This window comes from Massilibacteroides vaginae (genome assembly GCF_900178525.1).
Classification (GTDB): domain Bacteria; phylum Bacteroidota; class Bacteroidia; order Bacteroidales; family Tannerellaceae; genus Massilibacteroides; species Massilibacteroides vaginae.
Genome location: NZ_FXDJ01000009.1, coordinates 288,358 through 346,028 on the forward strand (window position 1 = coordinate 288,358; position 57,671 = coordinate 346,028).

Genomic DNA, 57,671 nt, shown 5'->3' on the forward strand with positions numbered 1-57,671 from the left:
CATCTTCCAGTATGGAGACAATGGTCTTGTGCCAACTTTGGATTGATTTAGTGACCTCCATTTTTAGCAAATCATTTCCATCATCTGCGTCAACGGATGTATTCAAGATGGCACAACCTCCGTTTTGGAATATTGGCTTAAATTCCGTTTTGTAATGACCTAAGAATGCAATCATTTTTTCGGCTGAATGCTCTATTTGATTTATTTTGCCGAGTATTTTTTCAGATTGGAATTTGTAATTGTATCTAAAAGCTTCTACAGCAACCTCATTTTTGTCTTTGAAGTTTCCATAAATACTACCTTTTGTCAAGCCTGTTGCATCAGTCAAATCGGATAAATACGTCCCTGTATATCCCTTTTTGTTGAAAATTGAAGCTGTTTTTTCAATAATGTATTGTCGTGTTTTTTCTGATCTTACCATATTGCAAATATACCGTACGGTATTTGATTGTGCAAATTCATTATAATTTTTTTAATAGACTATTTGTCTCTTAAAATCTGGAACCTCTCAGATGATTGAAATTCTCGTTGCATATTACGCCAAATCCTACCTCTCAAAGCCAAATCCTACCACTTCTATAAAAACTTTGCCTTACTGCTCTAATTTTAGGATTTACGCAAAAATTCTAAATAAAATTTACCATGAGTACACTGCAAAAAGACTTGTCGTATTTCAGACTACGACTGCAAGAACACCTTAACAGCAGCTTCCCCGAAAAAGCAAGCGACCAGAAATTTATTGACCAACGATCTTCATGGGCAGCAAATGCTTATGAAGGAGCATTTCTTTCGGGCAACGCTATAGAGCAATGTAGTGAAATTGCCAATTACATATTATTTGAAGGCTTACATTTCTCCCGTTTCGACACCATTTTTCAAGTGGTTTGCAATGAGTTTGATGCTTTAATGGCAGATGAAGAATTGAAACCATTTGCCCTAAAAATGTTTCCCGTCTGTGAATCTGTTTTCTTGAAATATGAATTAACCGATGATTTCGCATACTGTCATGAGTTTGATGAGCTCTACACAGAAATAACCGGTACCATTTCAATCTGGATAGAGGAAAATGGGCTTCAGTAAACGTCTTCATCTCCAACAGAATATTGAAGCCTTACGTACTGCTTTTAAATTGGAGAAGGAACAGCGGCAAGCTACCGCAGGCGAAAGACTGCTAATGATGCATTATAGCGGATTTGGTGGTCTAAAGTTCGTATTGAACCCTATCTCCAGTGAAGTAGATATCAATCATTGGCGAAAAAACGAACATGATCTTTTTCCAATTACACAGGAATTACACCAACTATTAATGGAGAATTCCGTTGATGATAAACAGTACAGAAAATATGTGGACAGTATGAAAAGCTCTGTCCTAACAGCATTTTACACACCACCACAGGTTATAGATGCTATCTCATTTGCTCTGAAAGATAGTGGACTTAAAATACAGAATTTTCTGGAACCATCAGCAGGTATTGGTGCATTCATACAATCTTTTGCAGATAACGAAGAGACTAGGGTTACTGCCTATGAAAAAGATGTATTAACCGGGAAGATACTAAAACACCTCTATCCAGAAAGTAATATCCGTGTAAGTGGCTTTGAGGAAATTTCCGAAAAAGAACAGAACAGCTATGATGTAATCGCAAGTAATATTCCGTTTGGAGATACTGCTGTATTTGATTTATCCTATTCCCGAAGTAAAGATTATGCAAAAGTACAAGCAGCCAGAAGTATTCATAACTATTTCTTTTTGAAAGGGAATGATATGCTTCGGGAAGGAGGTTTACAGTTTTTCATTACCTCGCAAGGAGTATTAAATAGTCCTAAGAATGAGCCGATACGTAGAGCATTAATGGAAAACAACAATTTGGTGTCAGCTATCCGATTGCCAAATAACTTATTTACAGAGTATGCAGGCACAGAAGTAGGCTCTGATTTGATAATCCTACAAAAGAATACAATTAAGCAAAGCTTATCTGAAGCAGAAGAACTGTTTTGCCAAAGTCAACAGACTGTATACAATACACCAGGGAATGCATTATTTTATAATAACAGCAGGATTGTACATACTGAAAGTAAATTAGATACTGACCCTTACGGACAGCCCGCTTTGATCTATAAACACAATGATGGTGTAAATGGAATTGCTAAAGACCTAACACAAATGCTTTCTAAAGACTTTGGTAGGAATTTAAACTTAGCTTTATACAAAGGTGAACGAAATGAGGAGCCGGCAATAGAAATTCCCGTTACACCAATTTTTACACCTCCTATAATTGAATCAGCAATTACCCAACAGGAACAACAAAGAATTTCACCGCCACAAGAACTAAAACAGCTGAGTATTTTTGACTTATTTGGCAATGATGATGAGTCTATAACAGTAATTGCACCACCAAAGAAAACAGCCCAAAGTCAAAAGAAAAAGTTTAACAGAAACCGTACTCCGATTGGAAAGCAAACCAATCTTTTCAGTGGTGGTATGCAACAACCCTATGTACAGCCTGTTAACAATGAATCTATAAGTAAACCTAAAAACAATGAGCCAAGAGAGCTAATCGGAGATTTATTTTCGCAGGTAAACGAAAAAGATACTGTTGATAAGCTAGTTCTAAAAAACACACTTCCAGAGCCTGCTTTGTATAGTCAGGAAATACAAGCATTTCACCGTAATGACTGCCTTGTGGTAAACAATGGCTGGGTTGGTCATTTACAAAATGTTGACAAAGTTGACAAAACAGGTATATTCCATCCTTTGCAATTGACTTCTTCACAGAAAGCAAGAGCTGAAGCCTATATTGCTATAAGGGATACCTACATAGATCTTTATCAAAAGGAAGCAGAGAAACAAACCGAACATAACTCAGAAAGAGAAACCCTTAACTATTTGTATGATGCTTTTGTAAGAAAGTATGGTAACCTGAATAGTGCTGATAATATTAAGCTTATTAAAACGGATAGTGCGGGGAAAGAAGTACCGTATCTGGAACGTACAATTGGTGGAGTGATACATAAAGCCGATGTATTTAGTCATCCTGTTAGTTTTTCCATCTCTACACTGGCAACGGACAATCCAGAAGAAGCATTAGCAGCTTCATTAAACAAATACGGAACTGTAGATCTGGAATACATGTCTGAAATCAGCAGTATGTCTGCCGATGCTCTTAAAGAAGCCTTGAATGACCGTATTTATTACAATCCGTTAGCTAATGAATACGAAATAGCGGAACGTTGGATTGCAGGAAATGTGGTTGAAAAGGCACACGAACTTAGAAGCCATGTTGAAAATAATCCTGAGGATAAAGAAGCTGCACGAAGCTTAACTATATTGGAAGAATCCCGACCAAGAAGAATAGAGTTTGAAGAACTTGATTTTAATTTAGGTGAGCGATGGATACCGTCCGGAATCTACGCACGCTTTGCCTCACATCTTTTCGACACAGAAGTAAGAATACACTATTCAGATAGTTCAGATGATTTTTCCGTAACCTCTAAACAGGGCAATCAACATATTTGGGAAAAATATGCCGTAAAATCGGAAAGCAGAACATTTGATGGAATTGCGTTACTGAAACACGCTTTAGTAAACACGACACCCGATATTACTAAAAAAGTTACGATTGGAGATCAAGAGGTTAAAGTAAGGGATATGGAAGCCATACAAATGGCAAACAGTAAAATTGATGAAATAAGAACAGCCTTTACTGAATGGCTCCATGCTCAAAACGATGAGTTCAAAACACGACTTACAGATCAATATAATGATAAGTTCAATTGTTTTGTCCGCCCCAATTATGATGGAAGCCATCAGGATTTTCCTGGTCTGGATCGCAAGGCTTTGGGCATAAATGATCTTTATGGAAGTCAAAAGGATACCGTTTGGATGATTAAGCTGAATAACGGAGCCATCTGCGACCATGAAGTCGGTGCAGGAAAAACTTTAGTAATGTGTACAGCGGCACAGGAAATGAAACGACTGGGTTTGGCTCATAAGCCAATGATCATTGGTTTGAAAAGCAATGTTCATGAGATTGCAGAAGCCTATCGTACTGCATATCCGCATGCTAAAATCCTGTTTCCAGGGAAAGATGATTTTACACCTCAAAAACGCTTGCGAATCTTTGGCGATATAAAAAACAATGATTGGGATTGCGTGATATTGACGCATGATCAGTTTGGAATGATACCGCAATCGCCCGAAGTACAAAAGGAAATTCTTGAAATTGAACTGGATAATGTAGAACGAAATCTTGATGCTATGCAATCGCAAGGTGCTGAAGTAACAAGAGGTATGCTTGCAGGAGCTATCAAAAGGAAAGAAAACCTCGAAGTAAAACTTAAAACGCTGCAACACGATATTGAGAATAGAAAAGATGATATTGTAGATTTTAAAATGATGGGTATAGATCATCTGTTTATCGACGAAAGCCACCAGTTTAAGAACTTGATGTTTAATACCCGACATAGTCGTGTAGCAGGATTGGGAAATGTAGATGGTAGTCAGAAAGCCCTGAACTTATTGTTTGCTATACGTACTATTCAGGATCGTACCAATGCCGACATGGGAGCTACCTTTCTTTCGGGAACCACCATCAGTAACTCTTTAACGGAGTTGTATCTGTTATTCAAATATCTTAGACCAAGGGCATTAGAAAAACAAGGTATAAACTGTTTTGATGCATGGGCGGCTATTTATGCAAGAAAAACTACGGATTATGAATTTTCTGTAGCCAATAATATTGTGGCAAAGGAACGATTTCGTTATTTTATTAAAGTACCGGAGCTAGCTCAGTTCTATTCTGAAATTACAGATTATCGCACAGCAAAGGATATAGGGATTGACCGACCGGAGAAAAAGGAAATACTGTACAATATTCCACCTACACCAGACCAGGCAAAATTTATACAAAACCTGATGCAGTTTGCAAAATCCGGGGATGCTACCTTGCTTGGAAGACCGCCATTATCTAAAACGGAAGAAAAAGCAAAAATGCTCATTGCAACAGACTACGCACGTAAAATGTCGCTGGATATGCGTATGGTGAGTGGTGCTTATTATGATCATCCTGATAACAAGGCTTCGCACTGTGCCGATAATATCGCCAAATATTACCAAAAGTTTAATGCACAAAAAGGAACACAATTCGTTTTTTCTGATTTGGGGACCTACAAGTCCGGAGAGTGGAACGTGTATTCTGAAATCAAGAAAAAACTGGTAGAAACACATGGTATTCCTGCTCACGAAGTCCGTTTCATACAGGAAGCTAAAACAGATAATCAACGTAAGGAGCTGATTAAGGGAATGAATGAAGGTAAAATTCGGGTACTATTTGGCTCTACAAGTATGCTTGGAACAGGAGTCAACGCACAGAAGAGAGCTGTAGCTATACATCATTTAGATACACCCTGGAGACCTAGTGATCTTGCCCAAAGAGATGGTCGGGCAATTCGTAAAGGCAATGAAATAGCCAAGCATTTTGCCGATAATAAAGTGGATGTGGTCATCTATGCCGTAGAAAAATCACTGGACAGTTATAAGTTTAATCTATTGTTCAACAAACAACTATTCATAGACCAGCTAAAATCAAATAATCTCGGTAAGAGAACTATTGATGAAGGAAGTATGGATGAAAAGTCAGGAATGAATTTTTCTGAATACGTAGCAATTCTATCAGGAAATACTGACCTTTTAGACAAGGCGAAAGTAGAAAAGCAAATTGCAGGCTTGGAAAGTGAGAAACAGGCATTTAATAGGTCAAAATATAGTGCTAAATATAAACTTGAAGATTTCACAGCAGAGCTTAACAAAGCTCAGTCGCGACATGATCGTATGAGTCTTGATTGGAGTAATCTGCAACAACGTATTCAAAAGAACCAGGATGGTACGATTGTAAACGCTATTCAGCTCACAGGTCTTCCTGCTACTGCTACCATCAAGCAAATAGGTACTAACCTTAATGAATTAACAGATAAATCCCGAACAGGTGGAGATTATGAAGAAATCGGAAGTTTATATGGTTTTCAATTATTGGTAAAAACCGAAATGTCAGAAAAAGATGGAGTCGATATTCGAGTGAACCGTTTTTTTGTACAAGGCGAAGGAAATATAAAATATACATTCAATAATGGAATAATGGCGAAAGAGCCGGAAACTGCCTCAATGAATTTTTTGCGGGCACTGGAAAAACTACCATCCTATATCGCTAAAGAGCAAGAAAATATAACTGATTTTCAAAAAGATATTCCAATACTTCAGGGAGTAGTGGATGGTATATGGACAAAAGAATGTCGACTGAGCGAGCTTAAAACCGAACTTGCCGCAATCGACCGTAAGATTCAACTATCCATTACACCCCAATCAAATAAACAGGAAGATACTCAAAATGAGGCTAAGCTACCAGAATTAACTGCTTCAATGACAAAAAATATAAGTACTAAAAATACATTTTAGCGTAAATATAAATAAACTCTCACTTATCGTCCTGTTCATCCATTTTTTTGCTTAAAACATCTCTAAGAGAGTCTAGAAACTTGGTTTTGTTGATTTTCCTATTACGTAGTTCTAAATAAGTATGATAAAAATCACCGATATCTACATTAAACATTCTTGAAAACACTCTTGAGATCTGTTTGATATCAGCATGACCATAATCCAATACCCCCTGAGCTTGCAAGGCATAAATAAGTTCAACTAATGCAGCTTTACTTCCTGTCCAGTTCAAAGAATAGTGTGGACTTTTTGCACTTGAAATGTTTGAAAGCCCAAAAATTCTGTCTTCAATATATAGTTGGATAAGATCATTTGCTAAAATTTTTGCAACTTTATAATCATGGCTAGTACAGAATCTATGATCTGTCTCAAAATAATAACTATCTAAGCTTAGTTTGATATCATATTTCCCTCGCAAAAAATATTTATCATCTAGGTAAGTACTATTTGTTCTGTAATATTTGTAAAACTCAAGATTATTATCAAAATATAGCTTCAATTTTGTAATCTCATTTTTTAGATACTTTTTCGTTACCTTATCTCCACCATAAGGGATTTTAGCCTCAATCTTATAAATACCGTTGTAATAAATCAACTTAGCAACAAACTGCGGTTTTATCTTCTTAAAAAAGCAGATTTCTTCATTAGCATCTTTAAAACCCTTTTCAATGATAAACTCCTTTACCTCGTTGAGTTTTTTTTGTGCAATTTCAATTGCGTCTTCTGCAAGCAACATTGTTTTATCACATGATAAATCATTTAGGTGGTCATTTAGCTGCTGTAATTTTTCATAACAGTATTTTTTCATCTATTAAATTGTTGCGATTTTTGAGTTATGAAACTTAATATGATATTTATCCAATAGGCAATAGTCTACTAATGTTTTATACTCAACAGTTATTATCCTGTCTTAAAGACAGCAAATCATCTTCAAATTTTTTAGCATGTTCATATCCTATTTGATATATTTCATCCATATGTTTTGTGTCGAAAGTTGAAAACTTTCGAAGTTCTCCCGGCTGTATAAAGACGTCGCAGTAATTTGCTCCTTCTTTATCTATTTTTGAAGTAATTATTCGGATAATGCGGTCCATGATTTCACCATATCCCATATGTCCCCTTGCAATCTCAATAGAATTTACATCCACTCCAACACTCTTTCCGCATGTTGCATTTATGTGTTCAACAGGAAAATTATTTAGTATACCTCCATCGCATAATATAGTATCATTATGATAATTGACGGGGACAAAGACCATAGGGAAACAACATGAAGATTTAATTGCCAAACTTAGGCAGCCCTGATTGAACACCAACGACCGAGCATTACTCAAATCAGTAACAGAAACATATAATGGGACTTTGAGCTGCTCAAAACTGTTATGAGGGATATATTTGGTAATAATCCTTTCAAATATATCTGGACTGAACATTCCTCCATTACCTCGAAATAAATCTGTGTAATTGAAAAACTTTTCTGTTTTTGCAAATTTGAAAATCTCTGCAGGACTGTAGCCTTCCGCAATAAAGGCACCAATAAGTGCACCTGCGCTTGCACCTGAAATAGCATCAAATGAGATTCCTAACTCTTCCATACATTGGAGAACACCAAGGTGAGCTATTCCTCTAAACCCACCTCCTGAAAGTGTAATCCCAATTTTATTATTTACTATCATTATTCAATTCCCCTTCCTACTTATAGATTATAATTATTCGACATTATTAGTGTCTCTAGTCCGTAATTTTTGAGACTTTATCTGACTTAGGAATTACATTATAAATACCTTATACTCCCTGCTAGGTGTCGGTGGAACTAACATTGTTTTAACCCACGAGGGATCTAGCGCTTTGCCTTCACTGTCTAGGAAAGAGTTCGTAATTATTCTTGCCAAGTCTTCAGGATTGCCACCGATTAACGGCTTACCCTCAAAATAGAGCTCGTTATGTAGCTGAAAAAAAATATCTACAACCTGCTCCACAGAACAGTTGATCTTTATTTTTTTAGAATTTACTTTATCCATAATCTTTTATTTTTTGTTACTAAGAGCTTTTACTGACGTTCCGTCATCTTTTTTGATTGCTCAAATTCGTTCGAAAACCTAAAGCGATATTGGTACCACCAAGCTTACTGTCAAAGACATGAGAACGCCGTAGAGCATTGAAATGCTGTAATTCGATATACAATGCAAATTTTTTATTAACACGATATGATGCAAAACCACCCAATCTATAAGTCTCGTAAGCTTTTGTTTCCGAGCGCGTATTGATACTGGCAACACTTCCCTGAACCTCGGTAAAAGGGCTTGTGAGCCATAATAAACCAAACCCAGTAAAACCCCCAATTTCAATTCTGTCACCAATAACTGTATTTGATCCGATATCTACGAACGCACCGATTAAAGAGCGATTCCCCTTGTTTATAACGGAAAATCCATCGACTGATCTACTATTTGTAAAACTGTAAAGTGATATCTCATATACGGCTCTGAAGAATATACTCTTGTTGTACCGATATTGGAAGCCAGTCATCGTTCTTATACCAATATTACTATGCTTCATAAAATCTGAACGCGGGATGCTGAGTCCAAATGAAGTAGTAATCTCTATTTTATCTCTATAGCTGTTACTTATGGTGTCTTGAGAAAATACGTAGTTGCTAAAAAAAAACAAAAAAGCAATTATTATACAACACCTATTATTAGATGGGATCATTTTCCCAATGATTTAAATTATTACATACAATCATTTGACATTTAAAATTTATATTACTAAGTCTATAATTTCGTCCAAATTTCACTATGCCAAATAAATCCCCATTTAAGCTTAAATGTCAAACTCTTTCCATCACCATCACTGATAATCCACATACTTTGATATTCTTTATCGTCGTTTAGGTCAATTGAAGTTCCTTTATATTCACCTTTTGATGTTTCAAGTATGTTCTTAGCCACTACTTTTCCATTATTTAACTTTTCTTTCTGTTTGGGAGCTTCTAATTGTTTGATATTAAAACCTTTTCCTACTTTGTAGACTTCGACTATCATTTTATCTTTTGAAAGCCACTTTCCTGTAAATTTATCTTCCTTATTCTGCCCATAAGCTGAGCAGATAAGAAATAGAAATGCTGTCAAAAATATTACTGTAAAATTTACGCTCTTTTGCATGTTTTCATTTTTATTGATTAGTGAACCATTTAAAATTTATTAATATACCTAGTTTTCTTTGGTGTTCTTACTGAATAAGTTCTTGAACCACTGCTTGATTTTACCCCAATATTCTTTTCCAAGAAGTGCAATAGCTGATACAAAAAATACCTCGCCGACAATAACCACCGTTGTTGTCACAATTGCCTTATTAGGGATATCAGTAAATGGTATTATGGGTGCACCAACCCAGCATATGAGCGTGATGCCAAAGAATATAAAACCAAGTGTCTTTTTAAAATTGCTTTTATCCATTGTTGTATAATTTATCTTCCGGTTTCTCTAAGATAGAGGTATCTAGCAACTAGAAATCCCGTGTATGCTTCTGTGTACTGATCTCTGCTCTGTTGTAATAGTGACTGGGCATCAATAAGATCGCTTAATATGCTTAGCCCATTCTGATATTGGTCTTTATTTATTCGCACATTTTCCTCAGCTGTCTCAATGGCCTGTTTGGCCAATAGTAACTTATTGTAATTTTCATTTAATTTGTTCCAATAACTTTGGAACATCACAAATAGCTTTTGATCAGTATCTTTTTTCTCGTATTCTGCCCTGTCTATCTGAGTTTGCTTTTTACGGAGATTGTAAGAACCGCCCCACCAGTCTGAAATGGGAAGGGTTAAAGTTGCATGAACCATAGTAGACGGATTTCTATTTTTAAAAATATCATTGTATTGGTAATATCCAGCTCCAACACCAAAGTATGGAAGCAATTTACCACGTTCTATTTTCTTTTCCAGTTGTTTAGCTTCAATGTTTTTACTTAGGAGCTTGTGCATATTCGTATTTGTTACGGCCTGGTTATGATCCACAAGGAGAGTAACGGGATTGGAAATATACTCTTGATCCTTGGTTTCTATTTCGAATTGACCACCATCTACATTCATTAACTGTGCAAGCTGAATTTTTAATAAACTGATACCGTTTTCTAGTTCTACACTAGCTGTCTTTATCTCGTTCTGTTTCAACTGTACCTGCAATAAATCGTTTCTATTTGTAACGCCTGCATCTACAGCAACTTTAACGTCGCTGAAAAGATTATCAGCTAGATTTTTCATTACATCAATAGTTTTGCGTTTCTCATATAGGGATACTAATGTCCAATAGTATTGTTCTACGTTTACTAGTAAATTCTTTTCAGCTTCCTGAGTCTGATATTTACTGACATCTTCGCCTAACTCTGCTAATTTATTTCCATAATAAATCTGTCCTCCTGTAAAAACGGGCTGTTCTAAAGATATACCTAGCATATAGCCATTTTTCCTGTCCCTTACATTGGGCATTCCCGGAAAACTTGAACCAAGCATGTTTATCATTTCTGCGGATTCTTTGCCAATCATTCCTTCTTTAAGATGATAACCTAATCCGAAGGCACTTACTTTTGGAAAATAATTGGTAAAAGCTTCCTTTTTAGTTAAAGATGCTTCCTCCATAGACAAACGATCAGCTTTTAGCGCATTGTTATTCTTTAACGTGAGTTCTTTGCACTGTTCCAGCGTATATGTAGTCTGTGCTGAAGCAGCACTTGTAGCCAAAAAAAGAAGGGCAAAAAATATATAGTGAAGAGATTTCATTATTTTACGATTTTAGTATCCTGTTTTCTGTAAACGAGCCAATAAGAAACAGGCAGGATTGTTAATATAAAGACCATGGAGAATAGTGCTCCGAAACAGATGATAGCTGCCATTGGTCCCCAGAGAGGGCTTCCAACAACCAACATCGTAATTACACCAACTGAAGCGGCTACCGAAGTCAATACAATTGGCCTCATCCTTCTTTTTCCAGCTTCCAATGCAGCTTCTTTTACTGTCATTTTCTCGTTTTTTCTAAGCTTATCAGCATAGTCAAAAAGGATAATACCATTCCTCATTACAATACCGATTAGACATACGAATCCCAGAACTGAAGTCATTCCGAATTCAAATCCGGTTACCCATATTCCAAATGCGGCACCGAAAAAACAGAGTACGGTTGATGCCAGCGTCAGGTTGGCCAGACTGATTTTCTTGTAGTGAAAAACAAGTACAAAATAGATGATGAATATGGCTATCAACAGAGCAATAAGCGTTTGCGGAACTGACTCTTCATTTGATTCTGAAACACCACCATATTTAACTTCAACATTCTTATAGTCATCTTTTTTAAGAAGGGAATCTACCAAGGTACTTACCTTAGGAAATATATCATTTGGATTTACATTTCGCTTAAGATCGGCAAGTACAGACATCGTATAAATGCCATTGCGTGTGTTTATCTGTCCATCTCTCCAAGCAGGCGAAACTTCGGCAACTTGATTCAACGGTACAGATACACCAGCCATGTTTGGCACATATATATCACCTAAACGATTAAGTTGCCTTAGGCTGTCTACTTCACCTCTCAACGTGATATTCATCTTGTAGTCATCCTCCCAAACATTTGTTATATCAAAGCCTTTATTAATCACACCAAGTTCCTGTGCCACAGAATTGTTAGAGATTCCCTGACGATTAGCAAGTTGTTGGTCTATATTTATCTGTACCGACGACGATGGATTTTCTGCATCGTTATGTACCCAAAGGAATTCATCCATTTTAGATAAATCACGGATCAGCTCTTTAGACATGGATTTCAATGTGGTTTCATCGGCACCTGTCAATCTTACTTCTATAGGATAGCGTACTACCTCATTATCTAGCTGCTTAAAGAAAACATAAGCTCTCGGGAAATGAAAGGCATATTTGTCTGCATATTCATTCAGTATTTCTTCTGTAGCTTTATTTGATTTGGTGTTAACAATAAATTGAGCGTAGTTTTTCGAAGGCATATTGGGTGAATAACCTGAATGGAAACGAGGGGAGCTTGCTCCGATAAAAGAAGTAATGGATAGTACCCTATCATCTTTTTTCAAGACTTTTTCCAGACTGTCAGCCACTTTTTCGGTTTGAACCAAAGAATTGCCCTGTGGAAGATAAATTTCTACTGCAAATAGATCACGTTCAGCAATAGGCATCATTCTCATCTTGGCATTTCCCAGCATTAACATAGCCAACACCACAGAAGTAATTAAGATAGATAGGGTTAATACCGGACGTTTAAAGAATACCGGAAGAAGCTTATCATAACCTGACTGAATTCGGTCAAGAAAACTTTTCTTGGTGTCTTCCTTATCTTTATGCAAACCTTTTTTTATCAGGATATACTGCATAAAAGGAATGATAAACAAGGCTACTGCAAGAGAAACAAAGAGTGTGATTGTAAGCGTCCACGGGTAAGAAAACATAAAGTCTTTATTCGGTCCTTTCAGTGTGATAAGAAAGGGGAAGAACGTAACGCTAATGATAAGTGTTGCAGAAACCAGAGATTTGAAATACTCTCCCGCACCTGCAATTGATGCATGCCAGCGGGACATGCCCTCATCAAGATGCTCAATGTAGCTATCTACTATAACGATACAGTCATCTACGATAAGACCGAGTACAACTATGAGTGCTGCAAACGTAACAACATTTAATTCGAAACCTGCTGCATACATAATTCCCAATGAGATAAAAATCGTAATGGGAATAGAAGTAGCTGCTACTGCTGCAACACGTACGGGCATAAAAAATACAGTAACAAGTACAACCGAGATTATGGCTATAAGCATCTCGATCAGAAACTCATCGACTGATTTTTGTACAACTTTTGATTGATCGACAATGGTACTGATTTTAACATCGGAAGGAAGTTTGGCTCCTTCCTCTAAAAGGATGGAGTTTAATTCCTTTCCGAAACGGGTAATATCATTCCCTGTCTGCATTTCGACAGACATCAACAAGCACTTTTTTCCGTTATTCTTGATAAAATTATCTGGTGTAGGATATTCTCTCACAATATTCGCTACATCCTTTAACCGAAGTATATCCGTTTGTCCATCACCCCTGATAATTTGATTGGCAATGTTCTGTTCGGTCTGATTCGCAGTATTTAGATAGATTGGGACTGACATATCTCCGTTATCTATATCACCTGCATACCCTTTCAGTCCTTGTGTATAGAGTACTTCTCCGATTTCCTGAACCTGAATGCCATTTTTTGCCATTTTTCCTTTATCTAGATAGATGGCTATCCTTTCTTTCTGCTCTCCTGATTTTGTCAACTTTGAAACTTCGGGTACCTGTCTTAGTCTCGATTCTATTTTCTCCAAATAGCCTTCAAGCTGTCGGTAAGTTTTACTTTCGGACTCGACTGAAAACAGTAAAGCTGAAGTTTCACCGAACTCTGAATCTACTACCAGCGCCAATACCTCGGGAGGCAGTTCCTGTTTAAGTTCATTTAAGCCGTGTCTTATTTTTGCCCATACCTCATCCTTGTTTTTTACATAATCATTCAAGGTAATGTAAACGTAAACAATACCGTCTTTAGACTGTGAATAGGTAGCCTTTCTTTTTACTTCTTTATATTTGAAAAGATGTTCTTCCAAAGGTTTGGTCAGTTGTTTTGCGACCTGTTCTGAATTAGCTCCGGGGTATATTCCCGCAATAATCCCCTGATTTATATTTACAGTTGGATATTCCTGTTTGGGCATATAGAGAAGCCCACCAATTCCCGCTAGTAGAAGTAACGCCGTTACTAAAAAGACAACTTTATGGTAACGCATAGCCCATGCTACTGCTTTAATATTATTTGCCATTTCTTATAGTTCAAGTTTTTAGTTAACGATAACTTTAGATCCTTCAAAGATTTTTTGAAAACCTTCGGTAACAATCCGGTCTCCTTCTCCAATACCTTCTAAGACAACCACGCCATCTGAAGTCAGTTCTCCTATTTTCACTGTTTGTTTTGACACAGTATTGTCTTTACTGACCTTCCACACATACCGTTCATTCCTTGCAGAAATTTGAATTACAGAAATTGGAAGTGAATAGCCTGTCAAGTTATCCGATTTAAATGTAATGTTACAGTCCATCCCCGGAAGCAGTTCGTCGCTGCCATTTAGAATATCTACCTTAACCGTATATGCTCTGGAATATGGATTGGCCACAACTCCCTTCTCGATAATTTTTCCGGTATAAGTCTTATCCAGTGTCTTTAAGTAGATATTTGCATCATCACCGATTTTCAACTCTTTTATATCATTCTCGGGAACAGAAACTTTAACCCGTATTTTTTCTACTTTAAGTACTGTAAAAACCGGCATACCAGCAGCTACATTTGCACCCAGATCAATACCCTTGGTCCCGATTACTCCACTGTAAGGGGCATAGAGGTTACAGTCTTCTACATCCTTTAGAGCAAGAGACTCTGCAGCTTCTGCCTGTTCAAGAATAGATTGAGCTTCAATAATCTTGATCTCAGGTAAACTCTTGTTATCATAAATAATCTTAAGTCTCTGATAGGCATCCTTAGCTTGCTTTTTCTGGGACTTTGCTACCTCATAAGCCTTTTGGTAACGGCCTTTATCCAAAGTTGCTAAGAGTTGACCTGCATTGACCTTACTTCCTTCGGAAACAAGTATCTGCTTTACATTTCCAGCAACCTGAAAACTTAGCTGGGTCTGCGCAGACTCTTCGACGGAACCGATATACTTTCTCTGTCCGTCAATATCATTCAGTGCAATCAATACTGCCTTTACTGGAATCTGCTGTTCATTTTGGATTTCCTTTTCTTTGTTCTTACAGCTTGTAATGAGAAAAAGGATAAAAGAGGCGATTGCTAAATAGTTTCTAATTTTCATACCGATTAATTCAATATTTTAACATTGCAAAGTTCCGTTCTACAGCATATATTAAAAAGGTCACACATTCCTAATTTATAGTCAGATGGTACTATTTTTGGAATAATAGACGGATAAATTGAAAAAAAATGGTTTATTTGTCTTAAAAGATAATGTGATGATGAAACAAAAAACTATTTACACCTTGGAAGTTTCACACCTGAATTTGGCGGATGATAATCTGAGGAACGATTTTGCGATATCAGATACAAGTGAAGATATTATTGGAATAACGCTCGAACATCCGGTAAAGATTAATTCCTTACTTGTTGGTATATGTATAAAAGGGAACGGTAATATGAAAGTCAACTTAAAATCTGTTCCGCTATCTGAAAGAGACGTCATAGCACTCTCTCCCGGCACTATCATCCAATATGTGCCAGAAGAAATAAGCAGTGATTTTATGATGAAATATATGTCAATATCTCTTGAGTTCGTCGCTGCTTTCGATGCTTCATATCTCTATCCCGATGCAAGACAGACGTCTTATTTTAAAGCCGATATTGAAGAATATAATATATTATTAAAGCTTTATGATAATCTGCTTGAAAAATATAATCGGAAAGATAATTTGTTCAGAAGACAGATCATACAGCATTCATTATTGTCAGGCATGTACGAGTTTGCGCTGATTGAAAAAAACCATACATATTTAAATACCGAAGGCCTGACAAAAAAGGAAAAACTAGTTTGGGAGTTCTATCAGCTCTTATTTAAACACTACAAGAATGAAAAAGACACATTGTTCTATGCCGAAAAGCTATTATTATCGACCAAATACTTATCGACGATCATAAAACAACAGACAGGAAAGACGGTCAACGAATGGGTCTTTGAATATATTATAGCGGAAGCAAAGGCTCTTATTAAATCTTCAAAAATTACCATTAAAGAATTGGCAGAACATTTTAACTATGCTGATGCCACATCATTTGGTAAATTCTTCAAAAAACAAGTAGGTATGACACCAAATGAATACAGAAAAAATTAATAAGGCTAATAGAAGGATATTAATAAAATGATAGTTGCCCCCCCAAATTGTGTTTTTAGTGGTCTATTACTATAGATAACCTAATTAAAAGAAAATGGAAAAAAAATGTATGATTATCGTGACAATTTTGCTTTTAGTAGTAATGGCTACTCCAATAAAAGCAATTGGGCAAATTGTTGTTGAGGAACAGTCAACTACTTACCTCTATAATGCAATAAAATCTGAAACAGATCCAATTAGCATTGAAAAAATGCTTGTTCAAATGGAAAAGCAGTCTGCATCGGAACCAAGAGATGCCATGATATTAGATGCTGGCCGATACATAGCCGCTAAAGCTTATGCCCACGCAGGAGATGCTCAGAAGGCAAACTACTGGATGAATAAGATTAATAATAAAAGTTGGAAGACAAGCAGTTTATCTACAGTTACTCGAGCTCTTATCGAAGCTGGGATGCTGAATGATGCTGAAGAACTTGTAAAGCCTTTTTTGGGTCAAACTGGATCAAACAACTTTCACTACGGTTTGATTCTCTATAAACGTAAGGAGTTTAAAGCTGCATTGGAGTATCTAAAGCCTAATAATGAAGACAAGTCTGATTTTTTAAGTGCAGATGCTGAAATTTATCCTTTCGCACTGATCGAAGCTGATAAACAGCTGGATGCTTTCAATGAAGTTAATAGATTACTGAAAATTTCGGCAAATAGAAGTGATAGATTCAAAGATGCTTCAAGAAAGTTATTTCAAAATAAATATGGTGACGAGATACGCTATGAATTTCTGCTCGATTCTATGGAAACTGTGGACCATAATAGCACATTGACAAAAATAGCAAAAATGGAGACTAACCAATTGGCTCCAGATTTTGAACTTAAAGATTTAAACGGAAAAAGCGTTTCGTTAAAAAGTCTAAAGGGTAAAATCGTTATCTTAGACTTTTGGGCTACTTGGTGCCAGCCTTGCATAGCCTCTTTCCCGGGTATGCAGAAGGCCGTAGATTACTACAAAAACGATGATAGCGTTGTTTTTATGTTTATTCATACCCAAGAAAAAAGCCCAAATGCTGCTGATGATGCTAAAAAGATGCTAATTGCAAGGGGAAACCGATTTGATGTTTACATGGATTTAAAGGACGAGGTTCTTGGAAAAAGCCCTGTTTCAGCTGCCTATAAAATTTCTGGACTTCCTGCTAAATTCTTTATTGACAAGAATGGTTTTATACGTTACAAAAACGTTGGTTATATAGGTGTGGATGAAGCTATACCTGAAATCAAAACCATTGTGGATAAATTAAAAGCGGAATAAGCAACACACAATTCACGCTGATATAGCGAAGTTAATGGGATTGAAATCGACAAAGATGTTCAATTGTTATTAGCATGTACGTATGACACCAAATTAATGTAAGTATTTCTAGTGATCAAATGTGTATAGGGTCTTGTATGCAATGTCTTTAAGTCAGAATCATTTTTAATAGGTCCTATTTAATTTTCAATAATACCAATAGAATTTTCACTTAATTAATCACCACTATCTATAAACAGTATGAGAATTTTAATTATAGAAGATGAAGACTTAAATGCTCGTCGCCTAAAAAGATTGTTAGAAGAATTGGAACCTAACTGTGAAATTTTGCAAATAATTGATACAGTTAAGGATGCAGTTTCCTGGTTAAATTTAAACAATTCACCAGATTTAATTACAATGGATATATGTTTGGCTGATGGGGTTAGTTTTTCCATATTCGATCAGTCAATTATTAAATGCCCGATAATATTTACAACTGCCTATGATGAATATACTTTTAGAGCATTTAGTAATAATAGTGTAAGTATAGAATACTTAATGAAACCCATTCAGAAGGACGAACTTGCTGCTAGCTTAAATAAAATTAAACTATACCTCGGAAAGGAGGATTTATTCCCTGTTTTTAATTCGAGAAATCTAAGAGGGGATTATAAATAATCACTTTGTGTATCGTAATTTTTTGCCTGATTGAAGTTGTTAAATATTTTAAAATATACCTCTTTTGTGTTCAGTATAAAAAAGTTTCTATTTTTTACAGATTTTGTATTTCCATCAGTCATAAAAATGAGGAATCACAAAAGAAATAGATTCGTCTAATGTCAAACCGTTTTCTATTAAAAAGGGAAAGAACAAAGTCATATAATAAAAATTTAAAAGCTACAGTAAATACCTCTATTTACTGTAGCTTGTTCTAAACAGAATAGTGCATCAATGATTCTAATAATTATTTATTCAGTATTATTAAAAGGTTGAAAAAAAGCTTAGTGAGCATTAACACTACTAAGAGAAGTGTAGTTTATCTATAGGTCTTTAAGTAAGTGCGTTAAATTAGAATCATTCTTGATTCGATCTATTTCATTTGCAATAATACCTATAACATCTTTCTTTACCTGCTTGTAATTAGCTTCAATTTGTTCTTTCATATTATCAGCTCCATGTGAATCGTTAAAAGATAAAATCTCTGGTATTTTTTTAAAAGCTTTGGTTTCGGCAGCAACTTTGTCGTTATCTACTACAATTTCAGAATGAAAAATCTTCTGTTCAATACGTTCGTCAAAATTGTCGGAAACAGCTCCCACGAACATTCCTTGTGTAAGTGTAGAAATCTTAGATGCAGGTATTAAGCTATCTAACTGTGTGGATATTGAAGTAGATTTATCATTCCTGTTAATTGTCAAGCTTTGACGTTTTTGCAACACTTTCCCGAAACGTTCCGAAAGATTTTTAGCAGTTTCTCCCACTACCTGACCACTAAAAATGTTACCGACAGTGTTCTGAATTACTTTAGCTTCTTTATCTCCATAATCACGGATTAATTGAGAATAGTCTTGAAAGCCTAAACATACTGCCACTTTATTACTTCTGGCCGTTGCAATCAGGTTATCCAATCCTCGAAAATAAATTGTCGGTAACTCATCGATGATGACAGAACTCTTTAACTGTCCTTTTTTATTAATGAGTTTCACAATTCTTGAATTATATAAACCCAATGCCGCTGAGTAAATATTTTGACGGTCTGGATTATTACCTACACATAAAATCTTAGGCTCCTTCGGATTGTTGATATCCAGAGAAAAGTCGTCACCGGTCATTACCCAATATAATTGTGGAGAAATCATTCTTGATAATGGGATTTTAGCAGAAGCAATCTGTCCTTGCAGTTGGTCTTGTGCTCCGCCCTGCCAAGCATCCATAAAGGGCGATAAATAATTTTCCAAATCAGGATAAGACGTCAGAATAGTGAATACATCAGAGTATTTTTTATTCAGTAATTCAATAGCGTGTGGAAAAGTGCAGTATTTGCCGCTGTCATAGATTTTCAGAAACCAGATGATTGCTGCCAGCAAAATAATTGGTGATTCAACGAAAAAATCCCCTTGCTTCTGGATCCAGCTTCTATTAAGATTCAACATAATCGTGTAAGCAGCTTCATAAGCATCAGAGATATCCGTCATAAAAACCGGGTTAAGTGGATTGCAACGATGACTTTTACGAGGATCATCAAAATTAATAACATAAAATTGAGGCTGTACCTTGTATTTATCTCGGTGTTTTAGTAAATGGTTATATGCAATAGTAGAAAGGTCGTCAAATTTAAAATCATAGATATACATTGAAAACCCTTTTTCTATATGCTGTCTAATATAATTATTTACAACTGCGTATGATTTGCCTGAACCTGGCGTGCCTAATACAATTGTTGCCCTGAAAGGATTCACTACGTTAATCCAGCCTTCATTCCACTTTCCCTTGTAATAAAATTTAGTAGGTAAGTTTACAGAATATTCGTTTTTCATCAGTTTGGTTTCTTGCTGAAAACTCTCATTCTCATTATTAAATACATCATCCATTAAATTCGTGCGGAGCAATCTGGTAATCCAGACACCCGCCTTCATCAAAGAAATGTAACCTAATGCTGTAGTAAAAATGTAGAGAGATGTACCTATAAAGGGAGACAGTTTTAGTAAAGGTGTATTGAGAAAAAACAGAATAAAACCAATTACCAAGGCGGTGTTTATTTTTGTCCATGTTATTTTTTCGTTCTTTACACCTTTGGTTCCAAGACAGCTTAATGCCAGCAATACCAATGCGAAAATTTTGGTGTAAAGGTTGTGAGCAAAAAGCCCCGCCGTTCGGTTAAAGTTGGCTAATATTTTGCCTATTATTTCTAATGTCCAGCCACGCTCCAAAAAGAAACCAAAGCAGAACCAGTAAAAGTGCATCAGTACAATGATGATACTGACCGCACGCATGAAAGCCATAATCTTGGCTAAACCTCTTAAATCGTCTTCTCCTTGCATAATTTGTAATGATTAAAATGACAGAGAGTGAATTTAGAGTCTGTTCGGGTTGGTTTTGGATAAACGGTAACCGATGGCGTTCGGTGGCATTGTTTGGTTTGATGTTTCTATTTACCTCTTTTTCGTTTCCTTTTCTTCTTCATTCTATTGGCAAATTCTTGTTCCTCGTAATCTTCGTCCTGTACATCGGGAAGCAGACTGCCCAACCCCTCTATCAGATCAGGCTCATTATAGGCAGGTTGTTCCTTGTTCAGAAAATCAAAAAGCTCGTGTGGTGTTTCGGACTCTTCCTTAGTATTATTCTGGGATGAGCGGCTTGAATGTGTTGTATTGTCATTTGTGGTTTGCTTCCTATTTTCTATTGCCTGTTCATCCCACCATTTATTAAATACATTAGCAGATAGATTTTTACCCAATTGCGAGCCGTTCCATACGGTACGGCTTTCGTGGTCTATAAAAGTCATTCCATAAATACGACCTTCATCATTCCTGCGGACAACGGTATTAATGCCCTGCTCCAATAGCTGCTTCTTAAAATCTGTTTCATTATTGGATGTATGCATACCAGCTTCAATAGTATTTTTAAGCACCTCTTTTGCAGGGTTGGTTTTCATATTTTCCTTTGATTTTTCAAAGTGTTTTTCAAGCTGGGTCATTCCTGCTTCTTTGCCAAACAGTGAAGACTTGAACGGATTACTTGCCTTTTGTCCATACTCATTTAAAGCAAAATACACTAAACCCTGTTTTGGTTGACCGTGTAATTCACCTTTAACTTCTTCGGAAGTTATATTAAAAAGAGAAAGTAAAGCGTTGTAAGCTCCTAGACTTTGGTACTGATAATATTTGGGCAAGTGGCGGGTAACGGATGCTATTTGGCTTTTTATATCTCCTTTGGTATAATCCACGGATTTAAAAATTCGGTCACTATTTGACTGGTATTGCTCTGTAGCGGGCTTCAAATCATATTGCTGTTCCAATTTCCTGCATACAGCCATTGAACGTGGATGATCATAACTGTCCGGTATTTTTGCACCGTTGAGTTGCACGCAGGTGGTTACGATATGTATATGGGTGCGTTCAATATCGGTATGCTTGAATACCACATACGGCTGATTGCCATAACCCATTTCTTGCATGTATTGCTCCGCTATATTTCTGAACTGCTCATCACTAACCTTATCCGCAGGGTCAGGATTCAGCGAAATGTGACGAACAGGCTTTTCTGTTTTGTTATTTGCCAGCAAATAAGGCTCGAAATAGCGGTTGAGAAAAGCGGTAGTGTAGTTGTCGTTCAGCACTTCGGGTATCTTATTCGTGAGCAAAACATGTCCATTTTCCTCGTGCACTTTAAGCAGATTGTAAGAAATTGCTCCGATCATGTTCGCACCTTTTCCAATTTTTGCTATCATTTTTCTTCGCTTTTGTATAGGTATTTTGTTTCAAACTCCTGCGTTAATTGGATAACTTGTTGACATAATGTCGCCATTTCTGCGGTTTGCTTTTCCAATTTAAAGAGATAAGCAGCGGCTTTCTTCTCTGAAAAATTGCGATAAAGTATCTTCACTATCTGGTTATAATTTATACCAACTGCTCTAAACTGGCTGTATAATTTGGTCAGTTGTGCATGGTAATCCATAGCAGCTACATCAATTTTAACCGTCTTAATCTCCCGTTGTAGTAAAAGAGAAATAATAAATTTTGCTTTGTTGCTTATACCTGACGCTTCAAAAAGCGACAGGAGTTTCGCATTCTCTTCGTCATTCAGACGAAAAACATGGCGGTGCGTGCTTGGGTTTAGCTTTGGCTTACGTCCGCCTTTGTTCTGTTTGTTGTTACTGTTCTCATTCATCACAAATCCATTTTAAAATTTTATAAAACCCCGACTTTGGAGGGTGTTTTTCGGCTCCCGGCAGGGCAAGTTGTTTTGGGGCACGAAATACGTTTCGAGTGCCTCAAAACATAACTTGCTCTATTCTGGTGAATAGAAAATCCGCCCTGCGGGACGGATTCTATTTAGTGGAAAAAGCAGCTTCATGCTGCTTCTTATTTTACCTTTCTTGATGGAATAGCATTCTATCAAACCGTCAGAAAAACCCCCTTTGCAAAGTAAAGGTTGATTTTATAAACTATTGATATATAGAATACTGCCAAAGTATTCCGTTAAAAGCCAAAGTGTACAACGCTTTAAAAACCACCTCTATTAATCGCTTTCTTTGTTTCAAGGTTCTACAGAAAGCTTTGAAAAAAACAGTAAAGAAAAAAGTAAAAAAAGAGATATGTATCTGTGCAAATCCTGTAAAAAATAAAAGCATAAAGTTTTAAAAATATAAAAACGCTAAAACGTAAAAGCGGTAAATAAGAAAAGCAGAAAAGAAAGTTTAACTGAAGTAAAGCATATTTCTACCTGCAAAACTTCACGGATTGAAATTTTACAATCAGGTTTCATGTGAATGAAAAAGGGAAAAACGACAAGCAATTACGCAAAAGGTAAAAAAGAAATATTAGAACAAAGAAAGGTACAAATGAAGGTTTTTGTTTGCCTGTACCGATTTAAAGAAAAGCATCAATAAATTTTTAAATAATGGAAACGACAAAGAAAACTTTAAAAATCAGCTTCTACACACAAAAGGGAGGTGTAGGCAAATCAACGATCACTACGCTGTTGGCTAGTGTGCTGCACTACCGTTTAGGTTACAACGTACTAGTAATGGATTGCGACTTTCCGCAACACAGTTTAACCAATATGCGTGCGAGGGATTTAAAAACGGTCATGGAAAATGACTATCACAAGAAAGCTGCTATGAAGCAGTTTCAGACTATCAATAAGAAGGCCTACACCATCGTCAAGAGCAAAGCGGAAAACGCATTGGAAAACGCATTTGAGCAGACAGAAAAATCGAAGGTAGAGCCGGATATTATCTTTTTCGACCTTCCTGGAACTGCAAATACAAAGGGAGTATTATCGACTTTAAAAACGATGGATTTTGTGTTTTCACCGATTACGGCAGATCGACTGGTGGTAGAAAGTACATTGGGCTTTACCAAGGCCTTTCTTCACTTACCAGAAACAGAAACCGGAAACAAAGATCTGGCAATATGGTTGTTTTGGAATCAAGTAGATGGTAGGGAAAAAACAGGTTTGTACGACGCATATCAAAATGTCATAGAGGAGTTGGGATTGCCAATTATGGAAACTCGCATTATGGACAGCAAGCGTTTCCGAAAAGAAACAGACGATACAGGAAATTATGTATTCCGTTCCAGTCTGCTCCCTGCCGAACCGCAATTGCTGAAAACCACCCGCATGGATGCTTTTGTGCAGGAATTTTTAAAAATTATTCACCTGTAAAACCGATGATGTATGGCAACAGATAACAAACGAAAAGACTTTGAGAAACCGGATGTTGATGAGGAATACCTGATGAACATCATGAGCGGTGACCAGCCTGTCCCTGACAAACCAATTCCCAAATCACAAGAGGAAATAAAAGAAAGCAAACCACGTGAGCGATCTCGTTCGACTTCTACCAAAAAAGTAGATTATGAAGAAACCTTTTTAGTCAATCGCTTTCCGTCAGGGCGTAACGGTAAAGTAGTCTATATCCGTCCTGAATATCATGAAAGATTAATCCGCATTGTTCAACTCACACGGGAAGATAAAACTACTCTTTATTCATATATAGATAGTATTCTTGAACATCATTTCAAGGAATTTGGTGATGATATTACCGACTATTTCAATGAAAGATATAAACCTATTATATAATAGTTTCATTATGAAAAATACAAAACAAAAAAAGAAAGCAACATTAAGAATAGATCAGTACAAAACTGAATTTCTTCAGTCGAAAGGCGTTAAGGCAAGAGATAGCAAAACAGCCTATATCAGTACAGAGTTTCACGAAAAGTTATCGCTTATCGTCTTTATGATGGGTGGAGGTAAACTGACTATTACTGATTACCTACACAATGTGCTGAAATACCATTTTGAGGATTTCGGAGAGGAACTCACAGCCATTTATAACGCAATCGACAAACCTAAATTATAGCTATGGAAACAGCAATTCTTATATCCCTATTAATTGTCATTGTCCTGCTGTTGCAGGACAAGGTGGTTATCAAAAGAAATCCAAAACAGGAGAAGCAAATTCCTAGTCAAAAGCGAGAATTTTTAGATATTATGGGAAAACCCAAGCCGATTGAACGCCTTTCTCCGCCAAAGAATACCACTAAAGGACAACTTGAAGATAAAGAGGAAAAACCTGATAATTTTGAAGAAGAAAGATCCCTAAAAGGGTTTGCTAAAGAAATTCCGCAGGAAGAGCTAGATGAAGTTTTTAATACCGAACCTGATTTGGAGGAAGAGGAAGAAGAATGGAACGGGTATGGAACTTATGAGGAAGAAAACGGTTTTGCCACAGGGGTTACCTTTGAAGAACTAAGTACCGTGGGGATGTTGCTCCAAAAAGAGAAATTGGAAACAGCTCAGAAGGAAACAGCGGTGGGAATAGTTCAGAAAATACAGGGAACCGATCTTTTTAGTCTACTGGAAAACTCAATGGAGGGTGCTGCACAGAAAATTGCAGCGTTGTTGGACAGTGGTGTTCCCGGTAAAGAAATGGACTCTGGTTCTTCCAATTTGCGGAAAAATAATATTAATGATTTTGACATTGGGGAGTTTGTATAGACTCTCCTTTGTGTTTTAAAACGTTAAGGTATGGAAAAAGAACTGAAAGAATTTGATATCCACGGAACAGTGTTTCTTGTGGATGTGAATAAATTAGAACTGAGAGAAAAAGAAGATGAAACGAATATTATTCGGTTTGATGAAATGGAATATTTAGGAAATGGATATCGTTTTGATTACGACGTTGAAAAGAATAGACTTTCATCGGGATGGGGAAATCACGAAGTAACCGTCACTATTCCCGAATTCTCCGTATTAGATCCTATTGGGATGGGGAATAAATATAAGCTATCATTAGATGTCATAAAGAAAAGGAACGACTATGATATCATGGTTGACCCCGTTGCTTATGACCTGCGTGTGAACAAAGGAATGCTGCCCACCATTGATATTGAAGGACACACTTTCTATGTAGATATAAGAATGGATAAACTTAGACCAAAAGATGACTTCCTCTCTAATGGAATTGCTTTTTCACACATAGAAGACTATTTTAATGATAGCTCTGGAACATATCTTATTCCCTACAATCCTAAGACAAGAGAAATGGGCGAAATTGACTATGAAAATATTACAGAAATTCCAAAAAATCTTGTTGTAATAGAATTTCCAAACGAGTTAAAACTGGATCCTATCGGATGGAATAGGCAACACGGATTTGATCTGAAAGATGGGTTAATGGAAGTAGGATTGCAAATGAGTTTTACAGCAAAAAAAGGAAAATGGGAAGACATTTATGTGCCTCAAAAAATCAAAGAGAATTTAGATAAAATTAAAAAAGAAAATAAGAACTCGAATACTCCTTATAATTCAGAAAGGAAAAAGGGTAGAAAAATGTGAGAATATTGTAAAAAGAACGAAACGTCAGCCATCAAAAGGCTGGCGTTTTTTTATACTCAATTTTCATACGAAAAGCCTTTGAAAGCCAAGTTATTCCACTGAACGACACTTTTTAAGAGTGCTTTGTTTTACGTCGCACATTTGTTCCGAAAGCCTGCAAGGTGCAGGAAATCGTAACAAATTAATTCGTTTTAAAGATGAAAAAACAAAGAAAAAAAGTGCTGCTGACAGGTGCGGCTTTGCTGTCAGCATTTGGGGTATTTGCACAGGGAAACGGTTCTGCGGGAATCAACGAAGCCACGCAAATGGTAACCTCTTATTTCGATCCCGCCACACAACTTATTTACGCCATTGGTGCCGTGGTCGGGTTAATCGGAGGTGTTAAAGTGTACAATAAATTCAGTAGTGGTGATCCTGATACAAGCAAGACTGCGGCATCATGGTTTGGAGCTTGTATCTTTTTGATCGTTGCTGCAACTATTCTTCGTTCATTCTTCCTTTAATCCTTTGCCTTATGAGTAAATACAATATTAATAAAGGCATTGGACGTACAGTCGAGTTCAAAGGATTGAAAGCACAGTATCTGTTCATTTTTGCAGGTGGCTTACTGGGTATGCTTGTTCTGGTGATGATACTGTATATGGCAGGCGTAAGTTCTTATGTGTGTCTATTTATTGGAGTTGGAGGAGGCTCTCTTATTGTCTGGCAGACATTCTCTCTGAACCAGAAGTATGGTGAATACGGATTAATGAAAGTGGGTGCCAATAAGAGGCATCCACGTTATATCATCTGCCGGAAACCCGTACATCGCTATTTAAAATTCACCTCTAAATCTGTCGGCTTATGAGAAATGTAGCAAAAGCCACTACGTTGGAAAGCAAGTTCCCATTATTGGCTGTGGAAAACAACTGCATCATCTCTAAAGATGCAGACATTACGGCTTGCTTTCGGGTACATTTGCCCGAACTGTTTACGGTTGCTTCCGTAGAATACGAAGCTATACATTCCGCATGGCACAAGGCGATCAAAACTTTACCGGATTTTACAGTCGTTCACAAACAAGATTGGTATATCAAAGAAAATTACGCTCCTGATATTGCAAAAGAAGATCAAAGCTTTTTAGCAAAATCGTATCAACAGCATTTTAACGAGCGTCCTTTTCTGAATCATTATTGTTACTTGTTTCTTACCAAGACCACTAAAGAACGTATGCGTATGCAAAGCAACTTTAGTTCACTTTGCAAGGGTGTGCTTATCCCTAAAGAAATAAGGGATAAGGAAATCATTCATCGCTTTATGGAAGCTGTGGCACAGTTTGAAAGGATAGTGAATGATAGCGATTTTGTAAAACTGGAACGTCTGAGCGAAGAGGATATCGTCGGAACGAGTGGCAAGCAAGGATTGCTGGAACAGTACCTCACCTTGTCAAGAGATGAGGGAAGGCCTTTACAGGACATTGCTTTGGGGTCTGAAGAAGTTCGTATAGGGAACAAAAGATTATGTTTACATACCTTATCTGATACGGATGATCTACCGGGAACAGTATCTGCTGATACGCGTTACGAAAAATTATCTACAGACCGAAGTGACTGTTTGTTGTCGTTCGCTTCTCCCGTTGGACTACTGTTAAGTTGTAATCACATCTATAATCAATACCTTTTCTTAGATAACAGCGAAGCAAACCTCCAAAAGTTCGAAAAGTCTGCAAGGAATATGCATTCACTGGCAAGGTATAGCCGTGCCAACCAGATTAACAAAGAATGGATAGAACGCTATCTCAATGAGGCTCATTCACATGGTCTGTCTTCCATTCGTGCACATTTCAATGTACTGGCATGGTCTGAGGATCCGATCGAACTAAAACAGATTAAGAATGATACCGGTAGTGCTCTGGCTTTGATGGAATGCAAACCAAGACACAATACTACTGATGTAGCAACTTTGTACTGGGCAGGAATGCCGGGCAATGCCGGGGATTTTCCTTCTGAAGAAAGTTTCTACACCTTCATAGAACCCGCGTTGTGTTTCTTCACAGAAGAAACAAATTACCAAAGTTCACCATCACCGTTCGGTATCAAGATGGCAGACAGGTTAACGGGAAAGCCAATCCATTTGGATATATCGGACTTGCCTATGAAAAAAGGTATCGTCACGAACAGAAACAAATTCATTTTGGGACCTTCAGGTTCGGGAAAATCTTTTTTTACAAACCACATGGTTCGTCAATACTATGAACAGGGGGCACATGTGCTGTTGGTTGACACAGGTAATTCCTATCAGGGATTATGTGAGCTGATCTATGGAAAAACCAAAGGTGAAGACGGTGTTTATTTCACTTATACCGAAGATAATCCTATTTCATTCAATCCATTCTTTACAGACGATGGCATATTCGATATTGAGAAGAGAGAAAGTATCAAAACCCTGATACTAACCTTATGGAAACGAGATGATGAGCCACCGACAAGAGCAGAAGAAGTAGCCTTGTCTAATGCGGTAAGCGGTTATATAGAGCGTATTAAGATCAATGATGAATATCCATCCTTTAATGGTTTTTACGAATATGTACAGAGAGACTACCGCAAAGTATTAGAAGAAAAGCAGGTTCGGGAAAAAGACTTTGACATAGCCAATTTCCTAAATGTTCTGGAACCTTACTACAAGGGAGGTGAATATGATTATCTGCTTAACTCAGACAAACAACTTGACTTGCTGACTAAACGCTTTATCGTATTTGAGATTGATGCTATAAAGGATCACAAAATTCTCTTTCCTATTGTCACGATTATCATCATGGAGGTTTTCATCAATAAGATGAGAAGGTTGAAAGGTATCCGTAAGCTCATCTTAATTGAAGAAGCTTGGAAGGCAATTGCAAAGGAAGGTATGGCTGAGTACATAAAGTATTTGTTTAAAACAGTCAGAAAGTTCTTTGGAGAGGCAATTGTAGTAACGCAGGAAGTGGACGACATCATCCAATCACCTATTGTGAAAGAATCCATTATCAATAATAGTGATTGTAAAATACTGCTCGATCAGCGAAAGTATATGAATAAATTTCATGACATCCAGGCGATGCTCGGGCTCACTGAAAAAGAAAAATCTCAGATCCTTTCTATCAATATGAACAACGACCCCAAACGCTTGTACAAAGAAGTCTGGATTGGATTGGGCGGAACGCACTCCGCCGTTTATGCTACAGAAGTAAGCATGCAGGAATATCTCGCATACACTACGGAAGAAACCGAAAAAATGGAGGTTATGCAGCTTGCTAAGGAACTCGACGGTAATGTAGAACTCGCTATAAAACGAATTGCTGAAGAGCGAAAATAGAAATCAGGTAATTATTAATCAATTAAAAATCAATAAAATGAAAAAAATCATGTTAATGGTGTTCACGGTAATTATACTGGCTGTTACACCTTCTGCCAAGGCACAATTTGTTGTCACTGACCCAGCTAACCTGGCTTCCGGCATTCTTAACAGTGCTAATGAAATCATACAAACATCTTCCACAGTTTCCAATGTGGTCAAAAATTTTAAGGAAGTAGAAAAGGTGTATAAACAAGGTAAGGAATATTACGACAAGTTGAAAGCGGTCAGTAATCTGGTAAAAGATGCGAGAAAGGTACAGCAAACTGTCTTACTTGTTGGAGACGTATCTGAAATGTATGTACAGAATTTCGGCAAGATGATGAACGATCCGAATTTCTCACAACAAGAATTGGCTGCTATCGCCAATGGTTATTCTGCACTATTGAATGAAAGCACGGAGCTACTGAAAGAATTGAAGCAGATTGTTTCCTCATCCAGTCTTTCATTAAACGATAAAGAACGTATGGATATCATCGACCGTGTTTATAAAGAAGTTAAAGAGTACCACAGCCTTGTACGGTACTATACCAGTAAAAATATTTCGGTCAGTTTTCTAAGAGCTAAAAAGAAAAATAATAGCAAAAGAGTACTTGAACTTTACGGAAATCCTGAACAAAAATACTGGTAAACTATGGAATTTAATAATCTTCATGAAGTTCTACGCTCATTGTATGATGAGATGGTACCTCTGTCCGCCGATATGGCGGCTGTAGCAAAAGGACTCGCCGGATTGGGGGCTCTGTTTTATGTAGCTCTCAAAGTATGGCAGGCACTCAGCCGTGCAGAGCCTATAGATGTATTCCCCTTACTACGTCCGTTTGCTTTGGGATTGTGCATTATGTTTTTTCCAACTATGGTTTTGGGAACTATCAATGCGGTACTCAGTCCCATAGTAAAGGGCACTCATGCTATACTGGAAAACCAGGTGCTTGACCTTAATGAGTTGCAAGCTCAGAAAGACCAATTGGAATACGAAGCTATGGTACGAAATCCCGAAACCGCCTATTTAGTTTCCAATGAGGAATTTGACAGGAAGCTTGAAGAATTGGGATGGTCACCCTCTGACATTGCTACGATGTCGGGAATGTATATGGAACGTGGTATGTATCAAATGAAAAAATGGATAAGGGATGCTTTTCGGGAATTTCTGGAAGTACTCTTTCAGGCAGCCGCTCTGGTCATAGATACCATACGGACGTTCTTTCTGATTGTCTTGTCCATTCTGGGACCAATAGCCTTTGCTATTTCTGTGTGGGATGGGTTTCAGAGTACGCTCACACAATGGCTCACACGGTATATCAGTGTGTATTTATGGTTACCTGTGGCTGATTTGTTCAGTTCTATGCTTGCCAAAATACAATCATTGATTCTTGAAAGAGATATAGAGATGCTTGCCGACCCAACCTATATCCCTGACACTTCAAATACGGTTTATATCATTTTTATGATTATCGGTATCGTAGGATACTTTACCGTTCCTACAGCCGCAGGCTGGATCATTCAGGCAGGAGGTGCCGGAAACTTTATGCGTAACGTGAACCAGACTGCTATGAAAACTGGAAATATTGCCGGTGCCGGTGCTGGTTCTACCGCAGGTAATATCGGAGGAAAATTAATGGGTAAATAATAAAATTTAAATCATTTGAAATGGAATTTAAAACATTAAGAAATATCGAAAACAGCTTTAAGCAGATAAGGCTGTATGCTATTGTCTTTGCGGTACTCTGCATTGGAGTTGTAGGATATGCCGTTTGGCAGTCCTACCGCTTTGCGGAGGAGCAACGACAAAAAGTCTATGTGTTGGATAACGGCAAATCACTCATGTTGGCACTCTCTCAGGACGCTTCTATAAACCGTCCGGTTGAAGCTCGTGAGCATATCCGTCGTTTTCACGAATTGTTCTTCACGCTCGCACCTGAAAAGAATGCTATTGAAAGCAATATGAAAAGAGCATTTAATCTTGCCGACAAATCGGCATTTGATTATTACAAGGATTTGTCCGAAAAAGGATATTACAACCGTATCATATCCGGTAACGTACAACAACGTACTGAAGTGGACAGCGTAATCTGCAACTTTGATACCTATCCGTATGCTGTTAAAACTTATGCAAAACAGTTCATTATCAGGTCAAGCAATGTGACAAGGCGTAACCTGGTTACATCCTGCTACTTGGTTAACTCCGTTCGCTCTGACAATAACCCACAAGGCTTTACAATAGAAAAATTTGCGGTGTTAGAAAACAAGGATATTGAAGTTATAGAACGCTGAAGATTAAGCACATGAAACACTTACTTGATTTAGACACGTTCGTGAAAACCCTTATTGATAAAGGATACTCTGGTTTTTTTCATACTGAAAGTTCTTATGCAGGCAAATTAAAGGATAGCATCAGTGAATTTTTGGAGGCTTGGGGCAAAGGCAAAGAAGCACCATTAGTAGCAAGCCATTTGCATCTATCTACATATCTCGAATGGAATGGTGAAAACAAGCCAAAGATTGAATGTGATATGTGGGTAAAATACGAGAATGGGAAATTTGATTTACAGGAAACGGAAATGTATGTAAGAAGAATAGATCCTTATGGACAACTATTGAAGCAATCTAAGCTAACCAACTTTACAACAAGCTCGTTTCCCATGATAAAAGAAGCCATTTCCCAGGTGACTGAAAAACCTAAAGAACATATCTCTTCCTGCAAAAGAGGGTTCAGAATGTAATAACCTCAAATAATTAAAGTATGAAAAAACTAAGGGAAAGATTGGATAATTGGTTTAACAAACTTGATGAACGTTGGCGGTCGTTGCCTGTAAAGAGACAACATAAATATACGCTGCTTTTTTTTATGGGCTATCTGCTTTTAACGGTTATCGTCATCGCAAAAGTTTGGTTCGACACCTCTAAGCCTAATCCCACTATAGAGATCAGACATATCGAAAATCCAGTTATACAGAAAAAGAAATCCGAGACGGGAGGATTGGATTCATTGTCAAACATTTTAAAAGAAAAGTTTTATGAAAGAAAATGGAAATAAAAAATTGGGAGTTCGGGTTACGGAAGGTACCCCGAATGAAAACCCTGATGTATTGCAGGACAATGCACAGAATAAGACTGAAAAGTTGAAGAAACCAATCATATTTGGTTTGATGGGAATCGTGTTTGTTGGCTGTATGTGGCTCATATTTAAACCATCAGAAGATAAAAACAAGATAGAGGATATTGGTTTAAACGATGCTGTACCACAGGCTACGGATGCAGGTTTACAGTCGGACAAACAGAAAGCTTATGAGCTGGAAATGTTGGAGCAGAAAAATCAGGAAAAGCGTAATGGGTTGACCACATTAGCTGATTATTGGAATACAGATTCAGCAAACTCCATGGAACCAGATCTTTCTGAAGAGGCACAGGGAAATACGGGTTTATTCAGTGGTAATCAACGTAGAGGAAGTAATCCTGCACTAAATAGTTATCAAAATGCTCAAAGCGTTCTCGGTTCGTTCTATAATGAACCCAACTATGAAACACAGGAACTTCGCAAACAATTAGACGAACTGAAACAGCAATTAGCAGAAAAAGACGTGGTGGCACCCGATCCGGTCGAAACCCAATTGGCACTTATGGAAAAGTCCTACCAGATGGCTGCGAAGTATCTACCGACCAATACTCCCTCTCAGCCTACAACTGTCGTTCCCGGTTCTGAACTTCCGACAACAATACCTGCATCATCATCTACTACTCAAAAAGAACATTTTGTAGCATTTACACCTGTCAAAAAAAGTGCTGTGTCAGCATTGTACAGAGAGCCAACAGATAGTGCATTTCTGGCAAATTGGAGTGAAACCCGAAATCGAGGATTTTACACCGCAGGTGTTTCAGAGCAGGTAATACAGCCAAAAAACAGTATTCGTGCTGTAGTACAGGAAACACAGGTAGTAACCGGAGAAACTGGTGTTCGTGTTCGCATATTAGAAGATGCGAAAACTCCGAACCGTACCATTCCAAAAGGAACGGTGTTAACGGCTACTGCAAAATTCCTAAATGGAAGATTGCAATTAAAGGTGACTTCAGTAGAACTGGAAGGAAACATTATCCCTGTAGATATCACCATATACGATATTGATGGTCAACAGGGACTATATGTACCTTATTCTCCTGAAATGAATGCCCTGACGGAAATAGCAGCTAACATGAGCCAGACTTCAGGTACGAGTATTATGATGACACGTTCGGCAGGTCAGCAGGTAGCAGGCGATTTGAGTCGTGGTGTGGTACAAGGAGTTTCCGGTTATTTCTCTAAGAAAGTCAGGACGCCTAAAGTAACGTTGAAGGCTGGACATCAGGTGTTTCTTGTGTCTAAAAGCTAATAAATCAAAAAATATAAAGATTAAAATATGAAAACGATAATTAAAAGTATGCTGATGTTAACCTGTTTGGTTGGACTGATCGGCAAAAGCCAGGCACAAAATGCCAATAACACATCCAAATTAGCAATGGGTAAAGTAGAACCTTATCAAATGGAAGTAACCTATACTAAAACCTCGCATTTGATATTTCCAGCGGCTATTCGTTACGTGGATTTGGGAAGCGAGTATCTGATAGCGGGTAAAGCAGAAGATGCCGAAAATGTATTGCGTATAAAGGCTACCGTACGTGATTTTGAAGAAGAAACGAATTTTTCGGTGATTACCGAAGACGGCCGTTTCTACAACTTCAATGTCTTTTATAGTTCATACCCATCGTCATTAAATTATGACTTGTTGACCATGCAGAAACAACTTAGCCGGGAAAATGAAAATGATGTATTATTTGAAGAGTTGGGTAAGAACTCTCCATCATTGGCGGGGTTGCTGTTGGAAACTATTTACAATAAGGACAAGAGGATCATCAAACATATCGGGTCAAAAAGCTACGGCATACAGTTTTTGTTGAAAGGGGTTTATATCCATAATGGTAAGTTTTATTTCCATACTGAACTACGAAATAAGAGTAATGTTCCGTTTCAGATTGATTTTGTGAATTTCAAAATTGTGGATAAGAAGATTGCAAAACGTACCGTAATACAAGAAAAACCAATGAAGCCACTACGCATATACAAGCCTCTTGACGAAATTATTGGTAATACTACGGAGCAAAACGTATTCCTATTGGATCAGTTTACAATTACGGATGATAAAGTGCTATTGATTGAGATTTTCGAGAAAAACGGAGGCAGACATCAGGTTTTGCAAATAGAAAATTCCGATCTGGTAAATGCAAGACTTATCAATACGATGCATCTCAAAATTAACTAATCAAAAAAATAAGGCAATGAAATATTATATATATACAGTGATATTGATACTTATCGGTATCACATCGGCAAACGCACAGCGGATGGTACCCAAACAAAAAGCACTTGAAGTAAGTGCTGGAATATTATCAGATGATAAAATTGGAAATGACTACTATATAAATCTGGCAATGACAGTAAACGGTAAAAACGGAAATTACTGGCTATGGGCACTGGAATATAACCATGAATATTCTAATTACAAAGAGCTTGAAATACCTGTTGAGACCTATATGGCCGAAGGAGGATACAGTCTTCGGCTGTTGGGAAACTTCCGAAAAAGTATCAACCTAAACGCAACACTCAACGGAGTTATTGGCTACGAAACATTTAACCGTGGAAAGGAAATGCTTTTTGATGGAGCCGAAATACTGAACGAAGAAAGTTTTGTCTATGGAGCCGGAGGACGTTTGTCTTTGGAAACCTATTTGTCCGATCGCTTTGTATTACTGATACAAGGTCGTACTAAAGTGCTTTGGAATACATCAAGGGACCAGTTCCGACCATCAGCGGGAATTGGATTAAGGTTTAACTTTTAAAACATAAAACTATGATAGTAATTTTCAATAAATTCAGAATAGGATTGTTTCCACTTCATATTTTGCTGGCAATCCTGATAGGATCAATAACTTTGAGCTCCTGCGATAAAGAAGAGCTGGAAATACAACAAGATTATCCATTTGACGTAAATGTAATGCCAGTTCCTTCTGAAGTAGCGAATGGTCAAACTGTGGAAATCCGTGTTACAATACAGCGTACAGGAAATTACAGAAATAACGCTTACTACATTCGGTATTTTCAGTTTGACGGACAGGGGGCACTTCGTTACTACAATGAACCGCCTTATATGCCTAATGATTTGTACCAATTACCACAAACGCAGTTTCGGTTGTATTATACTTCAGCCTCGACGGTATCCCAATCTTTCGATATATGGATATCTGACAGCTTTGGAAACGAAAAACAGATAAGTTTTCAGTTTAATAGTAGTGATTAAAGGGTTTGTTAACTATTCAATTTACAACGACTTACCTTTCGGTAGGTCGTTTTTTATTTACTGTTAATTTGTATATGGTTTCATCAATATTTGCTAAATTTATCTTCATGATATTGAAATAGATTGATTATGGAAACATTGGTTTTAGGTATAATAGCATTGGTCTTTGGGCTTGGTCTTCGTTACTGGATCAATCGTCGCAAATTTTATAGAAGAAGCTCTACAGGAGCAGAGGGATTCTCAAGTTATGAAAAGTCTGTTGTAATTTCTTTTATTGAACGTATAGGAAAACTAGCAAGCATCGTACTTATCATATTCGGCATTTTATTTCTGTTTACATACTACGGGTCAAAAAAAGATAAAGATAAATCTGAAAGATTAAAATCTAATACTTCTATACAACAGCGATAAGCCAAAATCTACCTCTCATAGCCAAACAAACCTTCCAAAAGTATAAGAGTAATTATCCTTATTAAATTCACTGTTCACAGCAAAATGAAGAACAGTTATGGAAGTAATCGCGATACAAAAATCGGCTTTTAAAAGTCTAACTCAAGAGTTAGATGATATGCTTGAACTTACTCAGACGGTAAGTCAGGCATATGCATCCATTTTCAAAGAAGAAAAGTGGCTGGATAATCAGGAAGTATGTTTGATGCTAAATATCACTAAAAGGTCATTGCAAACTTATAAGGATAAAGGTTTATTACCTTATTCCAAACTCAACAGAAAGAACTATTTCAAGCTGTCAGATGTAAAGGCTTTGCTGGAATTTAATAAAAGCATTAAAGAGGAAAGACATGGAACTACTGACTGATGATGCTATGGAACTGGCATCCCACAGAAAAAAACTGGAAGAGCTTAGGGAAAATATAGAGTTGATACTGCAAAATTTCCGGCCAGTAATGAACGGTGAAATATACCTGTCAGGACAGGACGTGTGTAAGTTACTGCATATAAGTAAACGCACTTTACAACAGTACCGGGACGATAAAATTTTGCCCTTCGTTCAGATTGGGGGCAAAATCATTTTTAAGCAATCGGATATTGCGAACGTATTGGAACAAAACTATGTGATGAATAAATAATAATCTGTAAGCTGAATAAGCATTTTGATAGTTGTATAACATTGTGAACATTATTATCTTTGCTTAGTAAAATATAAAAATCTTAAAGTGTTTTTGCTTTAAGTCTTGGTACTGAAAACTGGTAATTTTTAAGACGACAAGACAATAAGTAGGAACGCTCACGCTATAGGTGTGGGCGCTCGCTTATTCGTTGTCGGGTATACCAGTGCCTCAGTATCGATAAGTTGTAGTGGCCTGCACTTTCTTTTTTTTGCAGTACTCTACTTAATCGAATAAATAATTTGATATGGATACTGACACAAAACAAGACAAAGTTTCGATTGCATTTATCAATGACAAAAGTCCGATAATAGATAAAATATGTACTGATTTATTAAGTGCAAAATTTGAAATTTTATTCCAAACTGAAAACATTGAAAACGCAATATCTGAATTAGAAGTGATCAAAAAATTACCAGAGATCTGTATTATTGATCTTGATTTTTATGATAAGAGTATATTAAAGCAACTTCAAAAATTAAGAAACCTTTATCCAACTATTCAACTGATCGCACATAGTGATATTGATGATGAAAAAATCGCAAAAGATATAATTGATATTGGTTTTTTAAGCTATTTCTTACTTGGTACTGATATAGATGATTTAAAAAAGGCTCTTATTGATTCTGTGTAGACGGTAAAAATGTTTTCAATTCCTTTAAATTAATCGAAAATCTTGGGAACTATCATAATAAAACATCTCAATTTCAGTAGGTTGCACATTAATAGATTGGTAACCGTCCTGATCTAATCTACATGCTTTTGGATTACATAGTGCATGGAATGTAGATACAGCTATTTTGCCCCATGGATATTCATAGAATGTATTTATCTTATTTGGGTTTAGTGTGCATTTAAGAATCATGGGAATTCCTAAATTATTTATTTTAGCAGAAATAGAATCCATCTCGAAAATTGGCATATAAATTTGTTCTCCTCCAAAATTCACCAGCAATGGTTCTGCACCGCCATTGTAAAGAGCAGAAGTTGTGAAATTAAAGAATAAATAATTATCTCTTGACTCTTTTTGTCTATAATCAAAGTGCTTGTTCCAAGCTTGTAGTACAGTTTCCAGTTCATTACTTGAAAGTAAGTTGCCGTGATTATTGATAAAGCATTGTCTTATCTCCTCGCCGGTTCTACACCTAAGCCCCTGTTCAATAATATGCTCTGGAATTGCTCTCGTGTAATGAAAACCATAAATACTCGCTTTAAGGCAAACTTCATTGATTTCCTTTACCAGCTGATTGATCTCTTTACCTTCTAAGATATGCTCCAAGAACTCGTTGTCTAAAAAGGTTTTTTTATGTTTTTCAAGCTTATCTATATAAATCTTAGGAATGCCTATTAGATTATTGAGATTTATATTTTTTTTCATAAACGGAACTTATTATTAAAACGTCAACCAGTTCAATTTCCATAAAAAAGAAAATAATTCTACCTGCAAATAGTCTTTAGTTTCTCGATAGTTTTCAACATCATATTGGTAGATGAAATCATCAAGTAATTCATTTTCATATGCAAATTGTGTTGCGAGAAAACTACCAGATTGAATTTCGGCCACATTCCTAACAGCACGTGACAATTTACTCAGATTAGACAAAGCTCCTTCAGAAACAAATTGTCCCTTCTGTATTCTCATATCTTCAATTTGTGATAAAAGATCCTCCTGATCAAAGCTTTCATACTCAGGATTTGCTACACCTTTTATACCACCTCTGTCAAAGTACCATTTTTTATGACCTCTAAGTAAGGATACTTTTGGAAATGTAGAATTTGCTACAATAGTCTGCCCAGAAGTATGATTGTAAAGATCTTGCTGTTTGTGGAATACTGGAGCTGCATATATAACTAAGGCATCCGTACCAAGTTCCTTCTCTAACAATTCTAGAGCAGTCTGTTGGTGAGGTGTAATTTCAAAATACCAGTGTGCTCCTTTAATGTGCGGTTTAAGACCTTTTTTTGATCTCGATGAATAATCGGAACGCTTTGCTTGTATGAAGAGATTTAGATTGAAATCAGGTAATATTTTTTTAGGTTTTGATGTATTCCAAATATATCTAAACTTTCTTCTGTGAAGTGATAAACCACCTAGGGGAGAGCTAAATCCATGTAAGTTCCATAAATAATCGTTAATACATAGCGAGGCTCTATCAATGCCTACTATTTTTTCAAAGACCTGTCCTGGTTCCCATAATAGATTACTACCTTTTTCAAGCTGGTTGAATAATGGGCCTCTAAATTCGCCCTCTTCAAATTCTGTCATATATTGTATGTAGATTATAACTGATTTAACTCTTCTTCTTTTATTATCCTGATTTCGTTGCCGAACTTCTGTTTGAGTTCATTATCTGTTACTGAATGTGGGAAAGCCATTGCTAATAGATGTCTTGGTCGAGATAATGCCACATATATTAATCTTTTGGTTTCATCAGGAAAGCCATTGTCAATATTTGATATGTTATCAAATGTGATATTATCTTTATGTTTCCTTTCGTTGAAAAAAACAAGAATAGAATCCAAAGTTTGTCCCTTTACTTGGTGTATCGTAGTGATGGGGATATTGAACGTAGAAAAAGATTTTTTAAAATGTTGGCTTACAGTTTCAGCAAGCGTAGATTTTTCTAAATATTTCGATTTTCGACTCCGTAGATTAAAATCTACTTCATGGCTAAGGCCTAATTTACTTTTTAAAAACTGCTGAGTAGCAGCTGTCCAATCTTGAATTGTTTTACTAAAAGCTGGTAATTCATCTAAAATAGTAATCATCAATGAATTAAAGTAAGGATCTATACTTTTTTCTTTCTCAATCTCTTTCAATAAATGATAATCAGCCTCATCAGAATGCATTAGGGGTATACAAATGGTTCTGATTTCTTTTATTGCATTTTTAATATCACCACTTGTGTAAAGATTTTTAGCATATATAATTTGTTTTGGCAAGTCTATACCCCAAGGTCTCTGTTCTGTTTTTGCTCCTAACAATGCGTCTTTCAACGAATTTCCTCGAACAACAATACAGCTACTGATGTATTTTTTCATTGAACAAGAGTCATCATAATGTTTAATAATTAATTGATGATTCACGTTTGAATATTTATAAATTACAATCGAATCCGTTATATTTTCACAATCTACGCTATTGATTTTTAAATCATCTGATCGACGAACTTTTGAAAATATATCAATTATACTTTGAGGTGATCGTCGGTTATCAGTTAAGTCGTAAGAGTTCCATGTTGCGTCATTTTCGTACTTTCTTAAAAATTCAGAAGGCTTTGCATCTCGCCACTCATATAAGCTTTGGTAAGGATCTCCTATCAGTTCAATATTGTTAAGGCCTTGCTTCACTAATTCTTCAAATATGGCATGCTGCATTAGTGAATTGTCCTGAGCCTCGTCTATAATAATAAAAGGAAATCTTAAACTAAGCCATCTGCAAATTTTAGGATTATTTTTCAGTAGGTGAAGGGCTATAAATGCTGAATCTCCAGTTGAAATTAATCCTTTTCGAAATTGAGCATTCTTGATGAGTTTACAGTAGTTGTCAAAATTAACTTTTTCAACTTTATCAGATGATGGTTGATTTCCATTAATAGAAAAAGATCCATTTGGCTCAATTCTAATTTCACTGGGAGGATATAGATGATAAATACTTCGATTATTCTTTGCCTTGTATTCTGGATTATTAAGTGGTCTTAGTAAGCCTTCAAGTGTTTTGCCATTTTTAACATAAGTGGTCTTCCACATATCATCTAAGATCGTTGTGTGGTCGAGTATTTTTGGTCTATTAAAGTCTCGATTAAGTAGGTTATAAAATGGAAGAGTAATATACTTATTTATAAAACTATCAATAGTTGATACATGATTAGGGAATTGAAGTGATTTACCCGCCAGTTTCCTATAGGCTTCATTGATTTCATCTTTAGCAGAGTTAGTAAATGATAAACAAGCTACTCCCGAATGCCCTCCAACTTCTTTTAAATTCTCTAAATTTAATATCTTCTTTGCGATAGTAGTTGTTTTTCCGCTTCCAGGACAGGCATTTAAAATAACTTTTCCTCTAGCTTGTAAGTAAGCCAGTCTTTCTTCATTTTCATAATACATTACAATCCATTTTTTAAATGAGTTAACGCGTTCAATATATATACCGGAACTATAAATGAGGCTTTTGCCTCTTCCAAATTATCAATTAAATGAATTGAGAAATCCTGTGCAAATTCAGCTTTGTCAGGGAACGTTTTCCATAAGAGAATCGCAACTTTTCTTTTTTCCTGTTCAGACATCAAATCTGCTGGAAACGTTGACATGTATGTGACTATATTGCTGATTTTATCACTTACTATCATGTCAAGATACTTCACTAAAAAGTTGTCCTTAAAAGCACTTCTGTCATTGTTTACGTTATGCGATGCTATTTCATATTCCAAAGTTTTAAATGACTCAAAAATCTTTATATTTTCAGCCTTGTTTTTAACAGAGTTTAAATTCCTAATTCTTGATACAGCGTTACCTTTTTGGATACAATCATCTAAAAGATCTAGCACGGTGGTATCATTTATCAAATTCTTAAAGCTATAATCAGATTTTTTTGAGTCAGTAAACCTGTCATCGTCTGTAATGATGGAAATAGGCTTGTTTATTCGTTTCAGTACATCTGAGTGATTAAAAAGGTAAAGGAAGGGATAAAATGAAGTTCCTTTTACGTTTACAATTTCCGTCCGGTAATCTTCAAGTTTATAGTCCTCTAAAAGAGTAAATGCTGATATCAAAAGTTCCTCTGATATTCCCTCAATGAATAAAATGGATTTTGCGAATAGAAGCTGAGATTTGGTTACGTCAATGTACCTCTGAAGTTTCTTCATTCTATTCTCAAAATCTGTATCCAACAATTCTTTGCTTTTAGTAGTATCTTCAATTATTTTTTCAGATTCTCTATTTTGAAATTGTTTATCCAGTTTTGTTGCTTTACCACAATCTAATAAAATAAGATTTTTAAGGGGTACTTTTGAAGTCAACGTTGGTGAATGGGTAGTTATAAATAGCTGGCTGTTTTCAGTCGCATTTGCATTATTTAAAAAGTTATAAAGGCTTAGCTGTAATTGTGGGTGAAGGTGAGATTCGGGTTCTTCGATTAGAAGTGCAAAATGAGGTAGGCCATTATCCTTAATCTGTTCTTTTATATCACCTAGAACAACTGCTATATAGATTAGATTGTTCAATCCTAAACTATTTTGCCATAAATGAAACCCCTCATCCATCAAAGTAGCTCTATTATGTGGAAGATAAGGTTTGATTGCATTAACTATATATTCTGTTTTTGCTTCCTCAATTCTGACGCCGATTTTATTGTCAATAACTCTCTTAAAAATACTTTCGAGATTCGTGTTAACACCATCTCGCGTATTTTTAACTTCATCACGTTCTAACAGCTGAGAATTTGCATCTTTTATTATCTGTTCTATTTGCAATTCCGACTTTTCTCTCTTTACAAATCGTCTTATAACTTTGCCCAAAATATTATTTCTAGTACTCAACAGATCCTTGGTACTATCCCTTAAAGCTCCTAAATAATAATGCTGAAAAAGTTCGAAGGTTTTATAGTCTGCTTTTTGACCATCAATATTTCCGGTATTATAAGTGAAATATGGATATTTTCCGTCTTTTTCTTCATAAGAGATGGATATTTTAGCATAATCTTCCTCAATATTATTGGGATCAATTACCATATATTCATAAAACCCTCCTTTTTGAGCGGTAGATAATCCTTTAAAAATATAAGTAATGGTTATTAGGGTAGATTTATTAAGTGTTTTATGACCATCATTGTCGATTGCTTTTTGATGGAAATCATCGGATGAAACTGATAACTCCCTTATAGGTTCTCCAATATTGTATAGTAAACGTATGGCATCAATAACAGCTGATTTACCGCATCCATTTTCACCAATAATAATATTTAGTTTTGGATCAAATTCGGTTTCAATTACCTCAATTCCTTTGTAGTTTTCAATCTTTATATAAGCTAAATGCATTTTTTACGTTAATTTGGTTTAATCTAATAAAAGATCGACAAGCTATTAACGCATCAATTTAACTGAAACATAGATAGCATTTTAATGCCTTAGGCTAATTTAAAAAAAAACAATAAGGAATAATGCATTAAGTAGAAAAATTGAACAAGATTTTAAATTCCCACAGTAGATTACTGAATTTACTTCTTTCCACATCTGGACTAGCACCGATGTATTCTTGGGATATGCTCTTATTATCTCTGTAATATATTCTTAATAATTAGTTGGATGAGAAAAATGTTGAAGTGTTAATGTTTCTGTACTATTACATATCTCACAATTATTTTTAATGAATTCAATTCTTCTTTCTCTCCAATCTTTAGAATGCCACAATCGCTGTCCACCTTTGAAATCAATCCAGTATTGTGATTTTGCAATTTCTAATGTGATTTCATTATTTTCCAACTTGTCTTTTAATTGGATAATTTCGTTATATGTCAGCATGATATTTTGGATTTATTACTCGACGAATATAACTAATACTAAAGCCCGTACTGTGAGAATTGGTGGTTAAAAAAGCACTGTTATCTGTATTACTTACGCAAAATTAAATAACACTAACTCAACCAATATTTTCTTATTTGGATCATCCGGATTTTTAAACGAGAAAGTGAAATTTGTTTGTGCTCTTTGATTAACCAAACCTTCACACAGTTCATGTGCTAATATTGCGTTTCTCGATTTTTCTATTACATCGGTAAAATTCTTAGTATCACGATTGAAAATTACCAAAGCAACTTTTTCATCTCTCCAATTCACATAATTTGATAGTAACTGATTTAACCCATCAATTAGGTACTTTTCACCTTTCCATAATTTACACTCTGCAATAAAAAGATTATTCCCATTATTGTCGAACATTAAAATATCTGTTTTTCCGTTTCTATTAAAAACTTCACCTTTAGCAGAATGATTCTTTGAAATAGAGTTTAAGAAAGGAATAAAGTAATCTCTGTATCTTTCTTCATCAAAACGAACATTAAGAGATTTGAAACCTTCTAAATTTTTACCGAGAATATTCATATAATCAATAACTTGGTAAAATGCTTTTTCACTGACGCCAGTAACGGTTTGGTCAACGAATTGCGGATCAACAGGAGAACCATTAAAATAGTTTTCAAGTGTTAGAGCGACTTCATCTTGTGTTTCTTCTATTTCGTATAATTTTGATGGATATATTGTTAAGTCAATATTACCACTTTTTTGCTTCGTAACATTTGACTTATGTACTGAGGCTAATTGTTGTAAATGATTAGCAATATTTTCAGGATCAATTCCATCTTTTAGAAATACTTTTAAATATTTCTTTCCAAAAGTTTCTCTAATTTCAAATGTATAATTTTTGGGCATATCGTTAAAAATAGTATTGAAGGGAACTAGCCATAGCCTTGCAAAAGAGTGAACTTTATAAGATCGAACGTTCAATTTTGCACTTGCGTTAGCAGAACCATTTTTCGTTTTTGCTAAAATACAAAAAAGAGGAACCGAAAATGGTTTTTACGGATAAAAATCATGAATCATGATTCATGAATCATGATTCATGAATCTTGAATTAAAAAAAGAAAAACAAAAAGCAAGTGGTTTTTTCGAAATAGGGAGCCGAATCGTTTAAATTGCTCTTAACTTTGCTCTTTTGCCAAATTGCATGTTAGTAGCTGGAATGCTTATAATCTTCGTCTACGCTTTCTATATCCAATAATTGGAATTCCTCTCCATGAATATATTCCTCTATTTGATGAGTACAATGTTTGTCGATTTTCTCTTTCTTTTATTTGGTCTTGCTTTCTAAATTCATTTATGAATTCCTGAACTCTCAAAGTCCATTCACCATTTGTGGTTGTATTCAAAAAAGCTTTACGTGAGATTTCTGCAACTTTTGCATGTCTACCAACCTGTGGAAATAAACAGTAAAGATTATTTCGTAAATCTTCTGTATCATCTATTGAACTGTTTCCTCGAAAATCAAAGATTACAGGTACAGAACTTTTAAGCCAAGCTTCTGGAAAACAAAACTCTGGAAAACAAACCTCAAAAATCCCCGACTTTTCAGTTTGATGCACTTCACTAATTCCGTCTCTTTTCCATTCCTTTAAAAAACGAGGATAATCTCTTTTTAGTCGCGTGCCATCCACTATCCAAACCATGTTTTTATAAAACTGTTCTCGTGCAGTTCGCTCTTGAGGATTAATGTTCGAATGTTGAAACTCTATTACGAGGCTATGAGCGGTACGAACATCAGCAATATGTTTTTCTTTTGTTCCATTATCAAACAAAGATATTTCTTGCCAATCGGATGGATAATTGTTTTTCCAAGTTCGGTGCCACTCTGTTTCTGGTTCCCACCAATTGTCACAATCCGTTTTGCTTTTATGTGCCCAATGCCATATTTTTCGTGTACCACATTTTGCAATAACTGGCTTCGAACAACAACAACACAATCCGTTAAGTTTCGGTTGAGCTTCTGTCCGATTATTATCTATTAAAGCAAAGCGCATTTTTTATAGTCAGCTATCAATACATTGTTTTCACTTGCAAATTTACTCAAATAAAAATATCCTTAGGAATCGTTAAGGTAAAAACCAATAATAGCCAAGCGACTTTCTTTTGCTTCTTTTCTTTGGTCGCAGATGTGGAAAGAAAAAAAGTATTTACAAGGCAAAAGAAAATTTGATTTGCATCTTTATCAAACAAAATATAGTAATTATAATTTATTTAATACTTGCAGTCGGTGTATTAAATGCTCAAATAATTCTTTTGTAATGTCAAACTTTGACACATGTGGCAAATATTTATTTCTTATTAAGACTTCTGTAAATCCATCATTATTAGATTTAGTATCATCATTAATATTTCTAATACAGGCGTCTAAACAGTCAACAGCTTTAGCAAATTCAGCTTCTCGTGTGGCTCTTTTTTCATATTCACTGACAATTTTTTCAAATCTTAATTTATTAGGAATAAGTGTTTTGATTTTTTCTAATGCTTGTTCTTCTTTTTGATGTTTGAGTTTCATTTCCTCTGGATTATTGAATTTGGCATCTCCTGCATAAACTTCAACAATATCATGGTAAATTAAATACTCAATAACTTTTAATCTGTTTAATGGTTCTTCAACATAATCGATTAGAATATCCGCAATCAGCAAACAACTCCAAGAGTGTTCTGCTGTACTTTCTTTTCTTCCCTTTACATTGGTACCACGTTCAACATATTTTAACTTTTCTAATTCGGTTAATGCTATAATCAATTTTTCCATTCAATGTAAATTATCTATTAAATATCCTTTTATTACAAAAATATAAATTAAAGTTGCCTAACAGACACTGCTTAAACTAAACTGTAAAAATAACAAAAGGGATATTGTCGTCCATTTTTCTAACGGTTCAGATTGGTACGGTCACTGTTAAGATTATGCTTAACTCTAAAGCGAACGCAATGAGCATTCTTTATAGCCAGTTATTCATACATTGTATTTACTAGCAAATTTACTCAAATAAAAATATCACTAGGAATCGTTAAGGTAAAAACCAATAATAACCAAGCGGCGTTCTTTTGCTTCTTTTCTTTGGTCGCAGATGTGGAAAGAAAAGAAGTTCGCTAAAACAACGAAAGGGATACTGGAATATCCCTTCAAAAACAGATCGCAACCTGTTTGATAAAATGTGAAGTGAGGACGGTGCGTAGCCTTACATTTTGGCAAAGGGGTTGTACCGCTTAAATGCAAAAAGACTGCCCCGACCATCGGAGGGAGTGTCTTTTTGCGGCCCGATTTTGGCTATCGGGCGACTGGAATAGGCTGTGACCTAAAATCTTTCAGATTGAGAAAAAAACCTCTGTATTCGGTCAATCCATTACGAAATAAACCCCATAACAAAGAACTACCCATTTGAGCCAATGACGAATTGATATATAAATCCTGTTTTTCCAATGCTTCAGCTAAACTGCAACTTGGTGTATCGTCTTGCTGTTCGGACTGCTTTAACAAAGCACCAAATTCATCTGTAACCATTGGCAGATTAGCTACCGTTTCATATATATCGGAATTGGGTTGTTTTATATCTCCAATAGTTGATAACAATACTTGTCCTGTATATTGGCTGTTACCATAATCCAACCAGTATTTTGGTTTATGATGATAATATTTTCCGTTATCCAGTGCTTTTAATATTTCAGCAATACCAAATCTTGCCTTTACACTATCTACACAGGTAATAAAGATAGTAGCCTGTGCGTTTTCGGGAAGTTTGCCCAAACTGTCCTTTTCAAACTTCTGCGTTTCGGCTTTCCAATTTGTACCTGAAAAGCGGTTGGCTCGGTTGATTAGAGCAGCAGATTTATACAATCCTACTTCGCATTCTGCAAAACGCTGTCTGCCCAAATTAGCTTCCGTAATAACATCATCATCCCAAAGGCGAACGGACAATCCTGCGTGACCTAACGCAATCAAACTATGGTTCATTTCCATTAAGGCGGTCAAAACCTTTGAGCCTGTACCACCTGCACCGATAAGGTTTACCGATATAGGATTGGTTGCATTTATTAAACTATTGTCCGTAAAATGGACTTTTATTTTTTCGGTATTCATCGCAATATGTCTTTTAAGGTTAGATTACTTTTTGTCAATACTTCCATTGGAAAAGCTTCGCCTGTGGCAATTAAATTTTCCCAAAGGCTTACGCAATTTCCTTTTATCGGGTTATGACCGTGCATTAAATGACTGAAATAACTGTTAAAGAAAAAGCCTTCCCATTTGTTTGTAAATTCTTCCAATGAAGCGGTTTTCTTTATGCGTACATCTACTGTACCCATACATACATTGCCGTCCTCGTACACATTAAAAAAAGGAGCGTTGTAAAGCTTTGTTTTTATCGTAGGTCTTCTGCCATTTATTAAAGCGAAAACGGCTAAACCGCTTCGGTTCGCTACCCACAGCATAGGCGGTACATTGGCTTTGCCTTTGGGTATTCCCAGACTTTCAATAAAATACATTTCCCTTTGTGTGGCTTTGGTAAACCAAACCACTTTGTTTCCTGTCGGCTCAAAGTATAAAACCTGATTGCTCAATACTCCCTGCGGTTTCAATAGCGGTTCTTTTTCCTCTTTGGCGGTCTTCAAAGCCTTTGCCAATTGGTTCGCTTCTTTTACGGTCAAAGGGTGTGCATTAATGGGCATACCGTTTTTATCCATATCAAAATGCTCTACATAAGTATCGTTACCCTTTCCAGTAGTCTGATAAAATACCAATGCTGATTTTGGATAGTACAGCATTCCGAAATCCTGTGTTATATCGTTCATAGTTTTGTTTTTAAAAATTATTTAAAATGTAGGTCAGTTCGTTTATCATCGGTAACAAACGGTTTTCAAACTCCAATGTATTGGCGGTTATATCGCTTCCGTCAAACCGTTTGATAATAATCGGTTCTTCCATCTGTCCGTATTCCTGTAATTCGTTATTTACAGATTCTACTACATTATCCATTAGCCACCCTGTACCATCTGCACAGAAGGAAACATATTTCTCCATAGATATAATGTTTTCCATATCTTCTTCGTTGGCTTCGCCATTTGGTCGGGCATTGCGGAAGACGGTTGCATTGGGGTACTGCTCATAAATTGCATAGGCTTCCTGTGCTACTTTATAGCAATCAGCATCAATCTTATCTTTTGGTTTAAAGCGGTTTAAACGGTCTTTAAAGAGCCTTAAATTGGCTTCGTTATATATCTTCTGTTCCATACGGTCGCCAATCCATTCCGCTTGTGCAAATTCACTAAGATAGGTTTCTGTGTCTTCTCCATAATCGTCCTCTGTTACCCAATCTTTATGCATCTCATACATCCAGTACAGATAACTGCTTTCCTGTCTGTAATAGGGAATGTCGGCAATGTGGTACAGATAACTACAAACCGATATAAGCAGTTGAGCGGTATGTTTTCGCTTTGGGTCTTTCAACCAACGAAATAAGGGTACTACAGGAATATAATACAGCGTTGCACCTGTATTATATCTTTCCTCACTTGTAAAAAACACTTTCTTACTATCCTGTATCAGTTTGATTTCTTCCCAATCGCTTACTTTAAGTTTTAACTGTTCTTCTATATCTTTTAAAGCCAATGCGATATTGTACGGATATCCTAAAGCCTGCGTTGGTTTCGGAATGATACCGTAATGCTCTGCTAATTGAGAAAGGGAACGATAAAAATCCCTTTCCATTTTGATATTATCCCTGCAAGCCTGTACAGTTTCCGTTTCTTCCAGTCTTGGGAGAAACGAAGTTCTTAGAAAACCATTGGCAACATAGTTACTGGTACAGACTTTTGTTTGTCCTTTTGGATTTCGTTTGCGTCTTTCGGTCGTTGCATCCAGTTTGCGAACTCGCTCAACTGACGATGTAATTGCTTTTGCTTGGGTTCTTGGGGCATTTGGAATGTTCCCGATACGGTATGTCGTTGCATAAGTCATTGTTTTACTGTTTTGGTTTAACCTTTTGTTCCCATAGCACTTTCAAAGCGGTACTGTACGGTATCGTCTTTGATTTGTGGTGCTGATACTTTTGCGGTGGTCAGAATGGGGTATGTATTGGAATAAAAATTCATTACTGCCTGTACACTCCATTGCGGTTCGGGGTCGTTCAGTTTAATTTCCTGCCCCTTGTTATTTAATATGAAAACTCGTTGTAATTGCGTTGCTAATAACATAACATTTAATTTTTTGGTTAACACTTTTATTCTTCTTCACCTGCTTCATCAATGGGGTAATCCTCTGTAACTACAGTCGATTGTATCGGTTCGGGTGTTGTTTCTTCTGTTGCACCGAAAAGGCTCGGTGTGGCAAATTTGTCCGATAGTGAAGTTTTGCGTTTGCGTATGGCATCGGCATAGTCGGGAAAATCGGCAGGGTTCGGCACTTTCATCCACGCTTCACGGAATTTGCCCTCTTTTTCCAATTCGTCAGCCTTTGCCATAGCTTCTTTATACTTCTTGTCCCTGGCTTCTTTTTCTTTCTTCTCCTTATCGGCTTTTTCCTTTTCCATTGCCGATTGCTTTTTGACTTCCTCCATTTGTTTTAGAAACTTTTCCATATCTACCATCATGCCCGAAACGGTTTGTACTGGTGCGGTTATCTGCTCAAAAAATCCCTCGTCAAACTCCTGTGCGGTAGCATTGAATGTAAGGGGTGGAATAAGGTTTTTGGCGTTATCTCCGCACTCATCATTGTTAAGCATAACCGATACTATTAGCTTGGTTTCTGTTCCCTTTGAAATGTTCAGTTGCAATACTCCTGTAAAGTCCAACTGCTGTATCTGATTGAAAAAATTTGTATTCATCGTTCTAATTTTTTTGTTTGTCCTCTAATCGTTTTTTCTTTGCTGTCAGTTTATTGTACATATCTGTCCAATAAGCGTTCTGTCTTTTGTCGAACTCGGAGAAACTTTCGTCCTCGTGTCTGTAACCAGTGTACCGTTTGCTAATCTTTATGGCTTCATCAAGGTCAGTGACTTCGATAGAGCATCCGTTCAAATCCGTTACTTTCATGTTTAATAATATAAGGCTACCACCGTTTGCAAGGCGGTAGCCTGTGGTGTAATTAATTAAGTTGAAAAACCTCTTCACCGACTTTCTGAAAAGAGGTACACAGTTCAAATGCTTTCTGTGATTTGAGTTGAGCAGTACCGCCCATTACAATACTCTGTAACTTGGCTTCGTTGTCTTTGTAGCTTCTTACGTTCTGATAGTAGCCTGTTACTGCATTATATGCCCCGAACAATGTGCCTTTGGTGGTGTCCATTTGTTGGGTATCGCTTACCATTGCATAAGCAAAAGCATCTTCAACCACGTTTTTGAATACGGTGGAAACTTCATCTTCCGCACCTTTTTTCAGTAATTCCAATGTTTCCTTATTCGGACAAAGTGCCAGTTGGATTAGCTTTTTAACCTCTTGGTCTGATACTTTGACTTTCGTCCACTCATTGAAAATACCCTCTAACTGGTCGCTAAACTGGTTAGCCAATCCCATAACTTTATGAGCATTGTCCAAACGTTGTTTTGCTCCTGCGGTGTGCTTGATGCGTACCACATTGCTCATATTACGCAAAGAAGCGTTTAAGGTATTTTGGCAAACGATACGGATAGGTGTAAAAGCGGCTGTAATACTTCCGCTACCGTCGTGCGAAGTTGTTAGGAAGATGTATTTTTCTGTCACATCATCGCCATTGCCCACACGGATATAACTCGGCAATTTGGCTGTAATAAAAATGCGTTCCCCATTACCTAAAGCTCCTGCGGTTTCGTATAAAATACCGTCTGTACCGCCTACAATACTGTCAAAGAATGAAAAAGCATCCCTGTTTTGTACGATATGGTAGTCTTTACCCACCACACCCAATACGGCATTGTTATCGGTGCGTATGTTGGCGAAATAGTTATGTACTTCCAGTTCGCTACTGCCTATCTCTATGCCGTTAGTGGTTTCGATAATACCCGAACCTTTGGTAAAGAGTGGAGATTTTACCACTTCATAATCTAACCCTGCGTGTCTGATAGCCTGCTCGCTTGTCGGATAATCCTGTACGATTTGCCCCAAACCGTGCCACGCTTTTTCCTTTACACTAAAGAATGAGTAACGTCCTGTCTTGCTGTTGAAATTGATATTATGTGCCATGATATTGAAATTTTAAAAGTTTGAAAAATGAATATTTGATTGTTGTTAAAATGGTAGGTCGTCTTTGGTCTGCTCCGCTGTAACCTTACCTTTGTTATTATTAGTAGCCTGTACGGTTTCTGTTTTCCTGCTACCTCCGTGCAGTTTGATTTGTGAGGTATGAAAATTCAGTCCTGCTTTTGGCTCTCCGTCATTTCCTGTCCACGCTCTTGTACTTACTCTGCCTGTTAGTTCTACCAGTGTGCCTTTTGTGAGTAGTCTGGCTACGTTGGGAGTTATCCAGTACGAGCAGTCGAAATAGGTGGTTTGCTCTATGCGTTCGCCCTGCTTGTTTTTGTAGCTGTCGTTTGTTGCTACTGAAAAGTTTACTACTTGTTTGTCCTGTGACGTTGTGCGTACTTCCGCATCCCTTGTCAATCTTCCTGTGATGTTCATGATTTTCGATTTTTACGTTGTTAAATTCCTGTTTGATTTTTTTTGATTTGATTTATTCGGCAATGAGAGGAGGTGCTTGTTTTCGTTTCACTTTTTCCATTTCCAATGCTGATATTTTTCATTTCTGACATTTTTTTTATTCGTGTAAAGAGCCGGAGTATGCTTTGTTTCGTTTCACGAGCATAAAAGGTTAGTGTTTAGCAGCAGCAAGGTTTTGTCAAAAAAATACGACCCGTATGGGTGGAGATTATTTTGCAAACCCGGAGGGCATGATCTTGCTGTTGCGTTAAGAACACTGAAATACCTTTGCTCTTGAAATGGGACAAAAACAGCATACCGGTTCTTGGATAAAAAATAATGTGGAAGCCATTGGAAAAGGCATTGAGCAAATGGCTGATTAGATTAGAATACAGGCATCACCTGCACGAATTTTAAACTGTTTTCTTAAAACTCGTGGCTCCTAAGAGTCACTTAAAAGAGAGATGGAAAAACAATGTTTTGGAAGTAGACAGGCATTTTGGAATTTGTCTTTTTCAAGAATATCCAGTGAAGCTCTTTTATGGTAGGATATGGGGAGGGTAAATGTGCTTTACGGATTTGTAGAGGAAAAAAAACCGAGGTTTATCGACCTCGGCTCAGTTATAATAGGTAATGTTTACACAAACTTGAAAATGTGTTCATGAATAAGATTTGTTTGCCCTACACTATGTAAATTTTGGTACGCATAAATAATAGCAGCAAGATGGTCTTTATTACAGCAGACGACATACTTTTTTGCCTGATGAAACATTGCTAAATCTTTATTTACATAAAAAGCTATACTGTTGACCTTCTTGTTACCCGAGTCACTGCAAATGAAAGTTTCTTTATTACCTAGAGGTAAAATGAAGTTCCCAAAATCTTCTATATCGGAACGTTTGCTTTCAATAATTGGTGAATCTCCTAGGATAGATGTAATTATCTCATTTGAATCAATATAGCTGTTCTGATGTAATTTTGATAATTTATCTTCTGCTATTTCATAATTATTATAGAATGGTAAGAACGGAAAGATTAGTCGTTTTGTACGGTTGAAAATTTCAGAATTGAGTAGATGCTCGATAGCCTCCGTATTTTGAGAGCCATCATCATTTATGGCCTTTATCGAGATCGGTAATTTATCGTATGTATACTGTCTATCTTTATCATAGAACAGTTCATCATTAACGGGTAATCGCCATTTTAATGAAGAAACCATTACAAGTAAAGAAGTAAGCCCTTCTTCAGTGATATTTTTAGTCGCAATTATTTCTGTCAGATCACGGGAAAATTTTTCGTCAAGTTCAGCATACAACTTTTCAAGATTATCGTTTGCTGTTCCGCCAAAATCAAGGATATTCCTATTCATCTCAAAGAATATAGATTTGGGGCTTCTCTTTTCCTTTGCAAAGGTTTTTTTTTCTTTATCATACAGATAAAGCATATTGTCCGAATCAGCAAATTTCTTGATAAGGAACTGCGGAATATAATGATGACGTCTTGAAATACCCATATCTAACTATTCTTTTGTTTAAGGTCATCCAACTCTTTAAGATATGGGCCATATAGGTTCAATTCGTTAAGAGCAAGCCTGAATACTATACCGTTAATAGGGGGTGGAGTAAATTTTTCAAGATTGTCGCACTCAGGATCGCCGTCAGGGAAGCTATATTTTGCTTTCTGGTGTGCAGGTCTTGATGCGATTCGGTTTGTCCTTATACTTTCAAAAATTTCATAGGTAGCCAATATCAATACGGTAGCTTCACCGAAAGTGGTCAATTTATCAATATAAAAAAACTGCTTGTCTTTTAGTATAACAGGAGGTGTAAAAAGGTTTATTATTCTTGAAAGTTCAAGAAGAAACTTTTGTTTGTAACTAATAGTATCCTTACCGTTGGCAAAGAAGGGTCTAACAAAATAAAAGAAGTCATTTTCTTTTAGTTTTTGTGCCATATAAAATTTATCGTAATAATATTTCAATGCCTGTGAGATATGTATACGTCCTTGTTCGTATGTTAGATCGGCAAAGTCCTTAATGTTTTTAAGAACATCATTGTACTGAGGTACTTCTAAAAAATTAGTAAGCAAATATATTTCGGGATTCTCCTGAAATTGTTCATAGCCACCATCTTTTAATTTTTCAAGTATATCAATTAAAATCACTGGCGGGTTTGATGAGTTCAAGGCAAAGTATGCAATAAGAATTTTCTCAAATGCCGGGGCCCTTTTAATCCCGTAAAACGAAAGCAATTCATCAAAGAAACCATAAGGATAAAAGGGTCTTCGACTAAGCATACTTGGGTTAATATCCGATAAATTGTTCTCATACATATACTCGTCAATTGTAGAACTCAGAAACTCATCAATAGCACCAAATGTTAAGTAAAAGCTATTAATATTAATAAGTTCTGTTGTATATATCTTAATCAGAATCCTCGCTCCACTATACTTAACACCATTTACAACGACTTCCATTGGTTTTTCGGTTCGTTCTATCGATGCTATACCAAATTTTTTACTAGGCGTTTTATCAGTTTCTTCGACCACATTATAGTCAATATCATCCTCATTCAATATGGCTGTTATCTCGTTCCAATAATCTACCATATTCTTACAGCTTTCAAAGGTGTTACTGTTTATTGGATAAGCGTTAAGCCCTTCTTTTGACGTCAAGATGGTTGATGCTCGGAACCTATCACAAAAATTAAGGTTAAATTGACGTATTCCAGAGAATGTAGCAATGTTGGTAAGGTAGTGGTAGTATTCATGAATGAATATAGATTGCTCTTGACCGATTTGTAGGTCAGTTATAAAAGTGGTTAAGTTATCAATATCAAATCCATCTAGGCAGATATAAAATCTGTCAGGGTAGTATTTTATTTTAGTCAAGTCAATTTCTGCCATTTTATAAGGATTTTTTAACGACACTATAGGTCAAGTTTGTTTTGTAAATATAAAAAATAACAGGTGGCTTTAATTTGCATAAAGAGGTAAATAAAAAAGCAGAATTATAAAATCCTGCTTTTCAATAAATATTACACCATTAAGTGACCAGTTCTAATTCATCTTCAACTATTATGAAATCGGGCTGTGAAGGCGTATCTGGTTCCATTGAAATGAATGCTGTTTCCAGAGAAGCAAATTTCGGAGAAACCAAATCCATATCCTTGCTGATCTTCTGACTTGTAATCTTAGCATAAATCTGAGTGGTAGAAATATTCTTATGTCCCATCATCTTACTAAGGCTTTCAAGAGGTACTCCCTCTGTTAAAAACATTGTTGCAAAAGTATGTCGTGCCGTATGGAACGTCACTTTTTGTTCAGTGACAATTTCAGCTTCTTCAATCAGTTTAGCTACATGATTATTACATGTTGCATTGGATGGAACTGGAAATATGAAATCATTTCTTGTAATACCTCTGTATTTTTCAATGATCCGTTTGGGAATTTCCATCAAACGAACATTTGATGCAACATCCGATTTCTTTCTTCGGCTGATAATCCATTGATGACCGTCAAAGAAGGATTGAATGTTGCTCCACTTTAGCTTTTTAACGTCAATGTAAGACAACCCTGTAAAGCAACTAAAAATGAAAATGTCTTTAACCAGTTCATATTTCGGCTTAGAGGGTTTTAAGAATAACAATTTTTCCACAGCCTCCTTCAAAAGATAGCTACGATCAGTTTCCTGCATGCTTATTTCGTAATCCTCAAATGGATTTTGACGTATCAATCCTTTTTTAATAGCTAGGTCAGCTAAAGCTATAACAGGCATTGTATAAACCCATACCGTATTGTGTGTACATTCTTTATCAATGCGAAGGAAAAAATCGAACTCCCTGATAAAATCAGATGTAAGCTCACGAAAAGCCATATCATCCCGATGATACCTAGCTTTTATAAATTCCGTCAGATGATTGAAAACAACTTTGTACTTATAATAAGTGTTTGACGAGCGCTTACCTTTTGCCACCATTTTTTCAAAATCCTCATTTTGTTCTTTGAAAACTTTGAGTACTGCATCATCCATCACACCGACACCTAAAAAAGAGAGCTTAACTTTCTGTGAAGTAGCAAAACCTTCATCTTTAAGCATATCATCATAAATCTTATTGATACGTACACGAATTTTATCCAATTTTTGATTGGTAGTTAGTGCTGTTGTGCTTTTTCCCTGTACGCGTCCGTGTTTTAAATCCCAAGTATTGGGATCAATTTCCAGTTTGGTTCCAAAAGTTTTTGGTGTACCATCAATAGTAATACGTCCCATTACAGGTACATTACCATTTTTTTTGGGTTCATTTTTCTTCAAGTAAAACAATAGCTTGAAAGTGGATCTTTTAACTGTCTCCATAACTCAAAATTTTAATGTTTAAAATTAAATTTTAGCGAGTTACAAGGAAAGATAAAAAAGAGTGCAAAATGCTGAAATATAGCTAATTATACTATCTTGTACAATCCAAAACAGGTAATGATTTAGTAACCTATCTCTGTCTTTTTAAGCCCAAAACCTGATGTACACTACCTTCCAAATTCAGACCGTCAATTTATAAACTACTGCATAGTAACGGTTTTAACCGTTTTTCTTAATTTTACTTTTGTTCAATCTTTTTTCATAAAAAAATGAAGAAATATGGATTCACAGTTAGATATGGCTTGCTTATCGGTGGTGATTTTGTAGTTTAAAACAACGGCATCACTTACTTTCTCAAAACGGTTTACCTGGATATCAATACCTTTTTCGTTCTGTTGGGCAGATATGCTTGGGTTCAGCAACACAAGCAAAACAATTATACTTGTTATACTTTTCATTCTCTATTAAAATAAAGTGTTTATAATCCGGTTTACTTAATGATATAGATCAAGGATAATCCGAGTTTCGTAGGCCCTACATAGTGCCTGTTTTTTTCGTAAAGTTTTTCACCACAGGTTCTGCAATCGTATGCGTCATAATCTAAATAAGCATAGCCGATTCCTATTGTAGCTTCCAGATTCCATCTGGGAGCCAAATACCATTGGTAGCCATAGCTAATACCTAAGCCCAATAAATTACCTTGATACCGCGTATCCTCCAGTTTCTGTTTCGAAACGAGAGGAAGCTTGATTCCTCCGATATTGTAGTGCGAATACATTGCGTGAACGCCCCAGAAATGCCCGTTGAAAGGCTCACACACCCAGTAGCGAAGCTCCGGCTGGATCATTACATGTTTGAACTTTTTATTATCGGAAAAAGTCCATGGATTATAATTGGCGGAAATATCTAAAGTATACTGTCCTCCAACTTTAATTTCTGCTCCTAAGTTCAGACTCGTTGTTGCATCGTAAATCAAATTAGTTTTCATACCTAAGGATGATGTTAATGGTTCAAATGCTTTTGGTT

60 protein-coding genes (2 of these 60 only partly in view) are annotated in these 57,671 nt (G+C 36.3%); 26 read left to right on the forward strand and 34 right to left on the reverse strand.

All coding sequences use genetic code 11. The features are described 5' to 3' along the window. On the reverse strand, nucleotides 1-421 hold the 5' portion of the coding sequence (locus tag B9Y81_RS09655; protein WP_058699781.1) for a TetR/AcrR family transcriptional regulator. Its footprint begins 167 nt before the window's first position; only the first 421 of its 588 coding nucleotides appear in the window; the start codon lies at nucleotides 419-421; the stop codon falls past the left edge of the window. 221 nt (nucleotides 422-642) lie between these two features. Between B9Y81_RS09655 and B9Y81_RS09660 the strand changes: the two genes are divergently transcribed. Together B9Y81_RS09660 and B9Y81_RS09665 are read left to right on the forward strand one after the other, a co-directional pair. Beyond that, nucleotides 643-1,080 carry a DUF1896 domain-containing protein gene (locus B9Y81_RS09660; RefSeq protein ID WP_058699780.1) on the forward strand — a complete coding sequence of 146 codons (438 nt, stop codon included), beginning with the start codon at nucleotides 643-645 and terminating at the stop codon, nucleotides 1,078-1,080. Then, complete coding sequence (locus tag B9Y81_RS09665) at nucleotides 1,067-6,451, forward strand: N-6 DNA methylase (protein WP_058699779.1); 5,385 nt, start codon at nucleotides 1,067-1,069, stop codon at nucleotides 6,449-6,451. The genes B9Y81_RS09660 and B9Y81_RS09665 overlap by 14 nt, the downstream gene beginning before the upstream one ends. Before the next feature lie 19 nt (nucleotides 6,452-6,470). Here B9Y81_RS09665 and B9Y81_RS09670 read toward each other — a convergent pair whose 3' ends face one another. The 9 genes from B9Y81_RS09670 to B9Y81_RS09710 form a co-directional block, all read right to left on the reverse strand. Beyond that, nucleotides 6,471-7,298 carry an RteC domain-containing protein gene (locus B9Y81_RS09670; protein WP_058699778.1) on the reverse strand — a complete coding sequence of 276 codons (828 nt, stop codon included), beginning with the start codon at nucleotides 7,296-7,298 and terminating at the stop codon, nucleotides 6,471-6,473. Nucleotides 7,299-7,380: 82 nt separating this feature from the next. Then, entirely contained in the window at nucleotides 7,381-8,166 is a 786-nt protein-coding gene (locus B9Y81_RS09675; RefSeq protein WP_058699777.1) for a patatin-like phospholipase family protein, read from the reverse strand. Between the two features lie 93 nt (nucleotides 8,167-8,259). Next, entirely contained in the window at nucleotides 8,260-8,511 is a 252-nt protein-coding gene (locus B9Y81_RS09680; protein WP_058699776.1) for a hypothetical protein, read from the reverse strand. A gap of 43 nt (nucleotides 8,512-8,554) precedes the next feature. Then, complete coding sequence (locus B9Y81_RS15290) at nucleotides 8,555-9,202, reverse strand: hypothetical protein (RefSeq protein ID WP_176221476.1); 648 nt, start codon at nucleotides 9,200-9,202, stop codon at nucleotides 8,555-8,557. Between the two features lie 62 nt (nucleotides 9,203-9,264). Next, nucleotides 9,265-9,654 carry a DUF2147 domain-containing protein gene (locus tag B9Y81_RS09690; protein WP_058699774.1) on the reverse strand — a complete coding sequence of 130 codons (390 nt, stop codon included), beginning with the start codon at nucleotides 9,652-9,654 and terminating at the stop codon, nucleotides 9,265-9,267. A 48-nt stretch (nucleotides 9,655-9,702) separates the two neighbouring features. Next, nucleotides 9,703-9,948 (reverse strand): transporter suffix domain-containing protein, encoded by a 246-nt coding sequence (locus B9Y81_RS09695; RefSeq protein ID WP_058699773.1) that lies wholly within the window; start codon nucleotides 9,946-9,948, stop codon nucleotides 9,703-9,705. Between the two features lie 11 nt (nucleotides 9,949-9,959). Continuing rightward, a complete protein-coding gene (locus tag B9Y81_RS09700; RefSeq protein WP_058699772.1) occupies nucleotides 9,960-11,270 on the reverse strand; it encodes a TolC family protein in 1,311 nt (436 codons plus the stop codon). Next, the gene (locus B9Y81_RS09705) at nucleotides 11,270-14,350 is read right to left on the reverse strand and encodes an efflux RND transporter permease subunit (protein ID WP_058699771.1); all 3,081 of its coding nucleotides are present in this window, start codon (nucleotides 14,348-14,350) and stop codon (nucleotides 11,270-11,272) included. The genes B9Y81_RS09700 and B9Y81_RS09705 overlap by 1 nt, the downstream gene beginning before the upstream one ends. Nucleotides 14,351-14,368: 18 nt before the next feature. Beyond that, nucleotides 14,369-15,394, reverse strand: a complete 1,026-nt coding sequence (locus tag B9Y81_RS09710; protein ID WP_058699770.1) for an efflux RND transporter periplasmic adaptor subunit — start codon at nucleotides 15,392-15,394, stop codon at nucleotides 14,369-14,371. A gap of 157 nt (nucleotides 15,395-15,551) precedes the next feature. Between B9Y81_RS09710 and B9Y81_RS09715 the strand changes: the two genes are divergently transcribed. The 3 genes from B9Y81_RS09715 to B9Y81_RS09725 all read left to right on the forward strand — a co-directional run bounded on the left by B9Y81_RS09715 (nucleotide 15,552) and on the right by B9Y81_RS09725 (nucleotide 18,387). Then, the gene (locus B9Y81_RS09715; protein WP_058699769.1) at nucleotides 15,552-16,424 is read left to right on the forward strand and encodes a helix-turn-helix domain-containing protein; all 873 of its coding nucleotides are present in this window, start codon (nucleotides 15,552-15,554) and stop codon (nucleotides 16,422-16,424) included. A 94-nt stretch (nucleotides 16,425-16,518) separates the two neighbouring features. Then, the gene (locus B9Y81_RS09720; protein WP_058699768.1) at nucleotides 16,519-17,727 is read left to right on the forward strand and encodes a TlpA family protein disulfide reductase; all 1,209 of its coding nucleotides are present in this window, start codon (nucleotides 16,519-16,521) and stop codon (nucleotides 17,725-17,727) included. 240 nt (nucleotides 17,728-17,967) lie between these two features. Further along, complete coding sequence (locus tag B9Y81_RS09725) at nucleotides 17,968-18,387, forward strand: LytR/AlgR family response regulator transcription factor (RefSeq protein WP_058699767.1); 420 nt, start codon at nucleotides 17,968-17,970, stop codon at nucleotides 18,385-18,387. Nucleotides 18,388-18,749: 362 nt separating this feature from the next. On the opposite strand, the gene mobC is transcribed toward B9Y81_RS09725, so the two are convergent. The 3 genes from mobC to mobA all read right to left on the reverse strand — a co-directional run bounded on the left by mobC (nucleotide 18,750) and on the right by mobA (nucleotide 22,599). Next, nucleotides 18,750-20,750, reverse strand: a complete 2,001-nt coding sequence (gene mobC / locus B9Y81_RS09730; protein ID WP_058699766.1) for a conjugal transfer protein MobC — start codon at nucleotides 20,748-20,750, stop codon at nucleotides 18,750-18,752. 107 nt (nucleotides 20,751-20,857) lie between these two features. Beyond that, nucleotides 20,858-22,159, reverse strand: a complete 1,302-nt coding sequence (mobB, locus tag B9Y81_RS09735) for a conjugal transfer protein MobB (RefSeq protein WP_058699765.1) — start codon at nucleotides 22,157-22,159, stop codon at nucleotides 20,858-20,860. Then, complete coding sequence (mobA, locus tag B9Y81_RS09740) at nucleotides 22,156-22,599, reverse strand: conjugal transfer protein MobA (RefSeq protein WP_058699764.1); 444 nt, start codon at nucleotides 22,597-22,599, stop codon at nucleotides 22,156-22,158. The genes mobB and mobA overlap by 4 nt, the downstream gene beginning before the upstream one ends. Nucleotides 22,600-23,331: 732 nt before the next feature. Between mobA and B9Y81_RS09745 the strand changes: the two genes are divergently transcribed. From B9Y81_RS09745 to B9Y81_RS09845, 21 genes are all read left to right on the forward strand, one after another. Next, entirely contained in the window at nucleotides 23,332-24,099 is a 768-nt protein-coding gene (locus B9Y81_RS09745; RefSeq protein WP_058699763.1) for a ParA family protein, read from the forward strand. A gap of 12 nt (nucleotides 24,100-24,111) precedes the next feature. After that, complete coding sequence (locus B9Y81_RS09750) at nucleotides 24,112-24,516, forward strand: DUF3408 domain-containing protein (RefSeq protein ID WP_058699762.1); 405 nt, start codon at nucleotides 24,112-24,114, stop codon at nucleotides 24,514-24,516. Between the two features lie 10 nt (nucleotides 24,517-24,526). Beyond that, on the forward strand, nucleotides 24,527-24,799 hold the full coding sequence (locus B9Y81_RS09755) for a DUF3408 domain-containing protein (RefSeq protein ID WP_176221477.1): 273 nt from the start codon (nucleotides 24,527-24,529) through the stop codon (nucleotides 24,797-24,799). A gap of 2 nt (nucleotides 24,800-24,801) precedes the next feature. Further along, on the forward strand, nucleotides 24,802-25,437 hold the full coding sequence (locus B9Y81_RS09760; protein WP_058699761.1) for a hypothetical protein: 636 nt from the start codon (nucleotides 24,802-24,804) through the stop codon (nucleotides 25,435-25,437). Nucleotides 25,438-25,467: 30 nt separating this feature from the next. After that, complete coding sequence (locus B9Y81_RS09765) at nucleotides 25,468-26,277, forward strand: hypothetical protein (RefSeq protein ID WP_058699760.1); 810 nt, start codon at nucleotides 25,468-25,470, stop codon at nucleotides 26,275-26,277. A 197-nt stretch (nucleotides 26,278-26,474) separates the two neighbouring features. Continuing rightward, complete coding sequence (locus B9Y81_RS09770) at nucleotides 26,475-26,780, forward strand: DUF4134 domain-containing protein (protein WP_058699759.1); 306 nt, start codon at nucleotides 26,475-26,477, stop codon at nucleotides 26,778-26,780. A gap of 11 nt (nucleotides 26,781-26,791) precedes the next feature. Beyond that, nucleotides 26,792-27,124 (forward strand): DUF4133 domain-containing protein, encoded by a 333-nt coding sequence (locus tag B9Y81_RS09775; RefSeq protein WP_058699758.1) that lies wholly within the window; start codon nucleotides 26,792-26,794, stop codon nucleotides 27,122-27,124. Continuing rightward, nucleotides 27,121-29,610, forward strand: a complete 2,490-nt coding sequence (locus tag B9Y81_RS09780) for a TraG family conjugative transposon ATPase (RefSeq protein WP_058699757.1) — start codon at nucleotides 27,121-27,123, stop codon at nucleotides 29,608-29,610. The genes B9Y81_RS09775 and B9Y81_RS09780 overlap by 4 nt, the downstream gene beginning before the upstream one ends. Nucleotides 29,611-29,647: 37 nt before the next feature. Then, nucleotides 29,648-30,280: a DUF4141 domain-containing protein gene (locus tag B9Y81_RS09785; protein WP_058699756.1), complete on the forward strand. Its 633-nt coding sequence runs from the start codon at nucleotides 29,648-29,650 to the stop codon at nucleotides 30,278-30,280. Between the two features lie 3 nt (nucleotides 30,281-30,283). Beyond that, nucleotides 30,284-31,279, forward strand: coding sequence for a conjugative transposon protein TraJ (gene traJ / locus B9Y81_RS09790; protein WP_058699755.1), 996 nt, complete (start codon nucleotides 30,284-30,286; stop codon nucleotides 31,277-31,279). A 20-nt stretch (nucleotides 31,280-31,299) separates the two neighbouring features. Further along, complete coding sequence (traK, locus tag B9Y81_RS09795; protein ID WP_058699754.1) at nucleotides 31,300-31,923, forward strand: conjugative transposon protein TraK; 624 nt, start codon at nucleotides 31,300-31,302, stop codon at nucleotides 31,921-31,923. Between the two features lie 11 nt (nucleotides 31,924-31,934). Then, nucleotides 31,935-32,372 (forward strand): hypothetical protein, encoded by a 438-nt coding sequence (locus B9Y81_RS09800; protein WP_058699753.1) that lies wholly within the window; start codon nucleotides 31,935-31,937, stop codon nucleotides 32,370-32,372. A gap of 20 nt (nucleotides 32,373-32,392) precedes the next feature. After that, the gene (locus B9Y81_RS09805) at nucleotides 32,393-32,686 is read left to right on the forward strand and encodes a hypothetical protein (protein WP_058699752.1); all 294 of its coding nucleotides are present in this window, start codon (nucleotides 32,393-32,395) and stop codon (nucleotides 32,684-32,686) included. Next, a complete protein-coding gene (gene traM / locus B9Y81_RS09810) occupies nucleotides 32,667-34,016 on the forward strand; it encodes a conjugative transposon protein TraM (protein WP_058699751.1) in 1,350 nt (449 codons plus the stop codon). The genes B9Y81_RS09805 and traM overlap by 20 nt, the downstream gene beginning before the upstream one ends. A 36-nt stretch (nucleotides 34,017-34,052) precedes the next feature. Beyond that, nucleotides 34,053-34,943: a conjugative transposon protein TraN gene (gene traN, locus B9Y81_RS09815; protein ID WP_394335448.1), complete on the forward strand. Its 891-nt coding sequence runs from the start codon at nucleotides 34,053-34,055 to the stop codon at nucleotides 34,941-34,943. A 16-nt stretch (nucleotides 34,944-34,959) separates the two neighbouring features. After that, nucleotides 34,960-35,520, forward strand: coding sequence for a conjugal transfer protein TraO (locus B9Y81_RS09820; protein ID WP_058700047.1), 561 nt, complete (start codon nucleotides 34,960-34,962; stop codon nucleotides 35,518-35,520). A gap of 11 nt (nucleotides 35,521-35,531) precedes the next feature. Then, nucleotides 35,532-35,978, forward strand: coding sequence for a DUF3872 domain-containing protein (locus B9Y81_RS09825; protein ID WP_058699749.1), 447 nt, complete (start codon nucleotides 35,532-35,534; stop codon nucleotides 35,976-35,978). 129 nt (nucleotides 35,979-36,107) lie between these two features. Next, nucleotides 36,108-36,389, forward strand: coding sequence for a molybdenum ABC transporter permease (locus B9Y81_RS09830; RefSeq protein WP_221630283.1), 282 nt, complete (start codon nucleotides 36,108-36,110; stop codon nucleotides 36,387-36,389). A gap of 97 nt (nucleotides 36,390-36,486) precedes the next feature. Further along, nucleotides 36,487-36,795, forward strand: a complete 309-nt coding sequence (locus B9Y81_RS09835) for a helix-turn-helix domain-containing protein (protein WP_058699748.1) — start codon at nucleotides 36,487-36,489, stop codon at nucleotides 36,793-36,795. Then, entirely contained in the window at nucleotides 36,779-37,066 is a 288-nt protein-coding gene (locus B9Y81_RS09840) for a helix-turn-helix domain-containing protein (RefSeq protein ID WP_058699747.1), read from the forward strand. The genes B9Y81_RS09835 and B9Y81_RS09840 overlap by 17 nt, the downstream gene beginning before the upstream one ends. A gap of 286 nt (nucleotides 37,067-37,352) precedes the next feature. Continuing rightward, on the forward strand, nucleotides 37,353-37,739 hold the full coding sequence (locus B9Y81_RS09845) for a response regulator transcription factor (RefSeq protein WP_058699746.1): 387 nt from the start codon (nucleotides 37,353-37,355) through the stop codon (nucleotides 37,737-37,739). Nucleotides 37,740-37,763: 24 nt separating this feature from the next. Here the strand turns inward: B9Y81_RS09845 and B9Y81_RS09850 are convergent, their stop codons facing one another. From B9Y81_RS09850 to B9Y81_RS09955, 21 genes are all read right to left on the reverse strand, one after another. Then, nucleotides 37,764-38,483, reverse strand: coding sequence for a hypothetical protein (locus tag B9Y81_RS09850; protein ID WP_058699745.1), 720 nt, complete (start codon nucleotides 38,481-38,483; stop codon nucleotides 37,764-37,766). Between the two features lie 15 nt (nucleotides 38,484-38,498). Then, nucleotides 38,499-39,371, reverse strand: a complete 873-nt coding sequence (locus B9Y81_RS09855; protein WP_058699744.1) for a hypothetical protein — start codon at nucleotides 39,369-39,371, stop codon at nucleotides 38,499-38,501. A 14-nt stretch (nucleotides 39,372-39,385) separates the two neighbouring features. Further along, complete coding sequence (locus B9Y81_RS09860) at nucleotides 39,386-41,212, reverse strand: ATP-dependent helicase (protein ID WP_068791507.1); 1,827 nt, start codon at nucleotides 41,210-41,212, stop codon at nucleotides 39,386-39,388. Next, complete coding sequence (locus tag B9Y81_RS09865; protein ID WP_058699743.1) at nucleotides 41,212-43,140, reverse strand: AAA family ATPase; 1,929 nt, start codon at nucleotides 43,138-43,140, stop codon at nucleotides 41,212-41,214. The genes B9Y81_RS09860 and B9Y81_RS09865 overlap by 1 nt, the downstream gene beginning before the upstream one ends. A 252-nt stretch (nucleotides 43,141-43,392) precedes the next feature. Continuing rightward, on the reverse strand, nucleotides 43,393-43,623 hold the full coding sequence (locus tag B9Y81_RS09870) for a hypothetical protein (RefSeq protein ID WP_058699742.1): 231 nt from the start codon (nucleotides 43,621-43,623) through the stop codon (nucleotides 43,393-43,395). Nucleotides 43,624-43,716: 93 nt separating this feature from the next. Further along, the gene (locus tag B9Y81_RS09875) at nucleotides 43,717-44,529 is read right to left on the reverse strand and encodes a hypothetical protein (protein WP_058699741.1); all 813 of its coding nucleotides are present in this window, start codon (nucleotides 44,527-44,529) and stop codon (nucleotides 43,717-43,719) included. A gap of 314 nt (nucleotides 44,530-44,843) precedes the next feature. Then, a complete protein-coding gene (locus tag B9Y81_RS09880; protein ID WP_058699740.1) occupies nucleotides 44,844-45,674 on the reverse strand; it encodes a competence protein CoiA in 831 nt (276 codons plus the stop codon). Nucleotides 45,675-45,880: 206 nt separating this feature from the next. Next, the gene (locus tag B9Y81_RS09885) at nucleotides 45,881-46,435 is read right to left on the reverse strand and encodes an HD domain-containing protein (protein WP_058699739.1); all 555 of its coding nucleotides are present in this window, start codon (nucleotides 46,433-46,435) and stop codon (nucleotides 45,881-45,883) included. Nucleotides 46,436-46,954: 519 nt separating this feature from the next. Beyond that, nucleotides 46,955-47,764, reverse strand: a complete 810-nt coding sequence (locus B9Y81_RS09895) for a PRTRC system ThiF family protein (protein ID WP_058699738.1) — start codon at nucleotides 47,762-47,764, stop codon at nucleotides 46,955-46,957. Beyond that, nucleotides 47,761-48,474, reverse strand: coding sequence for a PRTRC system protein B (locus tag B9Y81_RS09900; protein ID WP_058699737.1), 714 nt, complete (start codon nucleotides 48,472-48,474; stop codon nucleotides 47,761-47,763). The genes B9Y81_RS09895 and B9Y81_RS09900 overlap by 4 nt, the downstream gene beginning before the upstream one ends. 10 nt (nucleotides 48,475-48,484) lie before the next feature. Beyond that, nucleotides 48,485-49,639 carry a hypothetical protein gene (locus B9Y81_RS09905; RefSeq protein ID WP_058699736.1) on the reverse strand — a complete coding sequence of 385 codons (1,155 nt, stop codon included), beginning with the start codon at nucleotides 49,637-49,639 and terminating at the stop codon, nucleotides 48,485-48,487. Nucleotides 49,640-49,656: 17 nt separating this feature from the next. After that, nucleotides 49,657-49,875: a PRTRC system protein C gene (locus tag B9Y81_RS09910; protein WP_058700045.1), complete on the reverse strand. Its 219-nt coding sequence runs from the start codon at nucleotides 49,873-49,875 to the stop codon at nucleotides 49,657-49,659. 26 nt (nucleotides 49,876-49,901) lie between these two features. Beyond that, nucleotides 49,902-50,504, reverse strand: a complete 603-nt coding sequence (locus B9Y81_RS09915) for a PRTRC system protein E (RefSeq protein WP_058699735.1) — start codon at nucleotides 50,502-50,504, stop codon at nucleotides 49,902-49,904. 4 nt (nucleotides 50,505-50,508) lie between these two features. Then, nucleotides 50,509-50,712 (reverse strand): hypothetical protein, encoded by a 204-nt coding sequence (locus B9Y81_RS09920; RefSeq protein WP_058699734.1) that lies wholly within the window; start codon nucleotides 50,710-50,712, stop codon nucleotides 50,509-50,511. A gap of 52 nt (nucleotides 50,713-50,764) precedes the next feature. Then, nucleotides 50,765-51,838, reverse strand: coding sequence for a DUF932 domain-containing protein (locus tag B9Y81_RS09925; protein ID WP_058699733.1), 1,074 nt, complete (start codon nucleotides 51,836-51,838; stop codon nucleotides 50,765-50,767). A 45-nt stretch (nucleotides 51,839-51,883) separates the two neighbouring features. Further along, on the reverse strand, nucleotides 51,884-52,273 hold the full coding sequence (locus B9Y81_RS09930) for a single-stranded DNA-binding protein (protein ID WP_058699732.1): 390 nt from the start codon (nucleotides 52,271-52,273) through the stop codon (nucleotides 51,884-51,886). 655 nt (nucleotides 52,274-52,928) lie between these two features. Continuing rightward, on the reverse strand, nucleotides 52,929-53,804 hold the full coding sequence (locus tag B9Y81_RS09935) for a DUF4238 domain-containing protein (protein ID WP_058699731.1): 876 nt from the start codon (nucleotides 53,802-53,804) through the stop codon (nucleotides 52,929-52,931). 2 nt (nucleotides 53,805-53,806) lie between these two features. After that, on the reverse strand, nucleotides 53,807-55,195 hold the full coding sequence (locus B9Y81_RS09940; protein WP_058699730.1) for a hypothetical protein: 1,389 nt from the start codon (nucleotides 55,193-55,195) through the stop codon (nucleotides 53,807-53,809). Between the two features lie 139 nt (nucleotides 55,196-55,334). After that, on the reverse strand, nucleotides 55,335-56,645 hold the full coding sequence (locus B9Y81_RS09945) for a site-specific integrase (protein ID WP_058699729.1): 1,311 nt from the start codon (nucleotides 56,643-56,645) through the stop codon (nucleotides 55,335-55,337). Between the two features lie 248 nt (nucleotides 56,646-56,893). Next, entirely contained in the window at nucleotides 56,894-57,103 is a 210-nt protein-coding gene (locus B9Y81_RS09950) for a hypothetical protein (RefSeq protein WP_085536796.1), read from the reverse strand. A 32-nt stretch (nucleotides 57,104-57,135) separates the two neighbouring features. Beyond that, on the reverse strand, nucleotides 57,136-57,671 hold the 3' portion of the coding sequence (locus tag B9Y81_RS09955) for a DUF3575 domain-containing protein (protein WP_085536797.1). The gene runs 58 nt beyond the window's last position; only the last 536 of its 594 coding nucleotides appear in the window; its start codon lies beyond the right edge, outside the window; it ends in the stop codon at nucleotides 57,136-57,138.

Bases quoted from the DNA above. Each gene is read 5' to 3' on its own strand.
- B9Y81_RS09800 (WP_058699753.1), top strand. From the start codon at position 31,935: ATGAAACACTTACTTGATTTAGACACGTTCGTGAAAACCCTTATTGAT.
- B9Y81_RS09940 (WP_058699730.1), bottom strand. From the start codon at position 55,195: ATGGCAGAAATTGACTTGACTAAAATAAAATACTACCCTGACAGATTT.
- B9Y81_RS09925 (WP_058699733.1), bottom strand. From the start codon at position 51,838: ATGGCACATAATATCAATTTCAACAGCAAGACAGGACGTTACTCATTC.
- mobA (WP_058699764.1), bottom strand. From the start codon at position 22,599: ATGAATGAGAACAGTAACAACAAACAGAACAAAGGCGGACGTAAGCCA.
- B9Y81_RS09910 (WP_058700045.1), bottom strand. From the start codon at position 49,875: ATGTTATTAGCAACGCAATTACAACGAGTTTTCATATTAAATAACAAG.
- B9Y81_RS09900 (WP_058699737.1), bottom strand. From the start codon at position 48,474: ATGAACGATATAACACAGGATTTCGGAATGCTGTACTATCCAAAATCA.
- B9Y81_RS09950 (WP_085536796.1), bottom strand. From the start codon at position 57,103: ATGAAAAGTATAACAAGTATAATTGTTTTGCTTGTGTTGCTGAACCCA.
- mobC (WP_058699766.1), bottom strand. From the start codon at position 20,750: ATGCAAGGAGAAGACGATTTAAGAGGTTTAGCCAAGATTATGGCTTTC.
- B9Y81_RS09880 (WP_058699740.1), bottom strand. From the start codon at position 45,674: ATGCGCTTTGCTTTAATAGATAATAATCGGACAGAAGCTCAACCGAAA.
- B9Y81_RS15290 (WP_176221476.1), bottom strand. From the start codon at position 9,202: ATGATCCCATCTAATAATAGGTGTTGTATAATAATTGCTTTTTTGTTT.
- B9Y81_RS09845 (WP_058699746.1), top strand. From the start codon at position 37,353: ATGGATACTGACACAAAACAAGACAAAGTTTCGATTGCATTTATCAAT.
- B9Y81_RS09895 (WP_058699738.1), bottom strand. From the start codon at position 47,764: ATGAATACCGAAAAAATAAAAGTCCATTTTACGGACAATAGTTTAATA.
- B9Y81_RS09930 (WP_058699732.1), bottom strand. From the start codon at position 52,273: ATGAACATCACAGGAAGATTGACAAGGGATGCGGAAGTACGCACAACG.
- traJ (WP_058699755.1), top strand. From the start codon at position 30,284: ATGGAATTTAATAATCTTCATGAAGTTCTACGCTCATTGTATGATGAG.
- B9Y81_RS09695 (WP_058699773.1), bottom strand. From the start codon at position 9,948: ATGGATAAAAGCAATTTTAAAAAGACACTTGGTTTTATATTCTTTGGC.
- B9Y81_RS09680 (WP_058699776.1), bottom strand. From the start codon at position 8,511: ATGGATAAAGTAAATTCTAAAAAAATAAAGATCAACTGTTCTGTGGAG.
- B9Y81_RS09750 (WP_058699762.1), top strand. From the start codon at position 24,112: ATGGCAACAGATAACAAACGAAAAGACTTTGAGAAACCGGATGTTGAT.
- B9Y81_RS09820 (WP_058700047.1), top strand. From the start codon at position 34,960: ATGAAATATTATATATATACAGTGATATTGATACTTATCGGTATCACA.
- B9Y81_RS09870 (WP_058699742.1), bottom strand. From the start codon at position 43,623: ATGCTGACATATAACGAAATTATCCAATTAAAAGACAAGTTGGAAAAT.
- B9Y81_RS09700 (WP_058699772.1), bottom strand. From the start codon at position 11,270: ATGAAATCTCTTCACTATATATTTTTTGCCCTTCTTTTTTTGGCTACA.
- B9Y81_RS09720 (WP_058699768.1), top strand. From the start codon at position 16,519: ATGGAAAAAAAATGTATGATTATCGTGACAATTTTGCTTTTAGTAGTA.
- B9Y81_RS09705 (WP_058699771.1), bottom strand. From the start codon at position 14,350: ATGGCAAATAATATTAAAGCAGTAGCATGGGCTATGCGTTACCATAAA.
- B9Y81_RS09715 (WP_058699769.1), top strand. From the start codon at position 15,552: ATGATGAAACAAAAAACTATTTACACCTTGGAAGTTTCACACCTGAAT.
- B9Y81_RS09915 (WP_058699735.1), bottom strand. From the start codon at position 50,504: ATGAATACAAATTTTTTCAATCAGATACAGCAGTTGGACTTTACAGGA.
- B9Y81_RS09765 (WP_058699760.1), top strand. From the start codon at position 25,468: ATGGAAAAAGAACTGAAAGAATTTGATATCCACGGAACAGTGTTTCTT.
- B9Y81_RS09760 (WP_058699761.1), top strand. From the start codon at position 24,802: ATGGAAACAGCAATTCTTATATCCCTATTAATTGTCATTGTCCTGCTG.
- B9Y81_RS09885 (WP_058699739.1), bottom strand. From the start codon at position 46,435: ATGGAAAAATTGATTATAGCATTAACCGAATTAGAAAAGTTAAAATAT.
- B9Y81_RS09920 (WP_058699734.1), bottom strand. From the start codon at position 50,712: ATGAAAGTAACGGATTTGAACGGATGCTCTATCGAAGTCACTGACCTT.
- B9Y81_RS09670 (WP_058699778.1), bottom strand. From the start codon at position 7,298: ATGAAAAAATACTGTTATGAAAAATTACAGCAGCTAAATGACCACCTA.
- B9Y81_RS09675 (WP_058699777.1), bottom strand. From the start codon at position 8,166: ATGATAGTAAATAATAAAATTGGGATTACACTTTCAGGAGGTGGGTTT.
- B9Y81_RS09840 (WP_058699747.1), top strand. From the start codon at position 36,779: ATGGAACTACTGACTGATGATGCTATGGAACTGGCATCCCACAGAAAA.
- B9Y81_RS09775 (WP_058699758.1), top strand. From the start codon at position 26,792: ATGAGTAAATACAATATTAATAAAGGCATTGGACGTACAGTCGAGTTC.
- B9Y81_RS09860 (WP_068791507.1), bottom strand. From the start codon at position 41,212: ATGTATTATGAAAATGAAGAAAGACTGGCTTACTTACAAGCTAGAGGA.
- B9Y81_RS09710 (WP_058699770.1), bottom strand. From the start codon at position 15,394: ATGAAAATTAGAAACTATTTAGCAATCGCCTCTTTTATCCTTTTTCTC.
- B9Y81_RS09865 (WP_058699743.1), bottom strand. From the start codon at position 43,140: ATGCATTTAGCTTATATAAAGATTGAAAACTACAAAGGAATTGAGGTA.
- B9Y81_RS09830 (WP_221630283.1), top strand. From the start codon at position 36,108: ATGGAAACATTGGTTTTAGGTATAATAGCATTGGTCTTTGGGCTTGGT.
- B9Y81_RS09755 (WP_176221477.1), top strand. From the start codon at position 24,527: ATGAAAAATACAAAACAAAAAAAGAAAGCAACATTAAGAATAGATCAG.
- B9Y81_RS09745 (WP_058699763.1), top strand. From the start codon at position 23,332: ATGGAAACGACAAAGAAAACTTTAAAAATCAGCTTCTACACACAAAAG.
- B9Y81_RS09665 (WP_058699779.1), top strand. From the start codon at position 1,067: ATGGGCTTCAGTAAACGTCTTCATCTCCAACAGAATATTGAAGCCTTA.
- B9Y81_RS09725 (WP_058699767.1), top strand. From the start codon at position 17,968: ATGAGAATTTTAATTATAGAAGATGAAGACTTAAATGCTCGTCGCCTA.
- B9Y81_RS09780 (WP_058699757.1), top strand. From the start codon at position 27,121: ATGAGAAATGTAGCAAAAGCCACTACGTTGGAAAGCAAGTTCCCATTA.
- B9Y81_RS09835 (WP_058699748.1), top strand. From the start codon at position 36,487: ATGGAAGTAATCGCGATACAAAAATCGGCTTTTAAAAGTCTAACTCAA.
- B9Y81_RS09875 (WP_058699741.1), bottom strand. From the start codon at position 44,529: ATGCCCAAAAATTATACATTTGAAATTAGAGAAACTTTTGGAAAGAAA.
- B9Y81_RS09855 (WP_058699744.1), bottom strand. From the start codon at position 39,371: ATGACAGAATTTGAAGAGGGCGAATTTAGAGGCCCATTATTCAACCAG.
- B9Y81_RS09690 (WP_058699774.1), bottom strand. From the start codon at position 9,654: ATGCAAAAGAGCGTAAATTTTACAGTAATATTTTTGACAGCATTTCTA.
- mobB (WP_058699765.1), bottom strand. From the start codon at position 22,159: ATGATAGCAAAAATTGGAAAAGGTGCGAACATGATCGGAGCAATTTCT.
- traK (WP_058699754.1), top strand. From the start codon at position 31,300: ATGGAATTTAAAACATTAAGAAATATCGAAAACAGCTTTAAGCAGATA.
- B9Y81_RS09905 (WP_058699736.1), bottom strand. From the start codon at position 49,639: ATGACTTATGCAACGACATACCGTATCGGGAACATTCCAAATGCCCCA.
- B9Y81_RS09850 (WP_058699745.1), bottom strand. From the start codon at position 38,483: ATGAAAAAAAATATAAATCTCAATAATCTAATAGGCATTCCTAAGATT.
- traM (WP_058699751.1), top strand. From the start codon at position 32,667: ATGAAAGAAAATGGAAATAAAAAATTGGGAGTTCGGGTTACGGAAGGT.
- B9Y81_RS09770 (WP_058699759.1), top strand. From the start codon at position 26,475: ATGAAAAAACAAAGAAAAAAAGTGCTGCTGACAGGTGCGGCTTTGCTG.
- B9Y81_RS09660 (WP_058699780.1), top strand. From the start codon at position 643: ATGAGTACACTGCAAAAAGACTTGTCGTATTTCAGACTACGACTGCAA.
- B9Y81_RS09825 (WP_058699749.1), top strand. From the start codon at position 35,532: ATGATAGTAATTTTCAATAAATTCAGAATAGGATTGTTTCCACTTCAT.
- B9Y81_RS09805 (WP_058699752.1), top strand. From the start codon at position 32,393: ATGAAAAAACTAAGGGAAAGATTGGATAATTGGTTTAACAAACTTGAT.
- B9Y81_RS09945 (WP_058699729.1), bottom strand. From the start codon at position 56,645: ATGGAGACAGTTAAAAGATCCACTTTCAAGCTATTGTTTTACTTGAAG.
- B9Y81_RS09785 (WP_058699756.1), top strand. From the start codon at position 29,648: ATGAAAAAAATCATGTTAATGGTGTTCACGGTAATTATACTGGCTGTT.
- B9Y81_RS09935 (WP_058699731.1), bottom strand. From the start codon at position 53,804: ATGGGTATTTCAAGACGTCATCATTATATTCCGCAGTTCCTTATCAAG.